Annotated in this window: 52 protein-coding genes and 1 other RNA gene; 14 read left to right on the top strand and 39 right to left on the bottom strand. The window is 38.4% G+C overall.

All coding sequences use genetic code 11. The annotated features are described in order from the left end of the window. Window positions 1-59 precede the first annotated feature (59 nt). From mgtE to ESP02_RS02520, 4 genes are read right to left on the bottom strand one after another with little or no spacing between them, the layout of a single operon-like run. On the bottom strand, window positions 60-1,421 hold the full coding sequence (gene mgtE, locus ESP02_RS02535) for a magnesium transporter (RefSeq protein WP_002315660.1): 1,362 nt from the start codon (window positions 1,419-1,421) through the stop codon (window positions 60-62). A 17-nt stretch (window positions 1,422-1,438) separates the two neighbouring features. Beyond that, window positions 1,439-2,338 (bottom strand): RluA family pseudouridine synthase, encoded by a 900-nt coding sequence (locus ESP02_RS02530; protein WP_010732876.1) that lies wholly within the window; start codon window positions 2,336-2,338, stop codon window positions 1,439-1,441. Window position 2,339: 1 nt separating this feature from the next. Beyond that, window positions 2,340-3,137, bottom strand: a complete 798-nt coding sequence (locus ESP02_RS02525; RefSeq protein WP_002315658.1) for an NAD kinase — start codon at window positions 3,135-3,137, stop codon at window positions 2,340-2,342. Then, window positions 3,112-3,819, bottom strand: coding sequence for a GTP pyrophosphokinase family protein (locus tag ESP02_RS02520; protein WP_002309982.1), 708 nt, complete (start codon window positions 3,817-3,819; stop codon window positions 3,112-3,114). Before ESP02_RS02520 ends, ESP02_RS02525 begins: the two co-directional genes overlap by 26 nt. 130 nt (window positions 3,820-3,949) lie before the next feature. Here ESP02_RS02520 and ESP02_RS02515 point away from each other — a divergent pair, with 130 nt between their 5' ends. Together ESP02_RS02515 and ESP02_RS02510 are read left to right on the top strand one after the other, a co-directional pair. Next, entirely contained in the window at window positions 3,950-4,525 is a 576-nt protein-coding gene (locus ESP02_RS02515) for a CYTH domain-containing protein (RefSeq protein ID WP_002373095.1), read from the top strand. Window positions 4,526-4,642: 117 nt separating this feature from the next. After that, a complete protein-coding gene (locus ESP02_RS02510; RefSeq protein WP_002373092.1) occupies window positions 4,643-5,320 on the top strand; it encodes a ClpXP adapter SpxH family protein in 678 nt (225 codons plus the stop codon). A gap of 70 nt (window positions 5,321-5,390) precedes the next feature. Here ESP02_RS02510 and pepF read toward each other — a convergent pair whose 3' ends face one another. The 4 genes from pepF to spxA all read right to left on the bottom strand — a co-directional run bounded on the left by pepF (window position 5,391) and on the right by spxA (window position 9,857). Continuing rightward, the gene (gene pepF / locus ESP02_RS02505) at window positions 5,391-7,199 is read right to left on the bottom strand and encodes an oligoendopeptidase F (RefSeq protein WP_002373090.1); all 1,809 of its coding nucleotides are present in this window, start codon (window positions 7,197-7,199) and stop codon (window positions 5,391-5,393) included. A 179-nt stretch (window positions 7,200-7,378) separates the two neighbouring features. Continuing rightward, on the bottom strand, window positions 7,379-8,377 hold the full coding sequence (locus ESP02_RS02500; RefSeq protein WP_025478372.1) for a competence protein CoiA: 999 nt from the start codon (window positions 8,375-8,377) through the stop codon (window positions 7,379-7,381). Between the two features lie 97 nt (window positions 8,378-8,474). Next, a complete protein-coding gene (locus ESP02_RS02495) occupies window positions 8,475-9,128 on the bottom strand; it encodes an adaptor protein MecA (protein WP_002373086.1) in 654 nt (217 codons plus the stop codon). A gap of 330 nt (window positions 9,129-9,458) precedes the next feature. Beyond that, complete coding sequence (gene spxA / locus ESP02_RS02490; protein WP_002296384.1) at window positions 9,459-9,857, bottom strand: transcriptional regulator SpxA; 399 nt, start codon at window positions 9,855-9,857, stop codon at window positions 9,459-9,461. 764 nt (window positions 9,858-10,621) lie between these two features. Here spxA and ESP02_RS02485 point away from each other — a divergent pair. After that, a complete protein-coding gene (locus ESP02_RS02485; protein WP_025478370.1) occupies window positions 10,622-11,329 on the top strand; it encodes an HAD family hydrolase in 708 nt (235 codons plus the stop codon). A 145-nt stretch (window positions 11,330-11,474) separates the two neighbouring features. On the opposite strand, the gene ESP02_RS02480 is transcribed toward ESP02_RS02485, so the two are convergent. The 4 genes from ESP02_RS02480 to ESP02_RS02460 all read right to left on the bottom strand — a co-directional run bounded on the left by ESP02_RS02480 (window position 11,475) and on the right by ESP02_RS02460 (window position 19,755). Next, the gene (locus ESP02_RS02480) at window positions 11,475-14,669 is read right to left on the bottom strand and encodes a DEAD/DEAH box helicase (RefSeq protein WP_038399110.1); all 3,195 of its coding nucleotides are present in this window, start codon (window positions 14,667-14,669) and stop codon (window positions 11,475-11,477) included. Between the two features lie 18 nt (window positions 14,670-14,687). Continuing rightward, window positions 14,688-17,816 carry an AAA family ATPase gene (locus tag ESP02_RS02475; RefSeq protein WP_002373075.1) on the bottom strand — a complete coding sequence of 1,043 codons (3,129 nt, stop codon included), beginning with the start codon at window positions 17,814-17,816 and terminating at the stop codon, window positions 14,688-14,690. 6 nt (window positions 17,817-17,822) lie between these two features. Further along, window positions 17,823-18,944, bottom strand: coding sequence for an exonuclease SbcCD subunit D (locus ESP02_RS02470; protein ID WP_002373074.1), 1,122 nt, complete (start codon window positions 18,942-18,944; stop codon window positions 17,823-17,825). Window positions 18,945-19,131: 187 nt separating this feature from the next. Next, window positions 19,132-19,755 (bottom strand): 1-acyl-sn-glycerol-3-phosphate acyltransferase, encoded by a 624-nt coding sequence (locus ESP02_RS02460; RefSeq protein WP_038399112.1) that lies wholly within the window; start codon window positions 19,753-19,755, stop codon window positions 19,132-19,134. A gap of 128 nt (window positions 19,756-19,883) precedes the next feature. Between ESP02_RS02460 and ESP02_RS02455 the strand changes: the two genes are divergently transcribed. Together ESP02_RS02455 and ESP02_RS02450 are read left to right on the top strand one after the other, a co-directional pair. Next, on the top strand, window positions 19,884-20,618 hold the full coding sequence (locus ESP02_RS02455) for a tRNA1(Val) (adenine(37)-N6)-methyltransferase (protein ID WP_002373071.1): 735 nt from the start codon (window positions 19,884-19,886) through the stop codon (window positions 20,616-20,618). Next, window positions 20,608-20,892: a GIY-YIG nuclease family protein gene (locus ESP02_RS02450; RefSeq protein ID WP_002309959.1), complete on the top strand. Its 285-nt coding sequence runs from the start codon at window positions 20,608-20,610 to the stop codon at window positions 20,890-20,892. The genes ESP02_RS02455 and ESP02_RS02450 overlap by 11 nt, the downstream gene beginning before the upstream one ends. Window positions 20,893-20,966: 74 nt before the next feature. On the opposite strand, the gene ESP02_RS02445 is transcribed toward ESP02_RS02450, so the two are convergent. The 4 genes from ESP02_RS02445 to hisS form a co-directional block, all read right to left on the bottom strand. Then, a complete protein-coding gene (locus ESP02_RS02445; RefSeq protein WP_038399114.1) occupies window positions 20,967-22,850 on the bottom strand; it encodes an acyltransferase family protein in 1,884 nt (627 codons plus the stop codon). Between the two features lie 266 nt (window positions 22,851-23,116). Continuing rightward, window positions 23,117-23,992, bottom strand: a complete 876-nt coding sequence (locus ESP02_RS02440; RefSeq protein WP_002291388.1) for a YitT family protein — start codon at window positions 23,990-23,992, stop codon at window positions 23,117-23,119. A 108-nt stretch (window positions 23,993-24,100) separates the two neighbouring features. Next, a complete protein-coding gene (gene aspS, locus ESP02_RS02435) occupies window positions 24,101-25,870 on the bottom strand; it encodes an aspartate--tRNA ligase (protein ID WP_002335225.1) in 1,770 nt (589 codons plus the stop codon). Window positions 25,871-25,883: 13 nt separating this feature from the next. Next, window positions 25,884-27,176: a histidine--tRNA ligase gene (gene hisS, locus ESP02_RS02430; protein WP_002291383.1), complete on the bottom strand. Its 1,293-nt coding sequence runs from the start codon at window positions 27,174-27,176 to the stop codon at window positions 25,884-25,886. A 395-nt stretch (window positions 27,177-27,571) separates the two neighbouring features. Here hisS and ESP02_RS02420 point away from each other — a divergent pair, with 395 nt between their 5' ends. Beyond that, window positions 27,572-28,519 (top strand): aldo/keto reductase, encoded by a 948-nt coding sequence (locus ESP02_RS02420; RefSeq protein WP_002373064.1) that lies wholly within the window; start codon window positions 27,572-27,574, stop codon window positions 28,517-28,519. Between the two features lie 87 nt (window positions 28,520-28,606). On the opposite strand, the gene ESP02_RS02415 is transcribed toward ESP02_RS02420, so the two are convergent. The 7 genes from ESP02_RS02415 to ESP02_RS02385 all read right to left on the bottom strand — a co-directional run bounded on the left by ESP02_RS02415 (window position 28,607) and on the right by ESP02_RS02385 (window position 35,790). Next, window positions 28,607-29,866: a cytochrome P450 gene (locus ESP02_RS02415; protein ID WP_002373062.1), complete on the bottom strand. Its 1,260-nt coding sequence runs from the start codon at window positions 29,864-29,866 to the stop codon at window positions 28,607-28,609. Window positions 29,867-30,036: 170 nt separating this feature from the next. Further along, window positions 30,037-30,483 (bottom strand): D-aminoacyl-tRNA deacylase, encoded by a 447-nt coding sequence (gene dtd / locus ESP02_RS02410; RefSeq protein WP_002373059.1) that lies wholly within the window; start codon window positions 30,481-30,483, stop codon window positions 30,037-30,039. Window positions 30,484-30,494: 11 nt separating this feature from the next. Further along, window positions 30,495-32,708, bottom strand: coding sequence for a bifunctional (p)ppGpp synthetase/guanosine-3',5'-bis(diphosphate) 3'-pyrophosphohydrolase (locus ESP02_RS02405; RefSeq protein WP_002315645.1), 2,214 nt, complete (start codon window positions 32,706-32,708; stop codon window positions 30,495-30,497). Between the two features lie 231 nt (window positions 32,709-32,939). After that, a complete protein-coding gene (locus tag ESP02_RS02400) occupies window positions 32,940-33,704 on the bottom strand; it encodes a 16S rRNA (uracil(1498)-N(3))-methyltransferase (protein ID WP_002373058.1) in 765 nt (254 codons plus the stop codon). Beyond that, entirely contained in the window at window positions 33,705-34,652 is a 948-nt protein-coding gene (gene prmA / locus ESP02_RS02395; protein ID WP_002373056.1) for a 50S ribosomal protein L11 methyltransferase, read from the bottom strand. Between the two features lie 12 nt (window positions 34,653-34,664). Further along, window positions 34,665-35,153 carry a DUF3013 family protein gene (locus ESP02_RS02390; protein WP_002373054.1) on the bottom strand — a complete coding sequence of 163 codons (489 nt, stop codon included), beginning with the start codon at window positions 35,151-35,153 and terminating at the stop codon, window positions 34,665-34,667. After that, window positions 35,089-35,790, bottom strand: a complete 702-nt coding sequence (locus ESP02_RS02385; protein ID WP_002373052.1) for a DNA-3-methyladenine glycosylase — start codon at window positions 35,788-35,790, stop codon at window positions 35,089-35,091. Before ESP02_RS02385 ends, ESP02_RS02390 begins: the two co-directional genes overlap by 65 nt. A gap of 137 nt (window positions 35,791-35,927) precedes the next feature. Here ESP02_RS02385 and ESP02_RS02380 point away from each other — a divergent pair, with 137 nt between their 5' ends. The 4 genes from ESP02_RS02380 to ESP02_RS02365 all read left to right on the top strand — a co-directional run bounded on the left by ESP02_RS02380 (window position 35,928) and on the right by ESP02_RS02365 (window position 38,385). Continuing rightward, a complete protein-coding gene (locus ESP02_RS02380) occupies window positions 35,928-37,214 on the top strand; it encodes a replication-associated recombination protein A (protein ID WP_038399117.1) in 1,287 nt (428 codons plus the stop codon). A 71-nt stretch (window positions 37,215-37,285) separates the two neighbouring features. After that, a non-coding RNA gene (gene ssrS / locus ESP02_RS02375) (6S RNA) lies at window positions 37,286-37,480 on the top strand. A 77-nt stretch (window positions 37,481-37,557) separates the two neighbouring features. Next, the gene (locus tag ESP02_RS02370) at window positions 37,558-37,842 is read left to right on the top strand and encodes a hypothetical protein (RefSeq protein WP_002291361.1); all 285 of its coding nucleotides are present in this window, start codon (window positions 37,558-37,560) and stop codon (window positions 37,840-37,842) included. A 72-nt stretch (window positions 37,843-37,914) separates the two neighbouring features. After that, the gene (locus tag ESP02_RS02365; RefSeq protein WP_002335230.1) at window positions 37,915-38,385 is read left to right on the top strand and encodes a universal stress protein; all 471 of its coding nucleotides are present in this window, start codon (window positions 37,915-37,917) and stop codon (window positions 38,383-38,385) included. Between the two features lie 252 nt (window positions 38,386-38,637). Here the strand turns inward: ESP02_RS02365 and ESP02_RS02360 are convergent, their stop codons facing one another. The 9 genes from ESP02_RS02360 to comGA form a co-directional block, all read right to left on the bottom strand. Beyond that, window positions 38,638-39,822 carry an acetate/propionate family kinase gene (locus ESP02_RS02360; protein ID WP_002291355.1) on the bottom strand — a complete coding sequence of 395 codons (1,185 nt, stop codon included), beginning with the start codon at window positions 39,820-39,822 and terminating at the stop codon, window positions 38,638-38,640. Between the two features lie 24 nt (window positions 39,823-39,846). Beyond that, window positions 39,847-40,854, bottom strand: coding sequence for a class I SAM-dependent methyltransferase (locus ESP02_RS02355; RefSeq protein WP_002291354.1), 1,008 nt, complete (start codon window positions 40,852-40,854; stop codon window positions 39,847-39,849). 171 nt (window positions 40,855-41,025) lie between these two features. Beyond that, complete coding sequence (gene comGG / locus ESP02_RS02350; RefSeq protein ID WP_025478367.1) at window positions 41,026-41,385, bottom strand: competence type IV pilus minor pilin ComGG; 360 nt, start codon at window positions 41,383-41,385, stop codon at window positions 41,026-41,028. Next, complete coding sequence (comGF, locus tag ESP02_RS02345) at window positions 41,357-41,782, bottom strand: competence type IV pilus minor pilin ComGF (protein WP_025478365.1); 426 nt, start codon at window positions 41,780-41,782, stop codon at window positions 41,357-41,359. Before comGF ends, comGG begins: the two co-directional genes overlap by 29 nt. Further along, entirely contained in the window at window positions 41,745-42,092 is a 348-nt protein-coding gene (locus ESP02_RS02340) for a hypothetical protein (RefSeq protein ID WP_002315634.1), read from the bottom strand. Before ESP02_RS02340 ends, comGF begins: the two co-directional genes overlap by 38 nt. After that, the gene (gene comGD, locus ESP02_RS02335; RefSeq protein WP_002373040.1) at window positions 42,064-42,534 is read right to left on the bottom strand and encodes a competence type IV pilus minor pilin ComGD; all 471 of its coding nucleotides are present in this window, start codon (window positions 42,532-42,534) and stop codon (window positions 42,064-42,066) included. Before comGD ends, ESP02_RS02340 begins: the two co-directional genes overlap by 29 nt. Continuing rightward, window positions 42,509-42,787 (bottom strand): competence type IV pilus major pilin ComGC, encoded by a 279-nt coding sequence (comGC, locus tag ESP02_RS02330; RefSeq protein WP_002309938.1) that lies wholly within the window; start codon window positions 42,785-42,787, stop codon window positions 42,509-42,511. The genes comGD and comGC overlap by 26 nt, the downstream gene beginning before the upstream one ends. Further along, the gene (gene comGB / locus ESP02_RS02325) at window positions 42,784-43,833 is read right to left on the bottom strand and encodes a competence type IV pilus assembly protein ComGB (RefSeq protein ID WP_002373039.1); all 1,050 of its coding nucleotides are present in this window, start codon (window positions 43,831-43,833) and stop codon (window positions 42,784-42,786) included. Before comGB ends, comGC begins: the two co-directional genes overlap by 4 nt. Beyond that, entirely contained in the window at window positions 43,790-44,719 is a 930-nt protein-coding gene (comGA, locus tag ESP02_RS02320) for a competence type IV pilus ATPase ComGA (protein ID WP_010732854.1), read from the bottom strand. Before comGA ends, comGB begins: the two co-directional genes overlap by 44 nt. 131 nt (window positions 44,720-44,850) lie before the next feature. Here comGA and ade point away from each other — a divergent pair, with 131 nt between their 5' ends. Then, entirely contained in the window at window positions 44,851-46,578 is a 1,728-nt protein-coding gene (gene ade / locus ESP02_RS02315; protein ID WP_010732853.1) for an adenine deaminase, read from the top strand. 108 nt (window positions 46,579-46,686) lie between these two features. Here ade and trmB read toward each other — a convergent pair whose 3' ends face one another. The 4 genes from trmB to ESP02_RS02295 all read right to left on the bottom strand — a co-directional run bounded on the left by trmB (window position 46,687) and on the right by ESP02_RS02295 (window position 50,345). After that, window positions 46,687-47,349: a tRNA (guanosine(46)-N7)-methyltransferase TrmB gene (gene trmB, locus ESP02_RS02310; protein ID WP_002373031.1), complete on the bottom strand. Its 663-nt coding sequence runs from the start codon at window positions 47,347-47,349 to the stop codon at window positions 46,687-46,689. A gap of 68 nt (window positions 47,350-47,417) precedes the next feature. Beyond that, window positions 47,418-48,200, bottom strand: coding sequence for a phosphotransferase family protein (locus ESP02_RS02305; RefSeq protein ID WP_002291341.1), 783 nt, complete (start codon window positions 48,198-48,200; stop codon window positions 47,418-47,420). Between the two features lie 203 nt (window positions 48,201-48,403). Beyond that, a complete protein-coding gene (locus ESP02_RS02300; RefSeq protein WP_002373028.1) occupies window positions 48,404-49,615 on the bottom strand; it encodes an ABC transporter permease in 1,212 nt (403 codons plus the stop codon). Beyond that, window positions 49,608-50,345, bottom strand: a complete 738-nt coding sequence (locus ESP02_RS02295) for an ABC transporter ATP-binding protein (protein ID WP_002309930.1) — start codon at window positions 50,343-50,345, stop codon at window positions 49,608-49,610. The genes ESP02_RS02300 and ESP02_RS02295 overlap by 8 nt, the downstream gene beginning before the upstream one ends. 137 nt (window positions 50,346-50,482) lie before the next feature. Here ESP02_RS02295 and ESP02_RS02290 point away from each other — a divergent pair, with 137 nt between their 5' ends. The 3 genes from ESP02_RS02290 to ESP02_RS02280 all read left to right on the top strand — a co-directional run bounded on the left by ESP02_RS02290 (window position 50,483) and on the right by ESP02_RS02280 (window position 52,445). Next, window positions 50,483-50,917: an HIT family protein gene (locus tag ESP02_RS02290; protein ID WP_002291337.1), complete on the top strand. Its 435-nt coding sequence runs from the start codon at window positions 50,483-50,485 to the stop codon at window positions 50,915-50,917. After that, window positions 50,910-51,257: a YtxH domain-containing protein gene (locus ESP02_RS02285; protein WP_002373026.1), complete on the top strand. Its 348-nt coding sequence runs from the start codon at window positions 50,910-50,912 to the stop codon at window positions 51,255-51,257. The genes ESP02_RS02290 and ESP02_RS02285 overlap by 8 nt, the downstream gene beginning before the upstream one ends. Before the next feature lie 177 nt (window positions 51,258-51,434). Further along, a complete protein-coding gene (locus ESP02_RS02280) occupies window positions 51,435-52,445 on the top strand; it encodes a peptidylprolyl isomerase (RefSeq protein WP_002316849.1) in 1,011 nt (336 codons plus the stop codon). Window positions 52,446-52,512: 67 nt separating this feature from the next. Here ESP02_RS02280 and ESP02_RS02275 read toward each other — a convergent pair whose 3' ends face one another. From ESP02_RS02275 to ESP02_RS02265, 3 genes are read right to left on the bottom strand one after another with little or no spacing between them, the layout of a single operon-like run. Further along, window positions 52,513-53,457, bottom strand: coding sequence for a 3'-5' exoribonuclease YhaM family protein (locus ESP02_RS02275; RefSeq protein ID WP_002373023.1), 945 nt, complete (start codon window positions 53,455-53,457; stop codon window positions 52,513-52,515). After that, window positions 53,441-56,161 carry an AAA family ATPase gene (locus ESP02_RS02270; protein WP_002373021.1) on the bottom strand — a complete coding sequence of 907 codons (2,721 nt, stop codon included), beginning with the start codon at window positions 56,159-56,161 and terminating at the stop codon, window positions 53,441-53,443. Before ESP02_RS02270 ends, ESP02_RS02275 begins: the two co-directional genes overlap by 17 nt. Further along, entirely contained in the window at window positions 56,158-57,378 is a 1,221-nt protein-coding gene (locus tag ESP02_RS02265) for a DNA repair exonuclease (protein ID WP_002373019.1), read from the bottom strand. Before ESP02_RS02265 ends, ESP02_RS02270 begins: the two co-directional genes overlap by 4 nt. Window positions 57,379-57,671 lie beyond the last annotated feature (293 nt).

Here is a 57,671-nt window from a genome sequence, read left to right as displayed (position 1 = left end):
CTTATAAACAAAAAAACATTGGCAACAAGCAGTATACTTGTTGCCAATGTTTTTGCTTTTTACATAAAATACCCCATAAATAAAGAGGCAATATTGAAATAAATCAGTACACTTGTCAAATCACTCAAGGTCGTGATAAATGGACCGCTTGCTACCGCTGGATCAAATCCTAGACGATCCATCAGCATCGGAATCAAACTACCTGCAAGATTCGCCACTGTTATCGCAAACAACATGGCCATCCCTATCACAAACCCTAAGATAAAATTATGTTTCCAAAAGCCCACGATCAGAAAAATCGTAATCCCTGTAACAGCTCCTGTTACGACGCCGGTCAAGACTTCAGCCAAAACAAGTCGGACAAACCCGTGATCTTTGTCATCAGAGATTGCAAGTCGACGGACAGCCACAGCCAGCGACTGGGTTCCAGCATTACCAGCTGTTCCTGTGATCAGCGAAATGAAGACCGCTAAAATGCTCGCTTCACTTACCAAGTCTTCATAATGACTGATTAAAGAAGCAGTAGACATACCTAAAAACAACAGAGTGATTAGCCAAGGCAAACGTCGAGATGCTGCCTTTACTGGATTTTCATTGATTTCTTCCACATTGACCCCGGCAAGTCCTGAATAATCGCTGGCAGCTTCATCATCAATAACGTCAATGATGTCATCAACTGTGACGATTCCCAACAAATGATCATCATAATCGGTGACAGGAAGAGCTAAGAAGTCATAATCCCTGAATGTTTGTGCCACATCTTCTTGGTCGTCGCCTACATGAACTGAAAGCACCCGCTCGCTCATCAGATCAGAAATCATAGCATCATCATCATTCACGATTAGGTCGCGTAGAGAAATAACCCCCACTAGTTGACCTTCTTGATTAACGACATAGATGTAATAGATTGTTTCAGCAACATCTGCTTCATTCTTCAACACATACATCGCAGAGCGAACGGTTTGATTTGCTACGATCGAAACAAATTCAGTAGTCATGATTGCACCAGCTGTTTCGTCTTCGTAATGGAGCAATTCCTTGATCTCACTGGCATCGTCTGCAGACATCAAACTTAAATATTTAGCAATTTGCTTTTTATCTAACGTATTAAGCAAATCGACAGCATTATCTGTATACATCTCAGAAAGCATATCCGCTGCATAGCTAGGACGCATCTCATCCAGATATTCTTTCATATGTTCGTTGTCTTCTTCAATCACATCGAACATATCCGCTAATTCTTTAGGCGACAGATAGGAATAGATCAGCTGCCTGTTCTCTTCTGTAAGAGATTGGTAGAACTGCCCCTGCTCATAGATATGCATCTCTAAAAAACTGTTTCTGAATGCCTGAATATTATTTTCCCTTAAATCTTGAGTCAACTGGGCAAATCTTTCCTCTAATTCTTGATTTTCATCCAAACCAATCTCACCTCGCCTTATTCTTCAAACCGTCTCACAACTGCCTCCATGTCTGCGGCTAAAGGCTGCTTGAACTCCAGCAGCTCTTCTGTAAATGGGTGGTAAAAACGCAGATCATAACAATGAAGGGCTTGTCTTTTTATTCCCAGATCCATTCGTCCGCTATACATATCATCACCGAGCAGTGCACAGCCAATGGCGGAAAAATGAACTCTTATTTGATGTGTCCTTCCTGTATGCAACTGGATATCAACTAACGCGATTTCTGCTAGTCGCTTCTCTATCCAGTACTCCGTCTGTGCAGAACGTCCTTCATCAGAGACCATTCGCTTCAGTAGCGAAGAATAATCTCGGGCAATCGGCAAATCGATATGTCCATGTGCCGATAAATTTGAAAGCATTCCACTGACTAATGCCTGATATTTTTTTACAAACTTCTTTTCACGAAGCTGCGTGTCTAATTTCGCGTGCGCAAACCCATGCTTGGCAAAAAGCATCAAGCCAGACGTATCACGGTCTAGTCGTGTAACTACATGGATTACTTGGTTTTCGTACCCTTGTTTTTTGTAATAAGCCTTTACACGATTAGCCATTGTCCCATTTGGATGGTATTGGGCAGGAATGGACGAAACGCCTGCTGGTTTGTTTACTACCAGAACATGTTCATCTTCATACACGATATCGATCGGCGTTTCGTCCAAAAGTACGGTTTCATGTTCTCCTTCAGCAGGAATCACAATGGTTACCTTATCATCCTTGGCTAGAGAAAACAAGACATTTTCTACTTGATCATTGACTTTGATTTGACCGCCTTGAAATTTTATTTTCGCTAACAGACCTTTTGAGATCCCTTTTTCTTTTAAAAAATATTTTACCTGCTGAGAATGATCTTTCTCATAATCCCATGTAAACTGCATATTAATCCTCACCAATAAAGGCATCTTTCACGCGATGCCAAAAATGCATATGTCGATAAGAAGCAAAATGGATCCGTTCTTCTGCTATGCGATAATAAATAGAACGGATATCTGCTTTTGCGACATTCAATTGATCAACCGTTACAAGATAATCTTCTGTATTTTCCAATTTTATTTCCAACCACTCATCATGGGCAATCACGATCGGAGAACCCAAAGTACGAAACACTCGATTATTCAGCGAAGCAATCTCAGCCAATTGAAAGGCATTGATACTAGGATGGATCACTGCACCGCCGACACTTTTATTATAGGCAGTCGAACCAGTGGGTGTAGAAATTGTCAATCCATCTCCTCTGAAACTTTCAAACAATTCATTTTTAATGTATACATCGGCTACCATCGTACGATTGGCCCGTTTAATCGTTGATTCATTTAGTGCTAAAAAATGCTGATCAGGCGTTTCATCCAAATAACTGATCCGAACATCCAGCAAGGGATAGCTGACACTTTGTTCCCGATTTGTTCGCAAGCTGTCTACTAGTTCTTCCAGCTCGTAATCTCGCCAATCAGTATAAAACCCTAAATGACCTGTATGCACGCCTAAGAAACGCACATCATTCAGACAATGACTGTAGTGATGAAATGCCGATAATAATGTGCCATCTCCACCAATTGAGATGACCAATTCTGGCTCATGATCATCTCGCTGGATCCCAGCTTGTTCTAATAGTGTGTTCAAGCGCTCAGCCACTTCTATGGTCTTTGCTTCTTTATTGTGAACGATCGCTACTTTCATCCCCTGCCTCCTCTCTTTCGCTTTCTTTCTTCAAAAGCGTTCGATAGTAGACATCATCTGATTTTCCTCTTCCATGGGAGAACAATCGCTGTGCTTCTTGGATTTCTTCACGGATACTGGACATCTCTTCATCCAGTTGATACGCAGCTTCTGCCGCACGCTGAAGTCGTTCGCTCATTTCTTCTGGAAAAACGCCTTGATATTTATAATTCAGCGAATGCTCGATCGTTGCCCAGAAATTCATCGCAAGGGTCCGTATTTGGATTTCCGCCAAAATTTTCTTCTCACCACTGATCAGCTGTACAGGATACTCGATCACCAGATGATACGAACGGTAGCCACTTGCTTTCTTATTAGTGATGTAATCCCGTTCTTGAAGGACTTTCATGTCTTTTCTTTTACGGATAATCTCAACAACTTGATGGATATCTTCTACAAACTGACACATGATCCTTAAGCCGGCAATATCAGACATTTCTTCTTCTAAGCGTCCCATCGGAATATGACGTAACTGTGACTTTGTTACGATACTGTCAACTGGTTTGACTCTCCCAGTGACAAATTCAATTGGAACATGACGATTTTGTTCACGAAACTGTTTACGGATTCCCCGCAGTTTCACTTTCAATTCTGATACAGTTTGTTCATATGGTGCTAAAAATGCTTCCCAATCTCGTTCCATAGCTGATACCTCTACTTCATTAACATTCATTGTTTATTCTACCATATATGCAAAGTTTTTTCGTACTCTTGATTTATGCATTGACCAAAAAAAGAAAATTAGGCAGAATAGACAAAAAGGAGTCGATCAAATGACGCAAATGCTTGAAATCGAATATAAATCTATGCTGACAAAGCAAGAGTACGAGATATTCATCACTCACTATCAATTAACAGACAAAGATTTCCGTGTACAGACTAATATTTACTTCGATACCGTTGATGAACAGCTGAAGAAACAAAATTGTGGTCTACGGATCCGTTTCGTTGGTCATCAAGCTGAATATACATTAAAAACACCTGCTGAGGAAGGGCGTCTCGAAACGACGGATACCTTTATAACAGAAGAAGCAGAAGCATTCATCTTTCAAAACCGTTTGCCTCGCTCGGGCGCAGTTTTTCAAAAACTTTCTGATTTGAATATCGATCCTGCTTCATTGATCCAAACAGGAAAGCTTACAACAAAACGGGCTGAGTTCCCTATTGAAGAAGGACTTTTAGCTATCGATGAAAGCTGGGGAGACAATCTTCACGATTTTGAACTAGAACTAGAGGTAGGGGATGCATCTGCGGGAAAAATTGCTTTTATAAATTTTTTAAAACGTTTTTCTTTGCCTTATCGTCCTGCTAAAAACAAGATCCAACGTATGCTTGAGGCTAAAAATTAGAAACCTTTCATTTTCACAAGGCACTTGAGTTCATTTTTTTACTTTTTTCTGTTAAGTTATAGGATGTGAAAGAATCTAGTCACTAGTTGTATAGAATCTATTTTGGGGGAGATTCATATGATCGAAATCTATTTATTTGTTAATCCTTTAGGGGAATATTGTTTCGAAATGGAGCAACAGTTATTACAATTTATTGAAGAAGAGTACGGAACACCATCAAAAGAAAAGATGCAATTTCGCTTTCTTCCTTTGGTCAATTTGCAGACAATTGGGGATGTCATGCAACAAAAAGGAATTTCTCAAAACAATCTTGAGAAACGTAACCACTTATTCTCAACGACTTATTCTGCCGCATTAGACTGCAAAGCGGCTCAATTCCAAGGAAAGAAAAAAGGCCGCCGTTTTTTGATCAAACTGCAAGAAGCAGTCGGCTGCAATAACATACCATATTCTCATGCACTTGCTGAATCGATATTTGAAGAGATTGGCGGCGATTTGAATATGTTTAAAGAAGATCGGCAATCTGACTTTGTTAAAGAAGTATTCTTTTCCGATCAAAAAATTGCTCGGGAAATGGGCATCACGAAACATCCTTCCGCAGTCGTTTACAATTACGCTTGCGATCGTGATTTTGGTGTTTTAGTAGAAGTAGAAGGCACAAGCAGTCTTTGGAGAATCAAAGAGCTGTGTAAAACAACAGATAACTCGTATCAAGTTTTTAATGGTGAACATTTACATACAAATGATTCTCAGTTCCATTCACGAACTAGCCATTTACACTTGCTTTCTAATTAAAAAATACGTCGACTCCCTTACAAGAGAGCCGACGTATTTTTTTCGTTTCTATTCGAAAAAATCAAAAATCTTATAAACGATCAATCAATTCTTCTAATTCATTTAGTCGTTGTTCAAACATCGACATTGCATCTTCGATATACGCAGCCTGTGTCATATCTACTCCTGCTTTCTTCATCACTTCAACAGGATAATCACTGTTACCAGCTTTTAGATAAGCCAAATAGTTCTCTAGCGCATCTGGTTCTTGACTAAGTATCCTTTTCGCCAACGCTGAAGCAGCAGAAAAACCAGTCGAGTATTGGAAGACATAGTAATTATAGTAAAAATGCGGGATCCGTGACCATTCAAATTTGATTTCTGGATCTTCTTCGACTGCCGGACCATAATATTTTGCATTCAATTTACCATAACTATCACTTAGATATTCACTAGTCAATGGCACACCTTTTTCATCTTCCGTATGCATGAAGTGCTCGAATTCAGCAAATTGTGTCTGGCGGAAAACTGTTCCTTTAAATCCATCCAAGTAATGGTTGAGCACATAAGCTCGGACGCGAGGGTCTTTTTCTGTTTCCAATAAATATTCTGTTAGGATATTTTCGTTCGTTGTCGAAGCAATTTCTGCTAAAAAGATGGAGTAGTCACCGTATACATAAGGCTGGTTCGACCGTGTGAAATAACTGTGGACACTATGTCCCATTTCGTGGACAAGCGTAAACAACTGATCCAATGTATCATGCCAATTCAATAAAATATATGGATTTGTGTCATAGCTTCCCGAAGAATAGGCACCACTTCGTTTTCCTTTATTTTCGACAACATCGATCCAACGTTCAGAGAATGCTTTTTCTACAATAGTCATGTACTCTTCGCCCATTGGCTTCAGTGCTTCCAAAGCTTTCTCTTTTGCTTCTTCATACGTAAAGGTGATTGGAGCTTCTCCTAAGACCGGTGTATAAAGATCGTACATGTGCAGTTTTTCCACTTCTAATAAACGTTTCCGTAATTCCATATATCGATGCAGCAAAGGCAAATGCTTGTTTACTACATCTACCAAAGTGTCGTATACACTTTCAGGAATATGATTATTGCTCAAAGATGCTTCTCTGGCAGAGCTGTAATTACGAACTTTTGCTTTAAAATTATGTCCTTTTATATGCGTACTTAAAGTAGAAGCAAACGTATTTCTAAATTGTTCATAAACACTGTACAACCCTTTAAATGCGGCTTCGCGAACACTTCGATCCGTGCTTTCTAGCAACTGACCGTACACGCCATGAGATAATTGGACTTTTTCACCATTCTCTCCTTCGATCGTTGGGAAAACTAAATCTGCATTATTCAAAACAGCAAATGTATCACTTGAAGCCTCAAAGATTTCACCTGCTCCTGCAAGAAGCGATTCCTGCTCGGCAGATAAAACATGGGCACGATTATCTACTATTTGCTGGATATAGTGACGATAGACTTCTAACTTCGGTTCTTCTTTGAAATATTGCCAAATCCGTTCATCTGATAACTGCAATATTTCTGGTTCAAACCAGGAAACAGCTTCACTAACCTTTGAAAACAAACTACTTGCTCTTGCATAAAGCGCTTGATATTCTGTATTCCCAGTATCTTGATCGTTTTTAAGGTGCGCATAGACATAAATGATTTCAGTTTGGCGATAAACACTCAACACAAATTCAATCGCATCAAGAAATTGAGAAGCGCCTTGATCAAGTGTTCCTTTGTATTTTTCAGATTTTTTTAACTTTTCTGATAATTCTAGATATTTCTTATCAAATTCTTGGTCGCTTGAAAAGATCTTGGTCAAGTCCCAAGTTAAATTTTCAGGCAATTCTTCGCGTTTTGGCAACTGCTTTACTTCCATGAGATCCACTCCTTTTTATCCCTTTGTCTCTGTCGATCAAAATAGATCATTGTCTAACATCCACATGTTACAGCATCTGATTTTTCTACTACTAATCTATGTGTCTGCTTCTATCAATTTTAGCACAACTGAAACTTGTTTTACATAGAAAACCGGTTCCTGTCCTATTTTTATACTTACTATATTTTCCAAGAGGACAAACGTGTGCATTCATCAAAAAATTGCCGATAGACCATCTCTTCCTCAATCATAGGGAAAAGCCACTTCATTTTATATTCTTTTACTTGGCAAAACCATGAGCTGAAATCAGGTACTTTCTGTTGTTTTAAGGATTCTTCGTACAACATTCGATAAAGAAAAACCTGTTCTCGTAAATAAAAGAAAAACCGACTGTTTTGATAGATCCACGGTGATAGATACAAAAGGTGCTTGTGACGCAAGTAGCACTGTTCTTGTATGGATACTGTATTTTTTTGTTTGTAAATCAGCTGGCGCGCCAACCACTTCTTCCCATCCTCACTTAACTTGTCTGTTTTCTTCATCTGATTTATTTTGATCTCATTATTAGTAAATATTTTTTTAAGATCATTACCAGAAAAAGTCCAGCAGCTACTGAAAAAAGAAATGTGACCTGATACAGTCTCTGTAATATGATGATATAAATAAAGTTTTTGGTTCTTAAGGTCAGCTTTCCAGCAATGTACCCCCCTTTTTCTATTATAATAGCAGCAACTTTTTTCTATCAATGAAAATTGCCGTTGTCCAAGAAAAGAATGACCAAGTATCCACCATACTTGGTAACCGTTGTTCAAATAACTTTTGGTTCTTTCAACAAATCTCTGATGAGACAACCTAGAACATTGGATTTCTAATGCTAGATTAGCCAATAAAATATCTGGTCTCTGCCTCAATCTTGGCAAATAGGCTTCCAAAAATGCAGGTTCTGCTGACTGTCCTAGCCAATCCATGAAACATTCCTTTAACTGCAAGTGTTCTTCTGATTCCCCCTCACTAAAAACCGAACAGTTGTCGGTTTTTCGATGGGCAAAATGAGCACATCTTTTCTTTCCCTTTTTCAAAACCACTCTTTTCCGACAACTACGACAATAATACGTTTTCTCTTTCTCTGCATATTTAGCAGAACAGCATTCATGATATTCATTCATCGCAAGCAGCATTTTTCTCCCTCTGAACTTATTTACGTCTAGCAATTTATTTACACGAAAAAGAGCCATATCGATATATGATCGATATGGCTCTTACTATAATGGTGATTTATACAAAATAAAATTTCGTACGCTCGATAGCATTACGCGCCATCAGACACTTTCCATACTCATTCAGTGTTTCTGGTGTACGATCGCTCTTTTCTGCAAACTCCAAAATTCGAGCAATCTGATTCTCTACATCCGCTTGGTTGAGATTCTCCATCCAGAAATGAACGACTAGGTAATAACGCTCTTCGAATAAGTACAAATCAGTCCAAGCAGATTCTAGTTCAACATCTGTTGCCAGCTGGATCACTTGCTCAAAATCTTCAAAAGCAAAAATTGCTTGTCTTTCCTGTTCTTCTAGGGCGCTTCCAGATAATTCTTCATCCGGATCGCTACCAATAATTTGCTGACGGAGAAATTCGCTCACGTCTTCTGAATCAACAGCAGAATCTTCTGATTGAGAAATTTCTTCATCTGGCAGGTTTTTACTGATAAACAGTTCTAATCCGTCTCCTTTTGGCAAAACTTGGAAAGTGACAGCTTCGCTTCCTCGGAACTCCTCTTCGATATCAACTTCTTCCAGAATACTATAAAAGAAATTTTCGATTTCTTTGTGATTGCCAAGTAAATCCAAAAATGAAACGCCCCGTTCTTCTAAATCTTCATGACCTATCAGTACACGGATCGTATTTTCATTAATATGTTCCATTTCCATTTTGCTACACCTCACTTTGCCGCAATGTTCAATATAGATTCATTGTAGCGAAATCAGCTTAAATGTAAAGAAAAAAAATCCCGCTGTTAAATGAATTTAATAAAACCAGCAGATTTTTTCAATCGTTCAAGCTATCTTATTTAACTATAACATTTTTGGGAGATGAATACTATATAGCCGACTTTTTAGCTAATCAATCACTTCTGTTTTTCATACCATGACCACTCTCACACCTTTTTTTGTGCCCACAATAAAGAACGCTATTTATAAAAACAAAAAAACTTGGAAAAACTATCATCAAAATAGTTTTTCCAAGTTTCATTTTATCTTCTATAATCCAGCCATCAATTGTGCTTGACGCAATTCTAATTGTCGTACATCGCGCGGCAGGAATCGACGAATCTCATCTTCATTAAAACCAACTTGTAGACGTTTATCATCAATCATGATTGGACGGCGAAGCAATCCAGGATTGTTTTGCACAAGTTCCAATAGTTCTTGTAACGGCAGATCATCTAAATCCATGTTCAGTTTTTGGAATACTTTGGAACGTGTCGAGATGATTTCTTCTGTTCCGTCTTCTGTCATTTGTAAAATCGCTTTTAATTCAGAACTGTTCAATGGTTCTGAAAAAATATTACGTTCAACAAATGGAATCTGATGTTCTTGCAACCACGCACGAGCCTTTCTGCAGGAAGTACAACTTGGGGAAGTATATAATGTTAACAACGTGCACCACTCCTTTTCGTGATAAGAATCACTTTTTTGTAACAGAAGATCATAATGATCTCCCATCTGTTTCTATTATACATAATCAACTTTTAAATAGCTACCTTTTTTTCATAATTTTTTTAAAAAAATGAAAGTTATCTAAGGTTAATATACAGTAAAACCAGCGTTCTTGCTTTTTCTATCATTTAAAAATTAGAGTTTTCAAATCTAATTCAAATTTTATAAGACGATGAAACAGCCAATAAAACTGTACTATTATTTTATCTAAAAACACAAATGAAACCGATTTCTTAAGATTTTTTATGTTTTTTATTTCTTTGATAGTAATGATTCTTGTCATTTTAGATAATATTGTTCTTTATTATAACGCTTATTTTCTCTGTTATATAAGCGGAATATTTTAAAGCAATGATTACTAGATAAAATTTACTATAAACAAATAAACTAAATAACGTTATTTTATGTTTGAATAGTTATATTGAGACTGTATTAAAAAAATAAACCTTTCGAAAATTCCTCAGAGATTGCATTAAAATAAACCAACCGAGTTACACAATAATGATTAATTTGTTCATCAAACCTATTGATGTGTTTCATGATTTTTAGTGAAAAAAACTGAAATCTAAAAACCTTATTCTGTCAAGGAAACAGAAATATAGTAAGAAAAACCTTTATTTATCAGCTTTTTTAGATAATTTTTTCTGTTACAATAGTCAAGGATTTGTGAAAAAATCAATGAAAACCGAAAGGCGTGTAAAATTTTGATTAAATCAGTTGTGTTTGATGTTGATGATACAATGTATGATCAGCAGCAGCCATTTCGAAACGCGGTAAAAAGAGTCGTGCCGCTTGTTTCAGATGAAGATATGCATCCACTATATATCCGATTCCGTCATCATAGTGATGAAAACTTTCCAAAAGTAATGGCAGGAGAGTGTACGCTAGAATATATGCGAGCACATCGAATCAGCCAATCACTAAAAGATTTAGACTACCCTCACATCACAGAAGAAGAAGGTCTCCTATTTCAAAAAGTTTACGAGGAAGAACTTGATAATATCTGTTTGCATGAGGAGGTCAAAAAAACACTTGACTTCTTGAAGGAAAAAAATGTCCCATTAGGAATTATCACAAATGGACCGACTGACCATCAGACAAAAAAATTAAAACAACTTCAATTGAATAATTGGATTCCTTCCCACAACATGCTGGTTTCTCAAGCAACAGGGTTCCAAAAGCCAGAAAAAGAGATTTTTCAGCTTGCTGAGAAAGAATTTCATATGCTTCCAGGAGAGACTCTATATGTTGGCGACAATTATGACAATGATGTTTTAGGTGCAAAAAGTGCCGACTGGCAAGCACTTTGGTTCAACCATCGAGAACGCAAAATCGACCAGACACCTATTTGCGATATCGAGATTTCTTCTTTTGATCAGCTATTAGAAACAATGAAGACAATCTTTGCTTAACTCCTATAAATAAAAACAAAAAATAATAGCAAGGAAATCGGGATAAAACAGAAACCCAACTTCCTTGCTATTTCTTAAATCAACTAAATACTTGCTTTTTTCGAAAGATCTTCTTATCCATTACTGAACGATTGTTTCGAATCTCTTACTTCTCAATCTCTCCTACACTTAAGATCATGCGGATATCTTCTTCAGTCAGTTTTGTCAGCTGTTCTTCATTTCCTTGGATCACTTTTTGGAACAGTTCGCGTTTTTCTTGTTGGAGCGAATCCATTCGTTCTTCAATCGTTCCTTCAGAAATCATACGCCACACTTCTACCACATTTTTCTGTCCGATTCGATGCGCACGACCAGCAGCTTGTTCTTCAATTGCAGGATTCCACCAAAGGTCATACAAGATGACCGTATCTGCTCCTGTCAAATTCAGTCCCGTTCCCCCGGCTTTTAAAGAAATCAGGAAAACATCTTTTTCGCCTGCATTAAATGCATCTACCATACTTAATCGATCTTGCGGTTTTGTACTGCCTCTTAAATAAAATGTTGAGATCCCCAGCTCGGCTAACTCTTCTTGTAAGATAGTAAGCATACCTGTAAATTGAGAAAACAGCAGAACTCTGCGTTTGTTCTCTTTGGCAGCAACTAATAGATCTTTTACTTGTTCGAGCTTGCCAGAACCACCTTGGTAATCTTCAATAAACAGACGGGGATCGCAACAAATTTGACGCAACCTTGTCAGACCTGCTAGTATCCCGATCCGGTTTTTCTTGAATGCTTCAGAATCCATTGACGAGATTTCTTCACGCATTTGACGCAAGTAAGCTAAATAAACGGTCTTTTGTTCTTCTGTCAGTGCAGAATATAGATTCATTTCTGTTTTTTCTGGTAAGTCTTTCAACACAGTTTGTTTATCTCGCCGTAAAATGAACGGTCGGATCATTTGCGCAATTTCTTCTGCGGCAAGTTCTCTGAATTTTGTTTTGGTTGGGAAAAATCCTGGCATGATTGTTGCAAACAATGACCACAATTCTTCTAAATTATTCTCGATTGGTGTCCCACTTAATGCAAATCGCTGAGGCACAGCTAATTCTCTCAATGCTTGAGCAGTTTTCGTACTACTATTTTTGACCATTTGCGCCTCATCAAGGATCAAATAATCAATTTTTTGTGATTGGTAATCAGCTAAATCTTGTCTCAAACTGGCATAAGAGGTCACTCGAATATCTGCGTCTTTAGCCAGCAATTCTTCCCGTTCTTTTTTATTCCCATTGATTACTTGGATACTCAAAGAAGGAGCAAATTTTTTTACCTCTGCCTGCCAGTTGTAGATTAAGCTGGCCGGCGCTACGATCAAAGCAGAAAAGCTTTCCCGTTCTTCTTTTTCCGAAAGTAAAAAGGCAATCGTCTGCAGTGTTTTCCCAAGTCCCATTTCATCGGCTAAGATACCGCCAAACTGATAATGGCCCAACATCTTCAACCATCGGAATCCTTGCTTCTGATACTCTCTCATCTTTGCATTCAATCCTTTGGGAAGCTGCGCCTGATACCCTTCTGGATGAATGAGATCTTGGACCATCGTTTGAAACGATTCGCTAAAAGTAGCATTGCTTTTTTCCAATTGATTTTGAATGATCAGTCCTTGATTCTTAGGTACATGGATCGTCCCTTCTTCTGAACGTATTGACTCTCGTAATTGTTGCAATACTTGGCTTGTTTGTTGGAATTCCTCTGAATCAAAAGAAAGAACCTGTCCGTTTTCCAATGTATAAAAAGCATCATTTCGCAACAAGCTTTGCAGTACATGATCAATCTCTTGCTCTTCTATTCCCGATACGTCGAACCGAATATCAAGCCATGAACCAGTCTCGGTTACTTCGATTTGCGGTTGATTTTTATGCGCATCTAAATACAACTCCCGCAACTTTCTGCCAAGTCTGACTTCACCAAACTGACGGAAAACAGATAGTTCTGTACGGAAAAAGGCATACAGTTCCTCCCCGCTTGGCAACGGACGCTCATAGCCAGTTTCATTTTTCTGGTAGCGATACATCCTGAATAAATCAAGGACTCGTTTTTCTTCAGCTCTGTCACGCAGCACCTGAAAGTCCTGATTGGCCGAGACCTCATGTTTTGGATCGGTCGAATAGATGACTTCGCCATAAACGAAATCGACTCGAGCTTGGATTTTTCCTTTGGCTTTTCGGAAAAAGAAAATAAATTCGACTGGAATATCTGCTACTTCCTTTTCTACTTCAGAGGCAACCACTACGTCTCCTATTTCCGAAAGAAGAGGAATGATTTCTTTAAACAAGGCCGGTAGTTCTTTTTTCTTGAATACTACTTCTGGTTTCTCCAATCGGCGAATCAATTGTTTCCAAGTTTGATAAACTGTTTGTTGATGCTTCGTTAGAGAATAGAATACTCCCTGGATAAGTCCCCACTGATAATGCATAAAGAAAAAATCAAAATCATTCAATGCTTGTAACAAGTAATCTTCTCCCTGTTTTTCCACTTTGAATGATAAAGGCTTGTTTTGATCGGAAAATTGGATTCCTTGATCGTTTTGTTCATTTATCTGCAGATGCAAACGTGTCGTCTGATTCATCTGTTCTAGCAGGAAGCGGGCTTGTTCTACTGGGAGAAGCAGGTATCTTTTGTCTAGTTTCCCTTTGACTTGCAAGCCATTCGTGCCTAATAATTGATGCGTTTGGGCACTTCCTGCAAGGTGAGCGAGTATTTTTTGATCTTCTTTTTGAAAAGCCCGTTTGTCTAGATGAAACTGATACTGCTTATTGACTGTGTAGGTTTCTTTTTCTGTGTAAGCCTGTAAAAAATCATAGATGTTTTTTACGATATATGTTTTTTTCGGCGATGCCAAAGAACCGATACGTAAGTAAAGCGCCAAAATAGAAAGCTCTGGATGATACTGATTTGTCTCAATCGTTTCTACTTGGTATTCAATAATCAAGGGTTGCACCGCTTGAGGATTTTTTTGTATTTTTAGACGAGAAAAACCTTTTGCAATGATTTCTCCTTCACTTGTTGTTTTTACCGGTTCTAACATCGGCTGGTCTTTTTTCATGATACGAGATAGATTTTTCGACCGTAAGTAAAGTTCCACAGCAACTGTATGCTTACAATATTTATGTTCCTCCCAATATGGACATTGGCAGTAATCTATCTCTTTTGCTGTCCCATCCAAATCAACCATATACAATTCACTGCCCAAGACTTCTGCATGCCACACGTTTTCTTCTTGGTCAGGGACAACCGATAACACTCGACCTTCTTGCAAGTATTGACGCCCACGTGCAATGACTTTTTCCGGAATACTCCATTTCATAGTTACCAATCTCCCTTTTTATCCAAGTTGATAGCGTATTTTGCTTTGTCCGCTACCTTCTGTATCAATTCTTATTTGCTGTAATACTCGTTCTTTCAATTCTCTTACATGACTAATGATCCCGATCATTCTTCCTTCACTTTCAATCGTTTCTAAAGCTTCCATCGCCATTTCCAAAGCTTCTTCATCTAATGACCCAAAACCTTCATCAATAAACAATGCATCGATTGCTACCCCACCAGCTTGTGTCTGGATCACATCCGCAAGGGCTAATGCTAAAGAAAGTGCTGCAATAAAACTTTCACCGCCAGACAGCGTATGCGCGCTTCGAGACATGCCTGCCTGATCATCATAGATATTGATTTCTAATCCGGTTTTCCCTCGATAACTGCCGATCGTATCCGCTAGTTCAAACTGATAACGATTTTTCGTTAAACGCTGGAGATGATCATTTGCTACTTGTAACACTTCTTGTAGATAAACTTGAAGCACATACCGTTCTAAACTAGTCTTCTTAGGATTTTCTCCGTTGAATGTTTGCGAAAGCTGCTGTAATTGCGTGAGTTCATCTAATTGCGTCTGGCTTGTGTGATAAATCGAAAGACATTCATCGTAGATTTTCTGGTTATTGATTTTTTGTTCTTGTAAACTGTATATCTTTTCTTGCTTTGTTTCGATCATCTCTCTTATCTCTTCCAATTGCTGGCTGATCTCTTCTGTATCTGGAACTATCTCCGTCAGCTGGATATTTTCTAATTGACGTAGTCGGTCAGTTGTCACTAATTGTGCTTCATGATAAGTAGTGATTATGCGCTGGTTCTCTTCGTATTGTGCTTGCTGTTGTGCGAATGCACAGACTTCCTCAGTTGTTGAAAAATACGATTGGCTTTCCAGCTTTTCAGCTATTCTTTGCTGTTCTTTTTCTATTTTTTCATCTGTTTTTTCTATTTGTTCCTGTTGAAGATCAAGTTGTGTCCGAAGCATATGCAGATCTTGCAACAATTGCATTCCTGCTTTCTGTTCAGCAGCAAGTTGGTTCGAGTCTTCTTCTAACTGTTTTTCAAGTTGTCGTATCTCTTCTTCTAAACAGTTGCTATCCGTATCTTGTAATTGTTTTTCTAAACTTTTGATTTCGCCTTGCAGTTGTTGAAGCTGATTATTTTTTGCTGTCTGTTGCTGCTTGTAGACAGCTAATTGCTGCTCAACCTTTTCTACTTGTTGGCTTATTTCTTCCAGTTCTGCTCTTGCATTGGCTATCTTGCTTTTTCGTTTATCTAAAGATTGTTCGATTACTGTAAGAGCAGTTGTTGTTTTTTGTTCTGTTATCGCAGGAAATGCCTGTTGCAAAGCCTGTTGTAAGTGTTTTTCTTGTCCAGCTAGTTGTATATTCGTTTCCATGATTTTTTGTTCTAAATCAGATAATTGCTGTTGAAGATTATTTTCATATGCTTCATTTTTGGCAATGATTTGCTGGGTTCTTTCTACAGCTGACTCAGCTTCTGCCAGTTGTTGCTCTACTTTTAAGATATCTTCCTTATTTGGCTGTTCATGTTTTGATTGTTGTACGGGATGTTCTGTCGACCCACAAACCAGACATGGTTCCCCCGGACGCAAAAAAAGCTGAAGACGAGCAATTTTCTGCTTTGCCCATTGGCTTTTCAGCTGTTCTGCTTGTTCTATCTGTTGTTTCAATCGCTGATTATTTTTTGTTGTTTCTTCGGTTGCTTTTTTGAGCTCTTCTCTTATCTGTTCGAGTGATTCGATGCTTTTTGTTTTTTGTTGTTCTATTTCCTGCTGTTTTTCATCTAGATGTTTTAACTGTCCAAAAGCAAGACGATCTTCCTGCAGTTTTTCCTGATCCAATAAGATTTCTTGAAGAATTCGAGTTCTTTCCTGATAAATAGCCTGTTTTTGATGTAGCTTTTCGGCGTTCGTTTCTTCTTTATCTAATGAATGTTTTAATTGTTCTGCTTCTTGTTTTTTACTACGCAAGGCTTCGACAATCGGTACCATCATCTGTTTGTTTTGCAATTGTTGAGCAGCTTCTTTGATTTTTGTTTGCCGATGTATGCGGTCTGTTTCATTTTTTTGCCACTCTTCATAATGTTGCGTAGTCATCGCTAGTTTCTTTGTTTGTTCACTGCTTTTTTGTGACAGTTCTATTTTTTCAGCTTTTATTTCTTTCAGGTGCTGGATTGGTTCAATTAAGCGTTGTGTAAATTCATAATACCCAATCCATCGTTTCTTTTCCTCTATTTCGTCTTTTTGAGCGGCTAATTTCTTTTGCTTATTTAGTAATGTCGCTTTTTCTTCATAGCTTTTTTTCAAGGTTTCAAAACGATAGTAGGAATTTTCTAATTGTTTCTGTTTCTCCTGATAGTCTGCTAAAACTTCTTTTTCTTCAGTGATTTGTTTTTCTAGTATGGCCTGATGGTTTGTCCATTGGGAAAGAACGGCCTCAAATCCTGCTGCTGCTTCCTCTTCTTTGACTAAAACAAATCTTTTTTGCAGAAGATGAAGTTCTTGCTCTAAATGATCTAGTTTTTGTTGCTGTTGCTTTGCTTTTTCCTTTAATCGCTCATTGAACTGTTGGAAAAACTGAGTACCGAACAAATGACGTAAAACAGTCTCTTTCTCACTGCTTGATGAAACCAAAAAATTACGGAATTCTCCTTGGGGCAGTAAAACGATTTGGGAAAACTGTTTCGCATCGAGATTCATCAGTTCTCTGATCAACTGGTCTGCTTCTGTACGTTTTGTGATTTGTTTTATTTCTTTTCCTTTCCCATCAAAAATGGTCAACGTTACTTTAGCTGCCTGTTTTTTTGTTCCGTTTCCTTTTCGTTTCGCTAAAACTTGTTCTGGTTTTCGTTCGATTTCATAGCTCATCTGCTGATGTTCAAAAGAAAAAGTCACGCTTGTTTCTTCTTCTGGTGTAGCAAACAAGGAACGCATCTCTTTTCCAGAACGAAGTCTTCCGGAAGTTTCACCAAAAAGTGCGAAAGTGATCCCATCAAAAATCGTCGTTTTTCCTGCTCCTGTCTTCCCGCTGATCAAAAAAAGCGGTGCTTCTGTCAATCGTGAAAAATCAACGGTCTCATTGATAAAAGGACCAAAATTTTTAAGTTTTAATTTTTTCGGTTTCATTCTTGATCATTCCATTTCCATGATTTCTTGCAACGTTTCTCCGAGCCATTTTTCTTGGTTTGCCGTTAGCTGTTCTTCCGTCATTTCACTAAAAAATGCTTCTGCTAATTTTTGAGGATCTTTCATTTCTAGTACTTTTCGTTTGCGCTTTGTTTGTTCTGCTCGGCCGTTTGCCCGTTCAATCCCCAAAATACGAGGATATATTTGCCGAAGCTGGTTCATCATATTCGGGATGATCGTTCTGTCCGTGAGATAGATATGGATATAATTCTCCCGATTGACGGACTGATAGAAGGCAGGATCCAACAATTCTTTAAAACTTGCTGTTATTTCTTCAATATCATGCAGTGGTTCGATCTCCCTAAAATTCAACTTTAGGTCTGTTGTCAGGTCAACGATCCATACGCCTTTTTTCTGGTTGATCTCAGATAGAGAAAATTTCAACGGCGAGCCACTGTAGCGAGCATTATCCTGTCTTAAAGCAGCTTGATTATGCAAATGTCCTAGTGCTACATAATCAAACGGTGCAAGCAGTTCGCCTGGAATCGAATCCAGACCCCCTACTTCGATTTTCGTTTCCGAATCAGATTTTACACTTCCCATTACAAAAAAATGGCTAATCAATACGTGTTTTTTCCCTGAATCAAACAGCTCCTGCATTTTATCTATCACTTTTGCTACCGCTTGCTGGATCGTGCGGATACTGTCATCTTCAAAATATAATCTGGCTGCAATTGGTTCAAAGTAAGGAAGAAAGAAAAATTGTATGTTGTTAAACTCGACTGGTTCGAAAGCTTCTGCTAGCTGCGTTCGCAAAAAATAGTTCGAATAACTGAACCATGGCGTACCAGCTGAAAGTCGCGTACTGCTATCGTGATTTCCTGATATAGCAAAAATTGGGATCCTTTCCTTTAAATTCCAATCAACCATCAATTCATTGTATAATGCTACGGCATCGACAGCGGGCACACTCCTATCATATAAGTCTCCTGCAATCACGATTGCCTCTACTTTTTCTTCTTTCGCGATATCCAGTATAGAAGATAATACATGACGTTGGTCTTCAATCAAGTCATAACCTTGTAGTTTTTTTCCGATATGCCAATCGGCTGTATGTAAAAAACGCATCCAATCACCTCAAAAAATGTCCTTCTAATCATTATAACACTTTGATCCATTACATGACACCTGTCTTCTATTTTGCACGTTGGAAAGCAAAAAGAGGGCAGACTTGACGTCTCTCCCTCGTTTTTCATCGAAAAGTCTGAACAGAACAGGAGATTCAAAAAGACCGCCTATTCATAAACTTATCACTTTATTTTTTTTTGATTTCATATTTGAAATCTGGGTTCACTTCTTTGTCCAATTTGTCAAAAGCCGCTTGTGTTCGTCGTTCAATCTCCGCCATTCCTTCTTTATCCGTTTTCTTGATATCTGATAGGTCGATTGGTTCACCGAAACGCACTGTCACTCTCTTACGTTTGAACAAATCCCCAAGTGTCAGTGGACCTTGGTATACGGCTGGTACGATTTTCGCTTTAGACATTCTGGAGATCAACGCCATCCCGCCTTTAAGTTCTGTAGCATGCCTTGTCCCACTGGGGAACATGATTAAACTTAAATTTGTCGATTTTAAAATCTTTACAGGTGTTTTAATGACGCTTGGTCCTGGATTCTCTCTTTTAACTGGAAAAGCATTGGATCGAGTTAATATAAATCGCAGAACCGGATTTTTGAACAGTTCTTCTTTTGCCATAAAGCTGAAATCCTTCGGTGCTGCAGCTACCGCTAGATATAATGGGTCCCACCAAGTACGATGGGGAGCAACTAGTATGTAATTCTCATCTTGCGGTAATACTTCTTTATTCTCATAACGGGCATTTCCATTGACTAAAGCTAATAGTACTCGAACTACCCCTCGCATAAATCGATAAAACATAGTCTCTTCCTTTCCCTTCTTATGGTCATAGTATGCATAAAAAACAGAGGTTTGACAAGCCACCTTGGTTCTTTTTAATAAAAATAGTATAATACAAACGACTATTTTTTTCATTTTGGAGGGAATACATGCTTCACGAAGACGAACGAATCGACCAATTATACGCAGAAGATATCAAAATTATCCAAAGTTCCCAAGTATTTTCTTTTTCTTTAGATGCTGTGCTACTTGCTCACTTCTCTCGTGTGCCTAAAAAAGGACAGATTGTTGACCTTTGCGCAGGTAATGGTGCAGTAGGCCTGTTTTTAAGCAAACGAACTCAAGCAGCTATTGATGCTATCGAACTTCAGCCTCGCCTAGCAGACATGGCAAGACGCAGCATCGCGCTGAACCATCTAGATGAACAGATGACAGTCCACACCATCGATCTGAAAGACAGCTTATCCGTCGTTCGGCATAATTCTTGTGACTTAGTCGTCTGCAATCCACCTTATTTCAAAGGACTGCCAACAAATAAAACGAACCCTAATAAACACCTAGCAATCGCCCGTCATGAGATCCATACAACATTAGAAGAAGTGATCGATAATTCAAGTAAGTTACTAAAAACAAATGGGCGTTTCGCTATGGTCCATCGACCTGAACGATTCTTAGAGATCATCCAAATTATGCAAAATCATCGGATTGCACCTAAACGGATCCAATTTGTTTACCCAAAAGCTGGAAAAGAGGCAAATATTTTGTTAGTTGAAGGAATCAAAGAAGGTAAATTAGATGGATTCAAAGTCGCTCCGCCATTGATCACTTACGATGCGGACGGGGAATACACAGCAGAGATCCGTGAGATGCTCTATGGCAAATAAACATTATTTTTACGTATTATTCTGTAAAGATCAGACATTTTATGGTGGGTACACAACAGACCTTTCTAGGAGACTAGGGGAACATAACAATGGTACTGGCGCTAAATATACTCGTCTTCAAAAAAGAAGACCTGTTAAGATGATCCATGCAGAAGTATTTTCTTCAAGAAGCGAAGCAACAAAAGCAGAAGCTGCATTCAAAAAACTCACCCGAAAACAAAAAGAACATTATTTGAAGACACACTCAACCGTTTTGCTTCCTGAAAATAGATGACTGTTAAAAACACGATAAATATAAAAAAACTTCAGGCAAAAACAACTGTTTTTGCCTGAAGTTTTTTGTAGCTATTATTCTGATACGTTTGTCTCACTGCTGTTCGTACTTGAACTTCCTCCTAGCAAGGCTTCACTGACTAAGTGAATGTAATGTGTCATCCCTTCAGGATTTGGATGGACTTGGTCATCATAAAACCAGTCACTATGGTCATTACTGTAGCTATACCAATCAATCAGCGTCATATTGTCGTATTTTTTCGTCATCTGTTCAAGCATCGCATTCACGTCATTTTGCCAACGTTTCGTCGGTACTCGGACATTGACCCAGTATACTTTTCGATCACCGATTGCATCCATCACGCTATCAAACTGGGCTTCAGAGAATGAGCCATTCGTTCCTAGTCCAATTAGAACAGTGTCTTTCAATAAATCTTGTTCCTTTAATTTTTCAATATACGGTACACTGGCGTATAATTGTCGCCCCACATCGCCATCTACCACTACTTTTGGATAAAGCTCTTGTAGATCAGTTGCAGCATCTAGCATAACTGAATCACCAAATGCCGTTAGCTCTAATTTTTGTGCCTTGTTTCCTTGGGCCTTAGACAACTCATACTTATCAAGAATCGCTTGGTCAACTGAACTAGTGGTATTTTCTGAATTGTTTCTGGTTTCTTCTGCTAATTTTTTACTTTCAGCGATCTTTGCCTGCAATTGTTTTTGATCGGCCGTTACAGCATTCTTCGGTGCCGTAACGAAACCAACGAATGCAATTGCTACAAGTAATGTGCCTGGAACGACCCATGGTTTGCTCTTACTGATGATTGGTTTGCTGAACCATCCTTTCATCACTTGGAATGTACGACCATAGTCAAAACGTGCTAGCGGACGTTCCACATATCGATAAGAAAGTTCACTGATGATTAAAATCAATGTGATTTCCACTAAAGTATGGAACAGAACATGATCAGCAATATCAGTCACTTTTGCTTCATAAAAAATCATAACTGGAAACTGATACAGATAAATCCCGTAGCTTCGTTTGCCAATCCAAGTAAATACTGGATTTGTCAGCCAACGATTCAAGCTTGCTCCAGGATGTGCTGTCACTGCAACTAGTACTACGCATAACAGACTCACTAGGAGCATCCCTCCATAATAGATGAAATTGTAATGATCATCTAAAAAGAAGAAGCAAAGAATCAGTGCCAGAAGTGAGATTCCTCCAGCGATATTCAAGATACTTTTTGCTTGTTTTGGGATGTTTTTCTTCAAACGAGTACTTGGCCAAACAAAAGCGAGCGCACTTCCCAACCATATAGAAAACAGACGGGTGTCAGTTCCATAATAAACACGGGTTGGATCGCCCCCTGGTGTATACAAAATCATCATCAAGATCGCAGAGAGGAAAGATGTACCTAACACGGTATAAAAGATCCATTTTCTTTTACGAACAAATACCATCAACAATACAAACAAGATTGGCCAAACCAAATAGTTTTGACCTTCTACCGCTAAAGACCAGATATGTGTAAACGGTGATTCATTAGCAAATCGATCGAAATAAGATAAACCGTTATTGATTTGCCACCAGTTGTTGACATACAGTAAGCTGCTGACGACAACTCCTCGAAGATTATTCAACAATCCTCGCTGGAACAAGGTGATATAAGCCGAAGCTGTAACGAGCATAAAAACGAGTGCCGGATAGAGTCTCTTCATTCTTCTGACATAAAATTGCCAAATATTGATTTTTCCATTTTGTTCCCATTCCTGCCGTAGCAGATCTGTGATCAGATAACCAGATACGACGAAAAAAATCGGAACGCCCAAATAGCCGCCTTTCATACTAGTTGGCAGAAGGTGATATAAGATAACACCAACCACAGCTAATGAACGGAGCCCATCAAACCCAGTGATGTAGCGGCTGTTTTTTAACCTTTTTTGTTTTTCCATTCAATATTCCAACTTTTCATAAACTTTTTTCATTCGTAATATACGGGTATTAAGTGAAAATAGCAAGTAGAATCGTGTCCTTTCTCTACTATTTTTTTCTATCATCCCATAAATTTAAAAAAATAAACATGCTTTTTTTCAACTTTAAGAAAATTTCAAATAAAAAAGTAGTTTCTATTTGCTGATCCGTCCTTTGGTAGAAAAAAACTGCAGACAAACGAATGTCTGTCTACAGTAGTATTTCATGAATTTTTGTCAAACCCGATCTAAATGCCATCCTCGTAGAAACGCCCAAGTATCTGGACATTTTCTGCAATACTTACAAAAGCTTGCGGATCAGAAGCTTTCATCGCTTCTCTGAGTAGAGGCAGTTCGTATCGTGTAACGATCGTCATCAATACTGTTTGCTTATCATGTTTATAAGCACCTTCTGCTTCATTGATGATCGTGATCCCTCTACGCATACAGTTTTGGATTTCATTCACTACTTTTTCTGGATGTTTCGTTACGATCATTACCTGCATTTTCTTTTGTTTAGTATAAACGACATCAGTTACTTTTCCACTGACGAAAATAGACAACGTACTGTAAAACATGTATTGCCAGCCAAATAGAATTCCAGCAACAAAAACGATCAATGCATTGAAGTAGATCGAGATAGAACCAATCGACTTTCCTGTTTTTTTACGAATCGTGATACTCACGATATCTAGACCACCCGATGATAGGCCATTTCTCAACGCTAGCCCAATCCCTAGTCCCATCACAGCCCCACCAAACAACGCACAAATGATTGGATCGGTAGATAAGACTGTTTCCGGTAAAATATGGATACAAAGGGAGGTCAAAGTGACTGTGATAAAAGTGAAAATTGTAAACTTCTTCCCGATTTTGAACCACGCCAAGACGAACAAAGGTATATTCAGTAAATACAAAGTGGTTGATACCGGCACCTCGAACCCTATCAGTGATTTTGACAAAGTCGTCAAAATCTGAGCCAGACCAGTAATACCACTTGAATAAATATGTCCTGGTTGATAAAAGAAATTCAATGCGACAGATGCAATCAACGCATAAACGATTGATACCGAAAGTTTGGTCGTGTAATCATGGTAAGCCCAATTTTCGAATGTTTTTTTCATGGAAAAGCCCCGCTTTATATGTTATGGCTTCATTATAAAGTGTTTTTCAATTAAATCAAGGTTGCCAAAAGAAGCAGATTCGACAAATCCTTTTTGCCTTTTTATCGACTATTCTTCTATATTTGTTACATCAATATTCAATTCGAACAATTGTAAAGGTGAAACCATACTTGGTGCATCACTCATCACATCGGCTGCTTTCCCGTTTTTAGGAAAGGCAATGACTTCACGAATATTGTCTTCCCCTGCTAGTAACATTGCAAAACGATCCAATCCTAATGCAATGCCGCCATGTGGAGGGAATCCGTAATCTAAAGCTGTTAGCAAGAAACCAAATTGTTCTTCCATTTGTTCTTTTGTAAAGCCTAAAGTTTTCAGCACTTTTTCTTGAAGTTCCCGAGTATGGATCCGGATAGAACCTCCACCTAGTTCATAACCGTTCAAGACGATATCATAAGCTTCTGCATAGACTTTTGCAGGGTCTTCAGCCAGTAATGGGATATCTTCTGCTTTTGGCATCGTGAATGGATGGTGAGCAGAGACATATCGACCTTCTTCTTCTGAAAATTCAAATTGAGGCCAATCAGTTACCCATAAGAAATTGAATTTTGATTCATCGATTAGTCCTAATTCTTTTCCTAAACGTGTTCGGATAGCCCCTAATGCAGCAGCGACGATTTCACTTTTATCTGCGCCAAACATCAGCAAGTCACCTGGTTCTGCATCTGTTGCTTTGATGATTGCTTCTGTTGCTTCTCCCATGAATTTAGCAATCGGGCCTTTCAGACCGTCTTCTTCCACTTTCAGCCATGCAAGTCCCTTAGCTCCGAATTGCCCTACATATTGTCCTAACTGATCCATATCTTTTCGTGAGTAGCGATCTGCAGCGCCCTTCGCATTCAATGCTTTCACGACTCCGCCGTTTTCAAGAGCCATTTGGAAGACTTTGAATTCTACTTCTTTGACTGTTTCGCTTAGATCGATCAATTCCATTTCAAAACGTGTATCCGGTTTGTCACTGCCGTAGCGAGCCATTGCTTCATCATAGGTCATACGGGGAAATGGCAATGTGACTTCGATGCCGCGAACTTCTTTCATTACCTTCGCAATCAATCCCTCTGTGTAAGTTTGGATTTCTTCTGCTGTTAGGAACGTTGTTTCAATATCTACTTGCGTAAATTCAGGCTGACGATCTCCACGTAAATCTTCGTCACGGAAACAACGAACGATTTGATAATAACGGTCGAACCCAGCATTCATCAGCAATTGTTTGAATAGTTGAGGAGATTGCGGCAACGCATAGAAATGTCCAGCATGGACACGTGAAGGAACTAAATAGTCTCTTGCGCCTTCTGGTGTAGATTTTCCTAGGTAAGGTGTTTCAATATCTAGAAAGTCATTATCGTCTAAATAATGACGAATCGCTTTTGTTGTCGCATTTCTCAATTTGATGTTTTTAGTCATTTTGGGACGTCGCAGATCCAAATAACGATATTTCAAACGTATTTCGTCACTGATTGCTTGATCATCTTCAATTTGAAATGGCGGTGTTTTTGCTTGATTCAAAATCACGATTTCACTTGCAATCACTTCAAATTCACCAGTGGCCATTTTAGGATTTACTGCATTTTCACCGCGTCTTCTGACTACTCCAGTTACTTCAATCACGTATTCACTGCGGCATTTATCTGCGATTTCCCATGCTTCTTTGTTGATTTCAGGATTGAAGACGATTTGAACGATTCCTTCACGATCACGTAGATCGATAAAGATTACTCCCCCAAGGTCTCGTCTTTTTTGTACCCATCCTTTTAATGTAACTGTTTGTTCTAATTGTTGTTCGGAAACTAATCCGCAATAAATCGTTCTTTGTGCCATTTCTTTTTTCCTCCTACTCGAATAAAGTCATTTCATCATAGACTTCATCAAAATGCTCATATATTTCTTCTAATGGAAAACTTTTTTCTTTTCGGCTTGCCATTGCTTTGACATTGATTGTTTGGCTAGCAAGCTCATCTTCACCGATCACCAATACTAATTTGGCATTCGCTTTATCTGCTGTCTTAAATTGTGCTTTTGCTTTACGGTTCATGAAGTCGCGGTCAGCTGAAAAACCGAAGTTTCGAATCGCTTGGACCACTTTCAATGCTTCGATATTTGTTTCGTCTCCGAGTGCGACCACATAAGCATCCAACTCATTAAATGCAGGGATAACTACTTCCTCTGCCTCCATAGTCAAGAGTAATCGCTCGATACCCATTGCAAATCCAAAGCCAGGTGTTGAAGGACCACCCAGTTCTTCCACTAGATTGTCATAACGTCCGCCTGCGCAAATCGTTGCTTGTGCCCCCATTTTCGGTGCGTCACTCATGATTTCAAAAATCGTATGCGTATAGTAATCTAATCCGCGAACCATATTACTGTCGATTTCATAAGGAACAGCCAATGCATCCAGCATGGAAACAACGGTATCAAAATGTTTTTGAGCAGGTTCGCTTAAATAATCTAAGATAGATGGCGCATCTGCTACAAATTTTTGATCTCGTTTGTCCTTACTATCCAACACACGCAAGGGATTTTCGTGAAGACGGCGTTTAGAGTCTTCACTCAACTCTGCTTCAAAAGGTAAAAGATAGTCGATTAATGCTTGACGATAGGCTTGACGTGTGTCTTTATCACCCAATGAATTGATGACTAGACGGATTTGCGTGATTCCCAACTGTTTGAAGAAATCGAGTGCCATCACCATGCTCTCCACATCTGTTGCAGGATTCTCTGATCCAAATGCTTCTACTCCGATCTGATGGAATTGACGTAACCGTCCTTTTTGCGGACGTTCGTAGCGAAACATTGGTCCCATATAAAAAGTTTTGAACGGTTTTGCATACTCTGGACCGAACAATTTATGCTCAACAAAAGAACGAACGATTGGTGCTGTACCTTCTGGTCGAAGCGTCACATGACGTTCCCCTTTGTCATAAAAATCATACATCTCTTTTGAAACGATATCCGTCGTATCACCTACACTGCGGGATATCACTTCATAATGTTCAAAAATTGGTGTACGCATTTCATTATACTGATAATCTCTGAACAATAAACGTGCTGTTTCTTCGACAAACTGCCATTTTTCTGATTCGCCTGGCAAAATATCATTTGTTCCTTTTGGTCTTTGGAAACTCATAGTTTTCTCTCCCTTTCTTAGCTATGTAAATAAAAAAATCACCCTTGTTCATCATGAACAAGGGTGAATGAAATTCATACACGGTACCACCTAATTTTGAAAGATTTCTCTTTCCTCTTACGAATAACGCTCGTACGCGGGACGGCTTTTCACTCGTCCATCTCCAGAGTGTCTTTGGGCTAATGAAACTTTAGATCATTTTCAGCCTCGATGATCCTCTCTTGTAAAGTTTCAAAAACTTACTCGCTCTTTCATTGACATTTCGATATTACTTATAACCTACTAAAAACCAATCTCAAAGTCAAGAGTTATCTGACTATTTTCCCTCACGAAAACGTTTTAGTTCAGCTTTTTGTTCTTTTGTTTTAGACTAGACAAAAAAGGAGGAATCAGCTATGGCAGAAATAAGAATCGGACATTCACAAGTCTATGCAGAACAGCTTGGACTAGGAGCAAATGCCGTTGGGGGACACAATCTTTTTGACGGTTTAGAAGACGAGACAGGAAAACAAGTGGTTCGTACAGCTTTGAATAGCGGAATCAATTTGATCGATACCGCCTATGCTTATGGAAACGGCCGTTCTGAAGAACTGATCGGTGAGGTATTGAAGGAAAAAGAATATGATCGTTCACGTATCGTCATTGCTACAAAAGCTGCTCATGTACCAAATAAAGGACGAACATTTGACAATTCACCCGAGTTTCTCAAACAATCGGTGGAAGACGCACTGAAACGTCTGCAAACTGATTACATTGACATTTTTTATATCCACTTTCCGGATAAAAGCACACCAAAAAATGAAGCAGCTGCTGCATTGCATGAATTGAAAGAAGCAGGAAAAATCCGAGCAGTTGGTGTATCGAACTTCACGTTAGAACAATTGAAAGAAGCGAATGCAGATGGATATGTCGATGTAGTAGAAGATAAATACAGTTTGATCCATCGGGAGGCTGAAAAAGAATTATTTCCTTATCTTGAAAAAAACAAAATCAGCTTTGTCCCCTATTTTCCTCTTGCTTCCGGCTTACTGACAGGAAAATATGAACGTGGTCAGGAACAACAATTCGGCGAAGGAGATCCTCGAAAAAGCAATCCGGATTTTCAAGGAGAACGTTTCAAAGAAATTTTAGCCGCTGTCGACATACTTCGCCCCATTGCTAAAAGATACCAAGCCACCCCTGCACAACTTGTTCTAGCCTGGTATATAAAGAATCCAAGAGTGTCTGTAGTCATACCCGGAGCTAAACGTCCAGAGCAAGTCTCTGATAATGTCCAAGCTTTAGATTTGCATTTATCCAATGAGGATTATCAAACCATTGATGAAGCATTTCACGGATTTTGAGCAATTGACCTTATCCACTTATAGTAGTATGAAAAAAGGAAGATCAAACAGTGCTGATCTTCCTTTTTTCGATAAGTTTATGCTAATCTAATTCTTATAAAGTAGCGCTCGGCTATTTGGATAAGTCGGAAACTGATTGAATGGGATCGTCCAATCTTGTTCAGGTACAGAGAATTCAAACTTGTTTACTAGCTGATCGGAAAACACACGTAGGCTGTGGAGAGTGATCCATTCTCCTGCGCAGCGATGCATTTGTCGAAAGTCTCCTCCACCTTGTGCAATCATCTCATATTCTTCTTTATATGAAATATCTTTTGCTTTTCCTAAATATCGTTTGATCATAAAGGAATCTGGTGCTTCAACCGTTCGTTCATCATGATCTGTTCCATATAAATCTAGAATGACCCAACTATCTTCTGGTATACGATAACCATCGACTTCTACTTCTTTCAGAGAAATCGCAGGTAACATCGGAAAGAACGGATAATAGCGTCTCATTTCTTGAATGAACGGATCTTGCAACGTAGAAAAGTCGTTTTTCAATTGTTGGAACAAATCAGGTCTGCTGAAAAGCGCGTGTCCCATCAACGCCGCCCATACAGTCAAAGCAACTGTCGGACGGATGATATTCAATAATTCAACAGCTGCTACTTCCAAAGGCAAAAGCTGTCCGTCTAGATCTGTGGCATTGGCAAATGCATACAATGCCACATTTTCTTTTCCAGCCACAGGATTTTGCCGAGCTTCCTCAATCAAGCTTTGCGCCCATTTCTCTGATTTCTTGCGATTTTCGACACCTTTTATGTGATCAATCGGAGAAGTAAACGTTCCGCTGATCATAGAGATTTGATATTCTGCTAATTTTTCGACTTCATCCTTAGAAAGCAAAGATAAATTGATACCTGCCCACTCACAAATCGATGTAAAGAAAACCATCTTGCTTAAATCAAATAATTCAAATTGACCATGCTGTGTTTCAAGTGCTTGCGTCAGGTTCTTATCTAAGATACGATGATAATCTTCCATTCTTTCGGGGGTCATCAGATCCATAAAAATATTTTTCCGATGATGATGGGCAGCTCCATCCAAAGTCTGTACTCCGCCTTGACCAAAAAGTGTCTTCAACACTAATTTTGGCATAGCACCTTTTCGTTTGAAATTTCTTGGGTCATAAAATATTTTTGCCGCTGACGATCCGTAGATCACAATAGCTTCTTTATTGAAAATCTTTGCTTTGACAACGGGAGCGTCTGCTTCATGACGTAACTCCTCCAACATGTTGTATCCCTTTTGATACAATCTTTTTAGATCCGTGATTTTGACATCTACTACTGGTACTTCTTTCATCTTCAGCAACCTCCTAAAAATAACTTGTATAATTTAAGCTTAACTTTTTTTCTGACTGCTGACAAAAGAAGCGCTTTTTGTAGGCGAGAAACAAGTCGCTTAAGTTAGAGTTTTTCAGTCTAACTTAAGCGACTTGTTTTATATTTCTTATTGATGAAAACCAACTGACTTTATTTGTTTTTAGAATCAACAATAATCGTTACAGGTCCATCATTGACGAGAGAAATCGACATATCTGCTCCAAATTGACCAGTAGCGACTGTGATGCCGCGACTTCTGATTCCTTCATTGAACGATTCGTATAAAGGAATAGCTATTTCTGGTCGTGCGGCTTCCACAAAACTTGGTCGATTTCCTTTTTTCGTATCCGCAAATAGTGTGAATTGAGAGACACTTAAAATTTGTCCTCCTACGTCTTCTACACTAATATTCATTTTTCCTTGATCATCTTCAAAAATACGCATTTGTGCGATTTTTTTTACTAGATATTCCACATCTTTTGGCGTATCTGTTTCATGGATACCTAATAAAACGAGTAGGCCACAGCCAATTTTTCCAATCTCTTGCTGATCAACTGACACTGCCGCTTGACTCACCCGTTGAATGACTGCTCTCATATCTGGCCCTCCTATCCATTCGTCCGGCGTACACTGTAGACATCAGGTACTGCTTTGATTTTATCCACGATACTTTTTAGGTGGGACAAATTCTGGATACCAACCGTCAAATGGATTGTCGCCATTTTATCTTTATTCGTCCGAGCTTCGACGCTGTTGAGATTTTTCGTCAGCGCATTGACTGTTTGAAGTACATCATTCAATAAGCCTGAACGGTTATAGCCGTAGATTTCCAAGTCTGCATCATACTCTTTTCGTGTATTCGATGTATCTTCCCATTCGACTTCAATCAAACGTTCTGCTACATTTGGTTTATCAGGCTGAACATTCGGACAATCTCGACGATGGATGGATATCCCTCTGCCTTTAGTGATGTAGCCAACGATATCATCACCAGGAATCGGATTACAGCATCGGCTGATACGAATCAGTAAGTTTTCTACCCCTTGAATGACAACGCCACCTTCATGACGTACTTTCATTTTCTCAGGTTCTTTTTTCGGCTGATTCATGATTTCTTCTGCTTCTTGCTTTTGCTGCTCGATTTTTTGTTCTTTCCGTTCTTTTTCTGTCAGACGATTGGCCATCGTCAAAGGACTGACTTCCCCATATCCTACAGCTGCATATAAATCATCTTCTGATTGATAGTTAAAACGATCAAGTGCTTCTTGAAGTTTGTTTTTTGTCAAAATATCCTTAGGTGTAAACCCTAAATCTGTAATACACTTGACCACAGACTCGTGACCTTTGATTACATTTTCTTCCCGATCTTGTGCTTTGAAGAAACGCTTGATCTTATTTCTTGCTTTGCTAGTTGCAACCAATTTCAACCAGTCACGACTTGGACCAAATGAATTTGGAGAAGTCATGATTTCAATGATATCCCCGTTTTTTAATTTGTAATCAAGTTGCACCATTTTGCCATTTACTTTTGCACCAGTGGTTTTATTACCGATATCTGTATGGATACTGTATGCAAAGTCCAGTGGTCCAGATCCTTTTGGCAGCTCAGTAACGTCTCCTTTTGGCGTGAAGACATAGACTTTATCACTAAAGATATCTCCTTTTACACCTTCCATAAATTCAGAGGCATCATAGCTTTCATCTTGGAGTTCAAGTATCTCATGGAACCAGCTTAATTGTTTCGTCATACCATCTGGTTCTACTTTTTCATTTTTTCCTTCTTTATACGCCCAGTGCGCAGCCACCCCGAATTCAGCGATTTCATGCATTTCCTGTGTACGGATTTGGATTTCTACTGGATTTCCTGCCGGACCAATCACTGTAGTATGCAAAGATTGGTACATATTAGCTTTTGGCATGGCAATATAGTCCTTGAATCTGCCAGGCATTGGTTTCCATTTTGTGTGGATCGCACCTAATACAGCATAACAATCCTTGATTGAATCTACGATTACTCGAATAGCTAGCAAGTCATAGATTTCGTTGAACTGCTTTTTCTGATCTTTCATTTTACGATAGATCGAATAAATATGTTTTGGCCGTCCATAGATCTCTGCAAAAATCCCCAGCTCTTCTGTTGCTACTCGAATATCCTCAACAGTACCATTCACGTATTTTTCACGTTCTTCTCGCTTCGTCTGCATCAAATGAACGATACGGTAATACTGTTTTGGATTAAGATAACGAAGTGCTGTATCTTCTAATTCCCATTTGATTCGGCTGATCCCTAAACGATGTGCAAGAGGTGCATAGATTTCTAAAGTTTCTTGAGCAATCCTTCTTTGCTTATCTTCTCGCAGATGTTTCAACGTACGCATGTTATGTAGTCTATCAGCTAATTTGACCATGATAACGCGTAAATCTTGAGCCATTGCCAGCAGCATCTTTCGATGATTTTCTGCTAGCTGCTCTTCGTGGGATTTGTATTTTATTTTCCCTAATTTGGTTACTCCGTCTACTAACATAGCGACATCATCGCCAAATTCTTCTCTCAGATCTTCTAAGGTGACTTCTGTATCTTCAACAACATCATGCAAGAAGCCAGTAGCCACTGTGTGGGGGTCCATTTTTAAATCTGCTAATATACCTGCGACTTGGATAGGATGGATAATGTAGGGTTCTCCTGATTTTCTAAACTGTCCGTCATGTGCAGCAGTCGCATATTCGCATGCTTTCTCAACAAATGCTACATGTTCGGGCCCCATATATTGACTAACGAGCTTTATGACACCGGGACCCGTTAAAATTTCTTCTTTTGGCACAGGAATCGATCCCCCTTTCTTTTTCGGTAAAACAGGAATCGGGACAAATATCTGTTTGATAGTTGCCCCAAAATCCGTGAAGTTATACATTTTTTTACGGAAATGTTCGCTTTTAAAAAGCTTTTTCAAACAATTTTTCGTATTCATTGTACAAATAATTGTTTCTATTATACAAATTGTTCCCTATTTTTTCAATTCTTTCCGTCGATACTCTTTTATTGATGAAAAATGTTAGCTATGAGAGGGATCCATTAACTCCCATTGATAGCTAGCAGCACTTAATAAATAAAGAGGTGCTGTTTCTGTACGAAGGATTCTTGGTCCTAATCCACATAGTATCCCTTTGTGTTCTACGAAATAATCGATTTCCTCGTGGGATAAGCCGCCTTCTGGTCCAAAGACAGCTAAGATTCGACTGCCCGGTTTTGTTTCACTAAGAATTTTGGCTACATTTGATTTTTCGCCTTGCTTTGCTGATTCCTCATAAGCAACCAAGACCACATCATAATCATCTAGCCGTTCAAATAAGTCACGTTTCGTTTCCAGTAACTCTACTGAGGGCACGATTTGCCGATGGGATTGTTCCGCTGCCTCTTGAGCAATCTTTTCAAGCCTTTGTTGTCGCTTCATGCGTTTCTTTGCATCCCATTTAACCACAGAGGCTGATGCCGGAAACCCAAGAAAAGCTTGTGCGCCTAATTCAGTGGATTTCTGAATGATCCAATCCAACTTTTCTCCTTTAGGATAGCCGCTTGCTATGGTTATCGAACTTGGCAGTTCCTTTTGGTTTTCTTCTTTTTTAATTTCTTTCAGATAAACAGCATCTTCGGTAATTTTTGTGATTTCTGCAACAACGGCTATCTGATCATTGAATGCCAAAAAAACTTCATCTTTCGGTTCCATTCTCATAACCCGTACAATGTGATGATAGGTTTCCCCTTTTAAAATAAAATGGTCTTTTGGTTCATACGATTCTTTCAAAAAATATCGCTGCATCTATTCCACCTCTGGTTTTTTCAAAATAATTGCATACCAGTCTTTTTGTTGGAAAATTTGATCCACGATGAATCCTTGTTCTATCATAGCATCTAGAACCATTTGCTTCTTCTCTTCAATGATTCCTGAAACGATCAATGTCCCAGTTTGTTTTAGTAAACGCCAAGCATCCGGGATCATCAATAAGATGATATCTGCTAAAATGTTCGCAACGATTACATCACTTTCAATCTCGATTCCTTTCAAAAGATCATTAGCCGATACGTGGACATCTTTGGCTACTTCATTCATATCCATATTTTCTTTCGCTGAACGAACGGCTACTTCGTCTAAATCAAAGGCATAGACATCTGTTGCACCAAGATATTTTGCTGCAATACTTAGCACACCCGACCCGGTTCCAACATCCAGCAATGTTTCGCCACCACGCAATACTGTTTCTAGTGCTGTCAATGTTAAGGAAGTCGTCGGATGGGTGCCTGTACCAAACGCCATACCTGGATCTAATGTGATGATTTTTTCTAGAGGATCTTCTGTCTGATAATTTTCCCAGCTTGGCGCAACCGTCAGCATTCGCGTAATACGCACCGGATGATAATATTTCTTCCATGCTGTTGCCCAATTGCTTTCCTCTACTTCGCTAACAGTTACTTTGTTTTTTCCAATCGCTAGACCAAACTCAGGCAATTGCGTGATACGATCTTTGATAAAAGGCAAGATTTCCGGTAAAAAAGTCGTTTCTGGAAAATAAGCCATGACTAGCGCGCCTTCTTTCAACGATGTAAAATCATTTTTATCTAAAATTTCACCATATTGATCCGATTGAAAATGTTCAACATCTAAAGAGTCTTCAATCGCAACACCAGTCGCTCCTGCCTCCATCAAAATGTTAGCGACCGCTTCGACTGCTTCACTTTCGGTTTCTACTTTTACTTCATTCCATTTCATGTCTGTCACTCCTTAATAACTTGGGTACGGTAAATAAGTATCTGTGTCATTTTGCTGTTTTGCTTCTACTAACTCTGCTAGTTTCTGATTATCCCAATGGAGTTCGAATACAGCTTCGTCATCATCTTCATCTAAAAAATCAAGCAAATCACTTTGCCCTTGTGCTAATACTTCATTCAAATATTCCACTAAAGAATCAGCTACTGATTTTGCCAACCCTTTTTTTCCTTCATAGGGGATTACTGCTAGATAATTTTGTTCATCAAAAACAGATTTCTGAGGATTAAAAAGGAGTACGCCATCTTCAAATTCGATAATTGGTTCTTGCGAAACGATCCCTTCTGCATCATCAATCTCAAATTGTGCTTTATTTTCCGCAAACAAACGAACAACGATCTCGATCGTATGGTTTTTTGTATCCCAATCTAAAGCCACATCATAGTCCGTCACTTGTTTTTCGATTATTTCGTCTAAGTATGTTAATAGATCCTTCTTTTTCATTTTCTTTCCTCCAACCCCAATCTTCCTCGATTTGGTTTTTTCTTTGTAAAGAGATATATGGATTGCCAGACACAACAAAGCGCAACGGCTGTTCTGTCCATTTACCTTTGTTCGGGATACCGATCCTAGGCAAAGCATCGATTTTTTTTGGTATCTTCTTTTTCTCAAAAACTAAACGTAACGAACTATCTGCTATAGATTGTCCATAGAGTTCTTGAGGAATTGCTAATGCTTCCACTAATTTTCCAGGACCGTTGCTGATATCCGGACCAGTTTTTCCACCACGATTTTTACTCATTTGTTCAATCATTGCAGCTGGTTCGATTGCACGTATCATTACTCCCTGAGGAATCCCTTCTGGCTGAGTGATGATGTTCAAAATCCGATGAGTATGCATCGTGTAAAGGTAGATCGTACCTGGTTTTTCATACATTGCCCGCACACGTGGTGTTCTTCTTAAACCATAGCTATGGGCGGCCTCGTCTTCTGGACCTAAGTATGCTTCCGCGTCTACAATATATCCAGCTAATCTTCCTTCTGGTGTGTCATGCTCCAAATACATCCCCAATAAATCCCGCGCTACTTCCGGCGTCGTTTTATTCCAAAAAAATTCATCTATCTTTTGTTTATCCGTCATTTTTCTCACCTACTTTATCATACACAATATTAGTTGGATAAGCTATGAAAACAAAACAACAGAAGGCTGTTCTTTCTAGCTATATTACTAAATATGTTATAATTAAGGAACGTAAAAACAAGAAGGAGGAAAATCCTATGCAACAGCCATTGGCTTATCGCATGCGACCTCGAACGATCGATGAAGTCGTTGGTCAGCAGCATCTAGTCGGTGAAGGAAAAATCATACGCCGCATGGTCGATGCTCGCATGCTCTCTTCCATGATTTTATATGGGCCTCCTGGTACTGGAAAAACGAGTATCGCAAGTGCGATTGCCGGTTCTACTAATTATGCATTTCGCATGCTGAACGCTGCTACAGATTCAAAAAAGGATCTACAAGTTGTAGCGGAAGAAGCAAAAATGAGTGGTACAGTGATCCTCTTATTGGATGAAGTACACCGATTAGATAAAACAAAACAGGATTTTCTGCTTCCTCATTTAGAAAGTGGCCGAATCATCTTGATCGGAGCGACTACTGAAAATCCTTATATTACTATCAATCCAGCAATCCGCAGCCGCACACAGATCTTTGAAGTCAAGCCGTTAACAGAGCAAGACATCCAGTTGGCAGTGAAACACGCCTTAAAGGATAAGGAACGCGGTCTTGGTCAACAAGCAATCCAGTTAGATGAAGAGGCTCTTCTTCACCTTTCGCGTGCAACGAATGGCGATTTGCGGAGTGCTTTGAATGGATTGGAACTGGCTGCACGATCGACTCCTCCAGATAAAGAAGGAAAGATTCATCTTACTCTGTCGATTATCGAAGAATGTGTCCAAAGAAAAGCTCTTACCCATGACAAAAATGGAGATGCTCATTATGACGTTATTTCGGCTTTTCAAAAATCGATTCGCGGAAGTGATGTGAATGCTGCCCTTCATTATCTCGCCCGTCTAGTTGAAGCAGGTGATCTGGCAAGTATTTGTCGTCGTCTGATGGTTATCGGTTATGAAGATATAGGTTTAGGCAATCCTGCTGCTGCTGCGCGTACAGTAAACGCTGTATTAGCTGCTGAACGATTAGGGTTACCTGAGGCACGTATCCCGCTAGCAGATGTCGTTGTTGATCTTTGCTTGTCGCCAAAATCCAATTCTGCCTATATGGCATTAGATGCAGCACTTGCTGATATTCGAGAGGGCAAAGCTGGTGATGTTCCCGACCATTTGAGAGATAGCCATTACAAAGGTGCGAAATCCCTCAACCGCGGTGTGGGTTATCAGTATCCTCATCATTTCGATCATGCTTGGGTCAATCAGCAATATTTACCAGATAGGTTAAAAAATGCTCAATATTACCAGCCAAAGGATACAGGAAAATATGAACAGGCGCTAGGTCAACAGTATTACCGCATAAAAGAGTGGAAAAAACATCCCCCAAAAAATTAAACAAGAAAACGGTTCTATTTCTGCGAGCTCTCTCATTGCTCTTTTTAAATTCCTATGCTACTATAGAGATGGGAAATCTGTGATGTTCGAATTGTCCTCTTTGTGTGTTGACCGAACATTTTTATTGATATCTTGGGACCCGTCTTGTGTCACTGCTGGTAACATGCCTTATCATTTGGTAGTTCGAAGCTACGACCATGGGACCCACCTGCTTGAATTCGCGGGATCAATACTACAGGACAAATAACGGCATTAACGGAGATTACCATCTTTTAAAGAATAAAGCAATTTGCTCTTGGCAAATTGCTTTTTCTATTTGTTGCTTATTTTGGAGGATTTGTTCATGATTAGGATTTTGATGATTATCGCCACTTTACTATTATTATTCGTTAGCTATTATTTATTTAATAAACAGGATATCTTTTTTGTATTGATCAAGAAAAATGACAAAAATCAAGGATTCCTACAATTTTATGGAGCTGCGTATGCTGTTTTAGGCGTTATGGGTATTTTAGCCGCTTTTTTCAATCAACGCTTTATCGCTTTGATCTTTTTATTGATCGTGATTCTCGTTTCTGCCACCTTCAGTATCCGCTTTGCAAAAAAAATTGCTGAACCAAAGCAGTAAATAATTCTCTTTTTCCACAAAGTGTTCTACAATAAAAGAGTACAACACGATTGACTTGAGGAGTGAATGCTTATGTTACAACAATACAAAAAAATCATGGTTGCCGTAGATGGTTCTGATGAAGCTGAATTAGCTTTTAAAAAGGCGGTCAATGTAGCTATCCGAAATAACGGAGAACTTCTATTAGCACATGTCATTGACACACGTTCTTTCCAAACCGTTTCATCTTTTGATGGAATGTTGGCAGAACAAGCTACTGAAATGGCAAAGCAAACATTGGCAGATTATGAAAGCAACGCGAAGAAAGCGGGCTTGAATAATGTAACCTCTGTCGTAGAATATGGCTCACCAAAACAAATTATTGCGAAAGAAATCCCAGAAGATAATCAAGTAGACTTGATTATGTTAGGAGCTACAGGATTGAATGCTGTAGAACGTTTATTTATTGGTTCTGTTTCTGAATATGTTATTAGAAACGCGGCTTGCGATGTGCTTGTTGTTCGAACTGATTTAGAAAACCAATTGCCTCCTAAAAAAGACTAATTGATGAAAAGCTGTGTTTCAGAGGGGATCTCAAAAGTAAAACTTTTGAAGATCACTTGTCTGGACACAGCTTTTTTTGTTCTTCAAAAAATAAAGTCGCTTATTGAGCGTCTTTCTTCTCACGATTCAAAAAATACTTGGATTCACTCACTTCTTTATATTCAGATCCTTCTGTGTAAAAAATAAAAAAGCATGTCCTCTTAGAAAACGGATATAAAATATCCATTTTCTAAAGAAAACACGCGTGTATTTTTAGCCGCGTAAACGCTCCACGTCACGGGCAATCATTAGTTCTTCATCTGTTGGAATCACTAATACTCTTACTTTTGATTCTTTTGTAGAGATATCTACTTCTTCACCATGCAATTCATTCAACGCTGGATCGATTTCACAGCCAAACCAAGACATACCTTTAATGATTTCGTTGCGCACATGTCCGTCATTTTCGCCGATACCAGCAGTAAAGACGATTGCATCGACACCATTCATCGTTGTCACGTATCCGCCGATATATTTTCGGATGCGATCCACGAAGATATCATAAGCTAAACGAATGTGTTCTTTTTCATAGTTTTTTTCAAGATCACGCATATCGCTAGACAATCCTGTTAGGCCTAGCAAACCAGATTTCTTATTCAAAACATTGATCATTTCATCAATATCAATCTCTAATTTTTCCATTAAGTATGGAAGAACAGCTGGATCGATATCACCTGAACGCGTACCCATTGTCACACCAGCTAATGGCGTGAATCCCATAGAAGTATCCATGGATTTACCACCATTTACAGCTGTGATTGATACTCCGTTTCCTAAGTGGCAAGTAATGATTTTTAGTTCTTCAATCGGTTTGTTCAATAATTTTGCTGCACGTTCCGATACATAACGATGGCTTGTGCCATGAAAGCCATATTTTCTTACTTTGAAATCTTCGTAATAAGACACTGGCAAGCTGTATAAATAATTTTGCTTTGGCATTGTTGAGTGAAAAGATGTATCGAATACAGCTACGCTCAAAATGTCAGGTAAAATCTTTTTAAAGGCTTTGATTCCCATCAGGTTAGCAGGGTTATGCAAAGGAGCAAATTCTGCTAATTCAGCAATGCGGTCCATTACTCCCTCATCGATCACTACTGAATCCCCATAAGTTTCTCCTCCGTGAACAACACGATGCCCTACACCGGTGATTTCATCATAAGAACTTAAAATTTGCAGTTCAATCAACTGATCTAACAGCATTTTTACTGCTACTTCGTGGTTTTCGATATCCATGATTTGTTCGAATTTTTGACTATCGCCGTACTTGATTGTAAAAATAGAATCTTGTAAACCGATACGTTCGACGATCCCTTTCGCAACTACGGTTTCTTCTGGCATTTGATATAATTGCCACTTCAAACTTGAACTCCCAGCATTGATTGCAATTGTTTTAGACATATGACTCTCCTTCTCGTTGAATGATTACAGAGCAGATGATTTCCAGTTTTTAAACTCGTTGAAAAATTCCGTCACCTTCTCTGGTTCTTTTAGTGAAGCAAGTTTCACAAGCAACACTTCTTTTACTTGTTTTGCTTGTGGTCCTTTTTTCTGTAAGATCAAAATACTTTTTTGTGATTGTTTGTTGCGGAACAACTCATCTGGCAATTGAATCATTCCTTGAAGATAGCCTTCTTCTTTAAACCATTTTTTGATTTCTTCGCTTTGATCCGTTTCTAAAAAACCGCTTGGCATCAAAAACAAACCAAAACCATCCGGCTTCACGTATTTCATCGATTGCTCCAGCAATAAATGATGTGCATAACTGTGGCCTTCTTCGGTACTTGTTAAAAATTCTTTTGCTTTTTCGTCATTCGGATAATAACCGATCGGCAAATCGCTGATTGCAAAATCGACAGGATCGATTAATAAATCCTGCAACCCGTCTTGATGGAAGTATTGAACATTTGCTTGTGTCAAATCACTTGTAGAAGCTGCCACAGCCAACAATGTATCATCAATATCCACACCAAATCCTTCTGTTTGATACCCCGCATTCGATAGGTTTAAAAGAACTGTTAATAACAAGTTGCCCATTCCTGCCGCAATATCCAGAATCTTAACTGGTTCCTTTTTATTTGTGTATAGTTGTTCAATAAGAAAAACAAATAAAAAACCGATACTATCAGGAGTGAGTTGATGGTTCGCCTGCAGATGTTCTGTCTGGTTGCCCTTCAATAAAAGCAATTGAGACAATCTGCGCCATTCTTCTGGCTCGAAAGAAAGTTTTTTCAACTCTTCATAAAGAGCTGTGATCCGTTGTGCTGTCTCTTTTGTCGGCACTCCATCCACCACACGTACTTGATAATCATCTATTAGATTTTCTGCATTTTCGACATAGGCTTCTAAAAAGGAAGTTCCCAATGCATTCTGTAAAAGCTGAATAGCTTCCAGGTTCTGATTGAACCCTTGTTCCATTTTTTCTGGTAACATGGTGCACCTCATTTCTAGATATATTATAACAATTTTTTCACCTGTTTAATTCTATCGAACAATTGACAAAATTTCAATCGTTTTCACTGTTTTTTATTTGTGAAATGGCAAACATTTTTTTATTAAAAACAGTGTTATAACAGAAAAGAGGGCGCTTTCACGAACAACCCCTCATTCTGTACCAGTATCTGTATCATTTTTTACTTCTTCTATGAATTGAAAGATAAACGGCGAGACTTCTACCTCCGAGAATAGAGACTGTTGTACCCATTGATATGTTACAGATCCAGTTGTGTAGTAAAAAATCCCTTCCGACTTCTCAGCAAGTATAGACTGTTCCGATAGAGCCATCTGTTTCATTATTTTTGCTATATAATAATTTTTTATTCGTATATTCAGATCCATTGACAAACGATAGCTTTCTAATGCTGCCGTCAATAAAAACGTACATAAAAGAAATAAAAGCAACACAGAAAATAAAATAGAGCCCTTACAACATTTTCTATTGATCGTTTTTTGTCCATATGGCATATCCATCTTCTCCATTTTCAAAGTGTACATAAAAAGAAATTGTGTGTTCTTTTTCCAATAATTGAAGCTCAGTGATACTTGTTAACATAGGTTGATGCCCGCCGGAAGTTCTTCTTTTACGTATCATCGTCTGATATGTTTCGATGATGTACTGTTTATCCTCTACAGTGTAATACAATTGCTGATTTTTCACGGAAACCTTGTGACTGCTGTTAAGTTCCTCTTCTAATTGTGCTAAAAATATCAGCCACTCTTTTTGATCTTTACGCTGCAGAAATTCACTTACTTGGATGGTTTGCTGGATCAAAAGATTGAATGACAGCAATATACTGCTTACTATCATCAGTCCAATCAGACATTCAATCAGCGTAAATGCCGGGATTTCTTGTTTTTTCAATATTGATCGCTTCTTTCTCCATATTGACAAGCACTTTTTCGATTACTCCATTATTTTCGACAATTTGGATATCGTACATAATCATTTCTTCACTTCGCTCTGGCCTTTTGTGATATATCCGCTGTGTTTTGGTATCTTCGTAAACCATTCGAATAAGTAGCATTTCCTCCCCGCTGTTCTTTTCTGCCTGAAGTAAAAAAAGCTGACCAAAACTCACTAAGTATACACAGACGGAAGCAATCATCAGCGCTGTAAGGGACTCTAATAAAATAAACCCTTTTCTATTCAATTCTTTTTGTATAGCGTCCACTCCCCATCTGGAATTGATACGTAATCGTTTGCCCTTTTTCTTCCCAATAAAATTGATACGCTTTTAGTGAACTTTCATTTCCAGTTCCAGCAGCAAAAGTGATGGAAGCATGGCGTTTCAAGGTAATCTCATCAGGAATATCTAATACTTTCCAGCTTGCTTCATCGGGTTGCGACATACGAAAAATGATCTGATTTTCGTCATTATTCCAATAAAAACCTGTTTGGATTTGGTTCACAATAGCGATTTTTTGAGTGGTATAGATTCGTTTTTCAAACTGGCTGAAAAATTGATAGACTGTCAATTCTTTCTTCCATTCAGAAAATGCGAGAACTGGAAAAGAAAGGATTGTTGTAAGCAATAAAATCAGTAAGAGTGACTCAACCAACGTATATCCTGATGCTAATGTTTTACCTTCAAGGTCGCTGGTAGATGTCTGCATGTTCTCGTTTGATATAGCCTTCATTCAATAATTCCTCCACGGTAGGGATTCTTCCATTGTTTTGAAGCGCGTAGAGCTCTTTTTGTGTGTCTACCAACTGAATGATTGCTTCACGACTTTCTTGGTCTACATGATTCCTATAACGTGACAAATTTGGGACGAACAACAATACTAGTACACTGATGATTAGTAAAACGATCAGCATTTCGATTAATGTAAAACCGCTATAATAAGGTGTTCTTTTCTTTTTCATGGCAAGACCTCCTCGATACTTCCATAAACAGGTAATAAAACAGCAGCATAAACCAGTAAAATCAAAACTGCTACGCCTAAAAAAACAATTGGCTGAATAAAATGCAGCCAGTGCTGAAGTCGTTTGAAAAGCTGTTTTCTTGTCCATTCGCTGTAAAATATCAGCTCTTTCCCTAAATTTCCCTTTGCCTCTCCCTGTAAAATAATCTTGCTGAATTCTTCAGATAGAAAACGGTAATTCTGGAACTGATCAGCTAATGGTATACCTGACTCCAATCCTTGTATCATCTTGGAAGCAAGGTGTTGAAGGAGACTTTCTTGTTTCGTCTCCTTCAAGCAAACGATGATTTGCCTTAATTCGAAACCTTCATGAAAAAGTTTGCCAATCTCTAGCGACAAATAAGCAGATTGATACAAAGAATATATCGGCCCAATCACCAATTGTCTGCTTATCCATTCACTCCGATCAATAGGAGACAATTTCATCAGCCGATACCTTACTAGAAAAGTCAATAAAGTAACCACTAGAATAAATAGTAGAACGTACCAGTGAAAGACTTGTATCAGCTGAATCCCCCAATGCTCTTCCATAACCATCCCTGAACCAATAAGCTGAGGCAAAACGATCAAACGCATACTAAATAAGATACCTAGCAAAAAGGTGAGCAATAGCATCGGATAGGCAAGCACCTTTTTCAAATCATTGCGAAATCCTTCGACCAGACGAAACTGTTTGGCAATTTCCAACAAAGTTGCCGGCAGATTCCCGTGGAGTTCAGCTAATTCAATCTGTACCAGTTGTTCTGCTCCATACCCTGTTTGCGAAAGTACTTCACTAAACGGTTGTCCTTCCTTTAGCTGATGTTGGATGTTTGCCAAAATAGCAGGCTGGAACGAACGGATCGTGAGTAATAAATAAAGGGATTCTTGCAAACTAAAACCAGTTAAAAGCAGCTCTCCCATGGTTTGTGCAAACTGATTTTGCTGGCTTCTTGTCAATCCTTTAGAATAGTTCTGACTGCCAAGTTTTTTTCTGAGCTTCTTCATAGCTTTCCTCCCATGATTTTTTTACTGGTTCTTCCTCCATAAATTGATAACTCCACAAGACAGAAGGATGGTGATCGGCATCTTCCAAAAGTTCTTGATAAATGACTCCAGCTAAACATTCAGATAGCTCTTCTTTTTTCTTTGTTAGTTCATGGATTCTGATCAATGTACCTTCAAGATTGCGTGCATGTACGGTTGCGAATACCCGATGTCCCGTTAGTGCAGCTCTTACCGCAGCATGTGCAGTTGATTCATCTCTTATCTCGCCAATGATCAACAAATCAGGGCGATGCCGTAATGCGAGCTTCAAAAGTGTGTCATAAGTCTGTGCTATTTTGGGATTGATCTGCAATTGCAGAAAGAATGGTTCTTCGATCTCTACAGGATCTTCGATGGTGATTACTTGTCGTTTTTCTTTCAAAGCCAACCGATACATCAATGACGTCTTTCCTGACCCGACTGGTCCGCTGAATAGGTATAATCCACGTCTAGCGGTTTTCTGCAAAATAGTTGCAAAATCTCGAGAACTAAAGCAACGATGAAGTGTTTCAGAAATACCGTATAATAGCCGAATCACTAAGCTTTCTCGTTGAAGGTAATCTCCTACAGAAGACAGTCGTAACCGAACCTTCTGTTTTTCTAAAGAATAGGTCAATGCACCTAATTGAGCTTTTCTTTTTTCTCCGATATCCATTTGTCCCAAATACTTAAATCTTGAAATCAATTGCTGTCCATCTGCCGAAGATACTTCCTTCCAGAATGTTCGTTTTTTGCCATAGCGAAAATAGATGTAAAATACTTCTGAAGCTGGCAAGACATATACGTCTTGGGCATGTTTGGCGAAACTTTCACTTATCATTTGATCTGATAATCGTTTTATTTCCATTATTCTCCCCTCCACAAAAAACATACGTCTTTTTGAACTTTTTGTTTCAAATAAAATGAATTTATTAAAAAACATTGGCAAAAAACGAATTTATGTTATACTTATAAAAATTTATCTTGGGAGGCATTCCATTGGAATCAACATTAAAGAGATACATCGAAGTAGCAAGTAAAAAAAAGCCCGCTGATCTAGTGATCAAACAGGCTAAGATCGTCAATGTCTTTACGAAAGAGATCATGGAAAAAGATGTAGCGATTTACGAAGGAATGATCGTAGGGATTGGTGAATATGAAGGAAAAAGCGTACATAATGCTAAGGGGCAATATCTAGTACCAGGATTCATTGATGGCCATGTGCATATTGAAAGCTCACTTTTATCACCAAGTGAATTTTCAAAAGTATCCTTGCTTCATGGAGTCACTACTGTAGTAACGGACCCCCACGAAATAGGAAACATCGCTGGGAGTACTGGTCTTCAATTTATGATAGAAGACGCAAGACAAACGCTTATGAATATTTTCTTTATGCTCCCTTCTTGCGTACCTGTCACCCCATTTGAGACAAATGGTGCAAATCTAAATGCCAAAAATCTAGCACCTTTTTTACAAAATCCCGAAGTTTTAGGCTTAGCTGAAGTCATGAACTATCAAGCAGTAGCAAATAATGAAGCAGATATCCTAGAAAAGATCCAATTGATGCACCAGCATAAGAAAAAGATTGACGGACATGCAGCTGGTATCGGCATGGAAGAATTAAATGTTTATCCTGCAGCAGGTATTCGGACGGATCATGAAGCTACAACTGCAAAAGAGGCTAAAGAACGTTTGGATCTTGGTATGTATTTAATGGTTCGAGAAGGGACCGTTGCAAAAGATCTGGCATCGCTACTACCGGCGATCACGCCTGATAATTCAAGAAGATGCTTCTTTGTCACCGATGATAAACTCATCAATGATTTAGTTAAAGAAGGATCGATTGACCATATCGTCCGTCAAGCTATTTCAATGGGAATTGATCCATTACAGGCAATCCAGATGGCAACATTGAATGCAGCAGAATGTTTTGATTTGAAAACACTAGGTGCGATTGCTCCTGGGTATCAAGCTGATTTCTTCTTAACAGACGATCTTACCAAGTTGCCAATTCATGAAGTTTTCTATAAGGGAACATTGGTCGTCCAATCTGGTCAACTCGAAGACCATTTATTTGCTGATCATTCAAATCCATATACATGCTGTCTACCAAACCTAAATGCTCAACCGTTGCACCCTCGTTCGTTAGAGCTGCTTCTCCCTTCTTCGCAAGCCCATGTGATCGAAATTATCCCGAATAGTCTCGTCACGAACGATTTGGTAGAAAAAGTGGACCGACAAGGCGAACGATTCATTCCTTCAATCGAAAAAGACCAATTAAAGATTGCGGTGATCGAGCGTCACCATCAAACCGGAAATATTGGGTTAGGCATCGTAAAAGGATTTCAGCTGAAACAAGGGGCGATAGCGACAACGATTGCTCATGACTCTCATAATCTAGTTGTCGTGGGGACAAATGATGAGGATATGCTGTATGCTGCTAATCTTTTGATTCAAAAAGGTGGCGGGATGACTGTTGTCAACAAACAGAAGGAAATAGCTTGTCTTCCTCTACCGATAGGCGGCATCATGACACAGGAACCTTTTTCGATCGTCAATGAACAGTTGAATGAATTAATAGCTGAAACACATCAACTAGGGGCAGCTAAAACCTTTGATCCTTTTTTGACACTTTCTTTCTTAACATTATCTGTCATACCCGAATTGAAGATCACCGACAAAGGATTATTTTCATTCTCTCGATTCCAATTGATTCCACCTTGTTGAAAACCGAGGAAATAGGTATATCTTAAATCAAAAAAGTCCCAGAAAATGCACATGACAGATGTAATGTGTTTTCTGGGATTTATCTTTTTATGAAAGTAAAAAGTTCATTCACAGACTTTTCTTTTTGGTCTTATCTTGAAATTGAGCTTCTACTCGATAAATACGTTGACCTTTCGAAGAAAATTTTTCTTCATACTCCGTCATAATATTGCCTTCAAATTGACTTTGATGCAAATCCAACCATACCTGTTTGAGGATCATGCCATATTGAGAAAAACTTGCCAACGAATACTCAAACAATCCTTGATTATCTGTTTTGAAGTGGATTTCTCCATTTGGGCGGAGGATCTGTTCATCTACAGCAAGAAAAGTTTTGTATGTCAAGCGCCGTTTTTCATGTCGTTTTTTCGGCCATGGATCAGAAAAATTCAGATAGATCTGATCTACTTCGCTGTCAGCAAAATATTCTGTCAATGCTGATCCATCCACATGCAGAAGCTTCAGGTTAGGAAGCGGTTGTTCAATCAACTTGTCTAATGCTATAGAAACAACACTTACTTGCATTTCTACTCCAATATAATTGATTTCAGGATGGGCTTTTGCCATTCCAGTGATGAACTGGCCTTTCCCCATTCCAATCTCAATGTGGATTGGATGATTGTTTCCAAACAATTCATTCCATTTTCCTTTCCACAATGTTGGATCACTAATTACAAAATTCGGGTGAGCCGCTAACATTTCCGCTGCTCCCGGACGATTTCGGACACGCATTATTTATCTCCATTCCTTTCTCTAATTAAAAAGGTCTGGCCAAATCTCCGCAGAGTTTGGGCCAAACCTCAGCCACTGAAAATTCGTTTTAATTGTAAAATTTCTTCGTTCATTCGTCGATGATCTTCACGTTTGCAGTATCTAGTGATTTCTTGGAGCAAATTCATGGCCGCATACCAGTGAAATTTTTCAAGCATTTCGTCAGTCGGACGTATGCCATAACTGATCAGCCATTGATTCCAACTGGATAGAGGCACATAATTTCCTAAAATCGTTGCAATATCTACCGCAGGGTCTGCAAACATGATTGAATCCCAATCCACGAGATATAAATAATTTTTACATACTAACCAATTTCGATGATTTACATCTCCATGCACTACTGATAGATTTTCCTTATCTATCGGTGGGATCTGCTCACGAAGAAATCGATGGACGATTTGCAGAAATTGATTTTTCTGGAGTTCTTCTGGTAATTCTTTTTCATATTTTTGCAACATCTTCTCCGGCGTCATAACACGTCCGCCGATACGGGTCAGCATGGTTTTAAGAGAATTTGAATGATGTAAATGGTACAAAACATCAATCACGTCATTTCTTTGACCAATCTCATTAGGAGTTAGCAAGCGGCCTTCTAGCCATTCTTGTGCTGTCAAGGTATCGCCATTCCCCGTTCGTTTTGTCCAAACAAGTTTTGGTGTAATTCCTTCCCTTGAAAGAGCAGCCAACATCGGAGTCGTGTTTCGTTTAATAAAGACTTTGTCTTCATCACGCATGCCTATGTATGTTTTTCCTGTATCGCCTTTGATGGGACGTAACCGCCACTCTTGGTCTAACTGAAACTCCATCATGCATTCTCCCGTCCTCTTACTCTTTGTTTTGCAGTACTTATTATTCTAGTCGCCTGATCACTACACGTCAAGCACATATACGTTCTTTTTCATTTATTTGCCATTCAAAAAACCGACTTTTCTCAAAAAAAATAGAACGAACAGCATTCTTACTGTCAACGCTCTATTTTTCATGTTCATTTTTATCCTACACAGCTTTGCTTTCAGTCTGACATCTTCTTCAAACGAGTTGGTACATATAGTTTAACAAAGAGACCCGTAACAATCAAATAAGCCGCTAGCGGAACCCATCGTTGCTGACCATCCAATACGACTGCAGCAATCAACCCAAAGATAACCGATGCGATAACTAATACCCATGTGAGCAGATACTGGATCGCCTGCTTCTTCTGATTCTCATGGATTGGATAAAGCTGAACGAGCACCATATAGCGGAACTGGCTCGCTAAAGGCAACAATTGGAAACCGATCAAATATAAAAATAAAGAACCGATTATCAGACTAAAATAAAAGTCGATCACTCCAAAAATCAATAGCCCACCTATAATTACTAACCGGAAGTAAAGACCACTAAAATCAGAACCTCTTGCCAATCTTCTTGCAAACAAATAAAGATAAGTGTTTTTTGATTCTCTTTTAATATGAGTCAATAGAGGATCCAAGTAGCGTCTTCTTTTTACCTTTGCCGTAATTTCAGGAACATCTGTGAATAAATTAATAAATTGATAGATCTGATGCAACCTTTGTTCTTCTGCGTGCACCATTTTCTCCCAATCCAATCTTTTTTCCTGTTGCTTCCACAAAAACCAGTAATATAGACTTGCCTGTACCAATGCACCTGCTACCCCTGCCCAGACCAGCCAATAAAATGAAAGAAGCAAAATGAGCATAGAAGAAAGTAACCAACCTGTTTTCCAATAACGAATGACCTGTTGATCTAGTCGAAACAATTCTGCTCGCTTGATTTGCAGATGACTGAATTTCAAACTCCATAATATGATCAGATAGACGAAAAACATCGAAAAGACTTGCTGAGTACTAACCACCACTAATGGCATAGCAAATCCGCATGCCAATATCAAAATGATCATCGGAAAAATGCAAGAATAGCGAAAAGCTCGTTCCAAATAGGTCTGCATTTCTTTTTCTTTCGGAAGTAAAAAAACAATATCTGCTGCCTCCGCAAAAGTAGCCATCTTGCCTACAAATAAACAGAGCATCCAAAATACAGAGATTATCATTCCCCCAAGTGCAAAAGGCGGATGCAAGGTTTTCAACCAACTAGAATAATACAATCCCACGCCACCAATTAAGAAAAGACAAACTAAAACAAAATGATCGTTCAACACATAGCGCATATATTTCATCATTTTCTTTTGATGCCTTGCTAAACGTTTTTGAAAAAAACTACTCATGTGCCTGCTCCTTTGTTAAAGCGATATAGATTTCGTCCAAAGAAGAATCCGGCAGATGAAATTCTTTTCTCAACATCTCAAGGGTCCCATCTGCTCGTATCTCTCCGTTATGTAAGACCACAAAACGGTCACAGTATTTTTCTGCAGTAGCTAAAATATGCGTAGACATCAAAATACCGGCTCCTTCTTTTTTCATCTCTACCATCAATTCAAGCAGCGCATTGATAGCCAGTGGGTCCAATCCTAAGAATGGTTCGTCAATGATATATAAAGAAGGCTCGATCAAAAAGGCGCATAAGATCATCACTTTCTGCTTCATCCCTTTTGAAAAATTAGCCGGAAACCAGTCAAGGCGATTAGACAAACGGAAAGTCTCTAACAGCTTTTCAGCTCTTTTCATTGCTGTATCCATAGGTATATCATAGGCCATCGCAGTGACTTCGATATGTTCCCTCAAAGTCAATTCTTCATATAAAGAAGGCGTCTCTGGAATATACCCAATTTGTTTACGATATTCTTCCGTATTTTTCTTTAAAGATAGATGATTGATTTCTATCGTTCCCTTTGTAGCTTCCAACAGACCGATAATGTGCTTGATGGTTGTACTTTTCCCTGCTCCGTTCAGCCCAATCAATCCTACTATCTCTCCAGGCTGTACGTTGAAACTGATATCTTTTAACACAGGGAGATGTCCATACCCTCCTGTGACATGATCGATAATTAAACTCATTCTTTTTCCTCCGCCATTTATTTTTATTTATTATACCACGAAGAAAATGACGGTATTTTGTTTTTTTCCTTACAATGGCTTTAACTTATGGTAAAGTTAAGCTGAAGTATTTATTCTTTATGGAAAGGATGTTTTTTATGGAAAACTGTATTTTTTGCAAAATCATCAATCAAGAAATCCCAAGCTATAAAATTTATGAAGACGACAAAGTCTATGCTTTTTTAGACATTTCTCAAGCAACGAAAGGACACACGTTAGTTGTCCCTAAACGTCATGTAGCAGATATTTTTGAATATGATCCTGAACTTGCAGGAGAAGTTTTTTCACGTGTGCCTAAGATTGCTCAAGCTTTAGAAAAAGCTTTTCCAGAAATGAAAGGTCTTAATATCTTGAATAACAACCGTGAATTAGCTTATCAATCTGTTTTTCATTCACATATCCATTTAGTTCCTCGCTATAGCAAAGAGGACGATTTTTCTATCCATTTTGGCAACCATCAAGACAGTTATGGACCAGAAGAACTAAAAGCTATTCAAGAAACAATCGTAAAGCAGGTGCACAGCGATGATTAAAAACTTTTTCAAAGGACTGTTATTCGGAGCTGCTGCTGGAACTGTCGGAGGTCTGTTATTTGCACCTAGGAGCGGGAACGAAACAAGAAAAAAACTGATTGAAGAACTGGAAGAAGCAACCACTCTGACAAACGATTTAAATAACAGCTTGGATCATTTTAAAAGCGCATTGATCGAGACAAAAGAAACAGCTGAATCTGTGATTCCCGCTTTCCAAGAAGCCATCAACAAAGATATCGAAGATTTTAAATTCCAGGCCGAACCACGTATCGCCCAAATCAATGAACAAGTAGAAAAACTAACAGCTGATCTGCCTGAGTATCCTGATCAAATACAATAATGATCATTTTCTCAACAGATACGACTGTCTAATAGAGGAATAATTGCACATTTCCTAGGAATGTGATGAAATTTTGAATTTTGTTTGAAACTATCACGAGAACGCTTTTAAAGGGCATGGGATATGGTATAGTTAATATATAAAAAATAATAACTAATTACAGGAGTGCAAACATTAATGAAAAAAAAATCAATTATTTTGGCAGCTACTAGTGCGTTGGCTGTTTTAACTCTAGCGGCTTGTTCAGGCGATACCAATAAAGATATCGCAACGATGAAAGGCGGAACGATCACTGTATCTGATTTCTACGATGAAGCAAAGCTCGAATCATCGAACCAATCATTAGTACAACGGATGATCATCTATAAAGTATTCAATAACAAATACGGCGATAAAGTAACAGATAAACAAGTGGATGCAGAATACGACAAACAAGCGAAATCTTTAGGTGATACTTTTGAATCACAATTAGAAACTGCTGGGTATACGAAAGATTCTTACAAAGAATATATCCGTAACAATCTAGCTTTTGAAGCTGGTTTGAAGGCTCATGTAGATATTACAGATGATGATCTGAAAACTGCTTGGGAATCTTTCCATCCAGAAGTAGAAGCACAAATCATCAAATTATCAAGTGAAGATGAAGCAAAAGATGTAAAAAAATCAGCGGACGATGGGGATGATTTCTCTAAATTAGCCGAAGACAAATCAACTGATTCAGAGACAAAAGAAGATGGCGGTAAAGTCAAATTCGACTCGACGACGACAACTATTCCTGCAGAAGTAAAAGAAGCAGCTTTCAAATTGAAAGACGGCGAAGTCTCTGACGTTATTACTGCAACAAACACTACTTCTTATGCAACAGAATACTATGTTGTTAAAATGGTGAAAAACCAAAATAAAGGCAACGACATGGATAAATACAAAGATCAATTAAAAGAAATCGCTACTGAAACAAAATTAAGTGACAATGCATTCACGACTAAAGTAATCGGTGAAGAATTAAAAGATGCAAACGTAAAAATCAAAGACGATGCCTTTGAAAATGTGTTGAGTGCATTCACAACAACTTCATCAGGTGCTAAAGACTCAAGTGAAGCCACATCTTCAACAAAGAGCTCTGACACAAAATCAACTGATTCAACAAAAGAATCTTCAACTGAAGAAACAACTGATTCATCAAAATAAAAGAAAACAAAAAAAGCGAAGACTTATGTCTCGCTTTTTTGTTTTGAATGAAAAAAATAAATTTTTGCTATAAATCTTTTGGTACATAGAAACTTCGGTTGTCCATACCGAAAATCCGATCTGTGTATTTTCCTGGTTCTGTTTGACGAATCGAAGTCAATATCATCTGCATGGAAGCATCAATATTGTCGATTTGATGTAATATTTCTGCTTCCATTATTCTTGGACGTACAGGTGAACCATATTCTAATAGGCCGTGATGTGCTAAAACCATATGACGTAATACGAGAACATCTTCGTCAGCTTCGCTGATTTTCAGCGCAAGACAGGCTTTAGTTATTTCTTCGTCAATCAATACCAAATGTCCGATTAAATTCCCTGCAAGCGTATATTCTGTCGACATAGGACCGGAAAGTTCGATCACCTTTCCTAAATCATGCAAAATGATACCCGCATATAATAATGGTCGATTCAACTCAGGATATTCATCGGCAATTGATTTTCCTAAGTGAAGCATTGTCAAAGTATGATAAGCTAATCCACTGGCAAATGCATGATGGTTTCTTTTGGCTGCCGGAAACTCAAAAAATTGTTTTTGGTATTTATTGAGTAGATAGCGAACGATCCGATTCCAATGCGCATTTGTGATTTCAAATAATAATTGATTGATTTCTTCTTCCATTTCTTCTTTCTTCAAAGGGGCTCTTTCCATGTATAAACTAGGTTCCCCTGGCTCATCCATCCTTGTTAAACGCATGTGAAGAATCTTTACTTGCGGGTTCCCTTGATAAACCTCTCTTTTACCGTTTAGAAAAACGACTGTGCCGGCTGTAAATTTATTGATTTCTTCTTCCGAAGCATCCCAGTACTTGCCATCGATGGTACCTGAAGTATCTTGGAAAGTAAAAGCAATAAATTTTTTTCCGTTTTTAGCGATTCTTACATCTGCACTTTTGATCAGGACAAATTGCTCAAACTGCTCATCGATTACTAAATCACGAATTTTTTTCATTATTTGCTCCTTCTAATTGTTTTACGGTTTGGTTCATCTCATGGTAATAGCTTACCATTTCTTTATCAGAAGAAAAACAAATTATTTGATACTTTTCTCCAAATTTAGCTAAAAGTTCAGCTAATTGATACTTTCGCTGATGATCATAATGAAGCCAGCCATCATCTATGATGATCGGACATATCGAACGATTGGCTTCTAACGAGAGGTAAGCAAACCTCATCGCCATAATCAGCTGATCTTTCGTACCTGTAGACAACTCATAGATTGGAAAGTCTGTATATCCGTCTGTTAAAGTCAGTGTATCGTTTTTCAGTAATATCTTCTGATAATTTCCTTTTGTTAAAATACCTAAATAATCACCCGCTGCTTTTAACAACTGAGGTAATTGTCTTTCACTCATCTCTGTTGAAAGATCGCCTAAAAATGTCCCGGCGATTTCAAATGCGCCCCATTCCTCTAGCAATTCCTGCAATTTTGCTTTTTGTCGGCTAGCTTGTTGATAGAGTTCGTCCAATGTGCCGTCTCTTTGCAGCTCTTCTACTTGAAGTTGGAGTCGTTGCCGATTTTCACTTGCTTCTTTTTCTTCTTGGTGGAGCTGGGCTTGCTTTTCTTTCAGTTGCCGCAGTCTTACAGATAATTTCTCTTTCGTCAGTTCTTCAGGAAACAGTGGGCGAAGCATTTCTGACAGTTCATTATACCTTTTCATCTGCTGTTCGGCTTGTTTGGCTTTTTGTAAAAAGACAGGTACTTCCGAAGGATAAGATAATCCAGCTTGGCTCAATTGTTCGCTGTATTCTTGTACCCATACTTTTTGTTTCTTTTTCAATTGATTGATTTCTTGCTTCAATAAAGTATTTTGCTGATAGCTTCTAGCAAATTTCATCTGTTCCATTTCTTGGATAAAACGGGACAGCATAGCCATTTTTTCTGAGATCGTCTTATCTTGTATGGGTAACCATTCTTTAACAAACTCAAATTTCTGATCGATCTGTCGTAGTTTTTCTTGGATTTCCTGCTCTCTTTTATGTTTCCGCACAAATACGCCATACAATTTCTGATAATCTATGACTTCTTGCCCATATTCTTTCATGAGTTTGAGTGTATCCATCTTTCCTAAGTGCCGATGATCAGCAAAACGATATACTTCTTGCTGAAGAATTTGTTTTTCTTCTTCTATTCTCTTTTGTTTTTCTTCTGCTTCTGCTAATTGGGCTAAAGCTAAATCAAGCTGACCTAGTTTTTCTTGCCACATTCCTTTTATTTCTGATAAATCATTTTTAGGTTTGACCTTTGATTGCTTTTTGTAGAAGAAATAGCCCGCCATGCCTGCACCAATCAATAAAAAGACCACTTTTAAGGGCATTGGTACAAATATACCTGCAATGATTATTGCTCCGCCAGCAATTAGCATATATGGTTTAGATGAAGGGGTTGGTGCTATCTCTGACTGATTTTGTAATAATGCTGGATAAGTCTCTTCCAACTCATTCACTTCTGCTTCGATCATTTTTTGCTGTTCTTTAGCTATCTGGAGACGCACAGAAATCTGGCTTTCTAAATCAGCAATCCTTCTTTCTTCAGCCAGAAGATTCTTCCACTCTTCTTCATATAAAAATTCTTCCGGTAACGGATTTTTCTGCCACTGCCATCTTTGTTCCAAGATCTTCAATTCTGAATTTGTTTCTCTAGTCTCTATTTGAAGTCTTTGCCATTCTTCGCTTAATTGTTCCGTTGTAAACTGGAGTTGTTGGAGGTCTTTTAGTTCTTGCTCCTGCTCTAAATAAAAATAATATCTAGCTGACTGCTGATCCATCCCGCTATGCTTTTCCAGAGTTACTTCTAATTCTTCTAAACGCTCATTTGTTTGCTGATACCGTTTGGAAAAAGACTCCAGATCAAGAAGAAGTTGTTCATCAGGAAGACCTGTGGCGATGTTTTTTTTGAGGGATTGCCATTCTTCATATAAAGAAAAATTGAGTTCTTGCTGTCTGGCTAGTGCAAATTGTTTATTCGCTTCATTTAGTTGTTCCAGTAACTGTTGCTGTTGCGACTCGTATTCCTGTTCTTGTTGGATCAACTTGCCAAAATAAGCTTCCTGTTCTTGTTTTAGATGGATTTTCTCTTGAAGCTCTTTCCATTCATTTAATTTTTGATTGATCAGCAGTTTTTGGCCTTTTTTCTTGAATAACTGTTGTGCTTTCTGATAATATTCTTGTCTTTTTTGGAATACTTGAGAACTGCCCGTAATCCCTAAAGAAATCAGTGCATCATGTAGCTCTTTTTCTCTCAAGTGATCTAGTTCCATCAACTGTTCTTGCTGGAAAGTAAATACCTGCTGGAATAACTCTTTCGTCAAAGGGGCAATCAGTTTTTCTAGTAATTCATCACTTCCAACTTGATTCCCTAGCCATACCTTCGATTTTCCACGATTTTGCTGTTTATAGCGTTCGACAGCAAACTCACCGTATACAGGATGTATAAGCCATATTTTGCCGCCATAGGCTGAGCCGTCTTTTGGTGTATAATCCTTTTTTTTACGGCCTTTTGAAGGGAATCCAAATAAGATGGCTTGGATAAATTGATAAATCGTTGATTTTCCTGCTTCGTTTCCCCCATAGATCAGCTGATTGCCTGAATAAAAATCAAAACTTTTTTGACGCCATTTTCCAAAAGCAGCAATCTCGATCCTTAAAATCTTCATTCCTGATCCTCCTCAAATAAAAAATCTTGATTAAGTAGCTGCTTGGCTTTTTCAAGTGTTTCTTCTTGATATTCCGGCAGTTCGCTCAATATTTTAGCTGCTTCTTGGTGGCTATATACTTCATTTAAAATTTGTTGGAAATCTTGAGGTGTCTGATAGTATTGAAATAGCTGTTCCATCAATTTAGCAGAAGCAGCAAGTGGAATCTTCGTATAAAAAGTATCCTCCATGAGAGAAATACGCCAAATAAATAAATCACTTATCCTATCTGAAAATTCCTCTAACAGATAATCTAATAACTCTCCTGATTGTATTCGCTCTAGAACATCTGTATTGAGATGGTCATAATCTTTTAATTTTATCTCAATTAAACTAAACCCATCCTCTACTTTTGAAAGTTGCTGACGAATATGAACAATCACCTCTTTTGTCGTCCTCACTTGCCTCAATGATATTTCCTTTGTCTTCCAATAGACCTCTGCTACTTTAATCGGATGTATTTGACAACTTCCTTTACTTAATTCAACAAGTAGAATGGATGTAGAAGTTTGTTCTTTTTTAGTGTGTCCTTGAGGCGCACCTGGATAAACGATGGTTTGCTTTTCATTTAAAACTGTTGGCACATGGATATGCCCCAAAGCCCAATAATCGTATCCTTTTTCTTGCATTTTTGAAGGTTGGAAAGGGGCATAGTTCCCTTTTTGCGAGGTACCCGGTTCCCCGTGATACAAACCAATATGGTAATCTGTAAGTTCTCTAGAAGGAAATTCCATCACTTTGTCTTTTTGAATCCATGGTTGTCGATAACTGAATCCACTGAGAGAGACAGTTTCTCCACTTTTTATCGTTATTTTTTTTGTCTCTACCGTTTCGGATGTAAATAAATGGACATTTTTAGGAAAGGAGAACCAATACCGCTCTTTTTGATAGAAATCATGATTTCCGAATATTATAAATACAGGTATATGGTTCTTTTCTAACCGTTTCATCTGTTCTAAAAAATGTTTCTGTATTTTTAATGAAGGACGATTTTGATGAAAATTATCTCCTGCAAGTAAAACAAAATCAACATTATTTATTATTGCCTGTTCAATGATATTTGATAAAACGATCAGATTCGTCTTCAATAGTTTTTCCTGTACAGTTTTATCAAGAGTTGTCAGTCCTTCAAATGACCGATCCATATGTAAATCTGCCGCATGGATAAATTTCACCATTAAAAATTTCCTCCTTTTTTTCTTTTATCATACCATTTTCAATGTTTTTTTTCATCAATAACCGAAAATTTGTTCGTATTTAATATAAAAAAATAAACTAATTTTAGTCATTTTTATCATACCTTTAACGCCCTTTTCTCTTTTTTTATTTTTACTAATTATACGTTTACGTAACCTTTTGTTTAATGAATGAATCGGCTAAAAAAAGAACAAGGAAACTTAAAAAACTGAACTTCGATGTTCATAGATAGCGCATCATCAATCTATTGTAACAGGTAGCCTTTTAATGGTAC

This window comes from Enterococcus sp. NBRC 3427 (genome assembly GCF_007996925.1).
Classification (GTDB): domain Bacteria; phylum Bacillota; class Bacilli; order Lactobacillales; family Enterococcaceae; genus Enterococcus_B; species Enterococcus_B lactis.
Note: the sequence above shows the minus strand (reverse complement) of the source record. Positions and strands in the feature narration are given on the sequence as shown.

Coding starts and splice junctions, on each gene's coding strand:
- ESP02_RS02530 (WP_010732876.1), bottom strand. CDS start 2,338: ATGCAGTTTACATGGGATTATGAGAAAGATCATTCTCAGCAGGTAAAA.
- ESP02_RS02525 (WP_002315658.1), bottom strand. CDS start 3,137: ATGAAAGTAGCGATCGTTCACAATAAAGAAGCAAAGACCATAGAAGTG.
- ESP02_RS02520 (WP_002309982.1), bottom strand. CDS start 3,819: ATGGAACGAGATTGGGAAGCATTTTTAGCACCATATGAACAAACTGTA.
- ESP02_RS02515 (WP_002373095.1), top strand. CDS start 3,950: ATGACGCAAATGCTTGAAATCGAATATAAATCTATGCTGACAAAGCAA.
- ESP02_RS02510 (WP_002373092.1), top strand. CDS start 4,643: ATGATCGAAATCTATTTATTTGTTAATCCTTTAGGGGAATATTGTTTC.
- pepF (WP_002373090.1), bottom strand. CDS start 7,199: ATGGAAGTAAAGCAGTTGCCAAAACGCGAAGAATTGCCTGAAAATTTA.
- ESP02_RS02500 (WP_025478372.1), bottom strand. CDS start 8,377: ATGCTGCTTGCGATGAATGAATATCATGAATGCTGTTCTGCTAAATAT.
- ESP02_RS02495 (WP_002373086.1), bottom strand. CDS start 9,128: ATGGAAATGGAACATATTAATGAAAATACGATCCGTGTACTGATAGGT.
- ESP02_RS02480 (WP_038399110.1), bottom strand. CDS start 14,669: ATGAAATGGAGTATTCCGGAAAAAGTCATTGCACGTGGGCGTCAATAC.
- ESP02_RS02475 (WP_002373075.1), bottom strand. CDS start 17,816: ATGAAACCGAAAAAATTAAAACTTAAAAATTTTGGTCCTTTTATCAAT.
- ESP02_RS02470 (WP_002373074.1), bottom strand. CDS start 18,944: ATGCGTTTTTTACATACAGCCGATTGGCATATCGGAAAAAAACTACAA.
- ESP02_RS02460 (WP_038399112.1), bottom strand. CDS start 19,755: ATGTTTTATCGATTTATGCGAGGGGTAGTTCGAGTACTATTAGCTTTA.
- ESP02_RS02455 (WP_002373071.1), top strand. CDS start 19,884: ATGCTTCACGAAGACGAACGAATCGACCAATTATACGCAGAAGATATC.
- ESP02_RS02450 (WP_002309959.1), top strand. CDS start 20,608: ATGGCAAATAAACATTATTTTTACGTATTATTCTGTAAAGATCAGACA.
- ESP02_RS02445 (WP_038399114.1), bottom strand. CDS start 22,850: ATGGAAAAACAAAAAAGGTTAAAAAACAGCCGCTACATCACTGGGTTT.
- ESP02_RS02440 (WP_002291388.1), bottom strand. CDS start 23,992: ATGAAAAAAACATTCGAAAATTGGGCTTACCATGATTACACGACCAAA.
- aspS (WP_002335225.1), bottom strand. CDS start 25,870: ATGGCACAAAGAACGATTTATTGCGGATTAGTTTCCGAACAACAATTA.
- hisS (WP_002291383.1), bottom strand. CDS start 27,176: ATGAGTTTCCAAAGACCAAAAGGAACAAATGATATTTTGCCAGGCGAA.
- ESP02_RS02420 (WP_002373064.1), top strand. CDS start 27,572: ATGGCAGAAATAAGAATCGGACATTCACAAGTCTATGCAGAACAGCTT.
- ESP02_RS02415 (WP_002373062.1), bottom strand. CDS start 29,866: ATGAAAGAAGTACCAGTAGTAGATGTCAAAATCACGGATCTAAAAAGA.
- dtd (WP_002373059.1), bottom strand. CDS start 30,483: ATGAGAGCAGTCATTCAACGGGTGAGTCAAGCGGCAGTGTCAGTTGAT.
- ESP02_RS02400 (WP_002373058.1), bottom strand. CDS start 33,704: ATGCAGCGATATTTTTTGAAAGAATCGTATGAACCAAAAGACCATTTT.
- prmA (WP_002373056.1), bottom strand. CDS start 34,652: ATGAAATGGAATGAAGTAAAAGTAGAAACCGAAAGTGAAGCAGTCGAA.
- ESP02_RS02390 (WP_002373054.1), bottom strand. CDS start 35,153: ATGAAAAAGAAGGATCTATTAACATACTTAGACGAAATAATCGAAAAA.
- ESP02_RS02385 (WP_002373052.1), bottom strand. CDS start 35,790: ATGACGGATAAACAAAAGATAGATGAATTTTTTTGGAATAAAACGACG.
- ESP02_RS02380 (WP_038399117.1), top strand. CDS start 35,928: ATGCAACAGCCATTGGCTTATCGCATGCGACCTCGAACGATCGATGAA.
- ESP02_RS02370 (WP_002291361.1), top strand. CDS start 37,558: ATGATTAGGATTTTGATGATTATCGCCACTTTACTATTATTATTCGTT.
- ESP02_RS02365 (WP_002335230.1), top strand. CDS start 37,915: ATGTTACAACAATACAAAAAAATCATGGTTGCCGTAGATGGTTCTGAT.
- ESP02_RS02360 (WP_002291355.1), bottom strand. CDS start 39,822: ATGTCTAAAACAATTGCAATCAATGCTGGGAGTTCAAGTTTGAAGTGG.
- ESP02_RS02355 (WP_002291354.1), bottom strand. CDS start 40,854: ATGTTACCAGAAAAAATGGAACAAGGGTTCAATCAGAACCTGGAAGCT.
- comGG (WP_025478367.1), bottom strand. CDS start 41,385: ATGCCATATGGACAAAAAACGATCAATAGAAAATGTTGTAAGGGCTCT.
- comGD (WP_002373040.1), bottom strand. CDS start 42,534: ATGCAGACATCTACCAGCGACCTTGAAGGTAAAACATTAGCATCAGGA.
- comGC (WP_002309938.1), bottom strand. CDS start 42,787: ATGAAAAAGAAAAGAACACCTTATTATAGCGGTTTTACATTAATCGAA.
- comGB (WP_002373039.1), bottom strand. CDS start 43,833: ATGAAGAAGCTCAGAAAAAAACTTGGCAGTCAGAACTATTCTAAAGGA.
- comGA (WP_010732854.1), bottom strand. CDS start 44,719: ATGGAAATAAAACGATTATCAGATCAAATGATAAGTGAAAGTTTCGCC.
- trmB (WP_002373031.1), bottom strand. CDS start 47,349: ATGCGTGTCCGAAATCGTCCGGGAGCAGCGGAAATGTTAGCGGCTCAC.
- ESP02_RS02305 (WP_002291341.1), bottom strand. CDS start 48,200: ATGATGGAGTTTCAGTTAGACCAAGAGTGGCGGTTACGTCCCATCAAA.
- ESP02_RS02300 (WP_002373028.1), bottom strand. CDS start 49,615: ATGAGTAGTTTTTTTCAAAAACGTTTAGCAAGGCATCAAAAGAAAATG.
- ESP02_RS02295 (WP_002309930.1), bottom strand. CDS start 50,345: ATGAGTTTAATTATCGATCATGTCACAGGAGGGTATGGACATCTCCCT.
- ESP02_RS02290 (WP_002291337.1), top strand. CDS start 50,483: ATGGAAAACTGTATTTTTTGCAAAATCATCAATCAAGAAATCCCAAGC.
- ESP02_RS02285 (WP_002373026.1), top strand. CDS start 50,910: ATGATTAAAAACTTTTTCAAAGGACTGTTATTCGGAGCTGCTGCTGGA.
- ESP02_RS02280 (WP_002316849.1), top strand. CDS start 51,435: ATGAAAAAAAAATCAATTATTTTGGCAGCTACTAGTGCGTTGGCTGTT.
- ESP02_RS02275 (WP_002373023.1), bottom strand. CDS start 53,457: ATGAAAAAAATTCGTGATTTAGTAATCGATGAGCAGTTTGAGCAATTT.
- ESP02_RS02270 (WP_002373021.1), bottom strand. CDS start 56,161: ATGAAGATTTTAAGGATCGAGATTGCTGCTTTTGGAAAATGGCGTCAA.
- ESP02_RS02265 (WP_002373019.1), bottom strand. CDS start 57,378: ATGGTGAAATTTATCCATGCGGCAGATTTACATATGGATCGGTCATTT.